This window comes from Nocardioides psychrotolerans (assembly GCF_943371775.1).
GTDB classification, from domain to species: domain Bacteria; phylum Actinomycetota; class Actinomycetes; order Propionibacteriales; family Nocardioidaceae; genus Nocardioides; species Nocardioides psychrotolerans_A.
In genome coordinates, this window is record NZ_CALRWD010000007.1 from 1 (window position 1) to 56,285 (window position 56,285).

A 56,285-nucleotide genomic window follows, 5' to 3' on the forward strand; every position below is an offset into this window, starting at 1 on the left:
GCGGTGATGTGCGACGGGACGTAGGGGTCTGAGCCGTCGTGGCCATCCCCGTCGCAGTGGCCGCGCAGGTCTAGGACGGGGCGGATGGTGACGTGGCGGTCGGTGCGGGCGAGCCAGTCGCGGACGGTGGTGGCGAGGAGGGTGTGGCCGTGCTCGTCGGTGGCGAGGAGCCCGCGGCCTTCGAGGGCGTCCTCATTGAGGTGGAGGTAGGCCACGATGCTCTTCGACGGCGCCGGCGCATCCTGCCCGTTGATGAGCGCGAGGGCCCGGGCGGGGTCAGCGAGGATCCCGACCGCTTGGGACCTGCGTACGTCCAGGCTCTCCAGCGACCCGTCCCTCTTGAGGGCGTCCGCGACACGGGAGACGGCTTGGTCGAAGTCGACGAGGTCGGCCCAGTCGCCGCGGATGTCCATGGTGGCGATCCCGGTGTGGCCCATGGTGCGCTCGTCGAGGGTGACGTGGCGGTGCTCGAGGGCTTCGAGGGACTCGATCTCGACGAGCTCGGCGTACATCTCGAGGCGTGCTTCGTCGATGAGCCGGTCGACGGTGACGAGCCCGGCGGTCTCCGCGATCGGAGCGATCGCCTTGTCGACGCGCTCCACCACGTCCCTCGGTGTGCCGAGGACGGCGCGGGCGATGCGGTGCGCCCGCCACACGGGGACCTTCCCGGAGGTCACCTTGGCGTGCAGGCGGGGCATGCGGTGCCGGATGACCAGGGAGTCGCGGATGAACGCCCGACCCGCGCTCGTGCTCATCTGGTTGGCCGTCGCGAACGGTGCGGCGGCGTTCCACGCGATGGGTGGGATGCCGAACCACTGGTCCTCGTCGAGGTCACCGGTGCCGGGGGTGCGGTCGTCGCGGTCCCCGAGGTCGCCGGCGGGCACGGAGCTGCGGCTGGGTGCTTTCCAGGACTGGTCGCCCGGGGTCTCGGGGTGGGCGTGGGCCCACGCGATCGCGAGGTGGAACAGGTCGAGGTTGGCCCGGTCGGCGGCTGCTCGAGTCTGTCGGACGAGGGTGATGAGGTCGGTGGGGGTGGGCGCGTCGTCGTCGACCTGGTGGGGGTCGATGACGGTGGTCATGGCATCTAGTGTAGTCGAAGACACGTTCGGTTGACAAGCGCTCTTCACATGTATCCGCGCCGTCCGGTGGGTGGTTTCGAGGCTCGCTGCGCTCGCACCTCAACCACCGTTGGGGGCTCGTCGGGCTCGACCACCGACAGGTCCCTCTCCGGTGGCCAAACGTTTGACCACGCCGCACGCCGCCCGGTCCAGATGGGCTCGACCAACGAGCGGGACGGTTAGCGTGGATCTGTGAGCGAGCACCCCGATCGGCGGACGCCCGAGGAGCTGCAGGCGATCACCCGCCACCACGACGAGGGCGAGGTGGTCTACGTCGACGCGCGGCCGACGGACTACGAGCTGCGCGTGGTGGCGCCGGACGCCACCTGGCCGCAGCAGTACGACGAGCTGGCTGCGGCGGTCGCGCGCGCACTCGGAGACCGGGTGGTCGAGATCCACCACGTCGGCTCGACGGCCGTGTCCGGGTTGCCCGCGAAGCCGATCATCGACATCGACCTGGTGGTGGCGGACCCGGCCGACGAGGCGGCGTACGTCCCGGACCTCCAGGCCCTCGGCCTGGTCCACTGGCTCACCGAGCCCGACTGGCACCAGCACAGGCTGCTCAAGCGCCTCGCCCAGGACGACGACGAGGACGGGCACGAGCCTCGCGTGCACCTCCACGTCTTCGGGCCCGGGTGCCCAGAAGTCGTGCGCCACCTGATGTTCCGCGACTGGCTGAGGGCCCACCCCGAGGACCGCGACCGCTATGCCGCGGCCAAGCGGGAGGCCCTCGCCGCGCTGGACGCGACCGGGGCGGAGCACGGCGCGCTGGGGTCGGGGATGCGCTACAACGCGTTCAAGGAGCCGGTCGTGCGCGAGCTCTACGACGCGATGTTCCGCGCTGCCGGGCTCCTGGACCAGCCGACCGACACAGTCGACACCGCCGAAACAGCCGACACACACCCGTAACACCGCATGCGATAACCCCCGCGCGGACAGGTCGTTGAGGTGGCGACACCCTCCGAAAGGTCCCGCCGTGCGCCCCCTCCTCCGTCGACTGCTGCTGCCCGTCGTCCTCGCCGTCGCCCTCGTGGCCGGCGCGGTCTCCTACGCCAGCCCCTCGCAGCCGGCCACCGGTCCCTACTCGCAGTCCTACTTCGGCGACGGCAACCTCCCGCCGGGGTGCATCCGCGACATGAGCCTCGACAACCCGGACAACCGGTGCTTCCACATGCGCACCGGTCTCAACGCCCTCGACTCGCCCCAGGTGGACGTCCTCGTGCTGGTGCCGGCGTCGCCGACCGCCGAGCGCGACATGCGATTGATGCGCCAGTCCGTCGAGATGTGGGAGGGCGGCATCGAGCAGCTCGCCAAGCGGATGAAGCAGCCCTGGCTGACGAAGGTCGACTTCCACATCACCGTCGACGCGTTGAGCGGCGAGTTCACGACCTACCCCCTCGTCGACCCCGAGATCGTCGTGGTCGGCACCAACCCGGTCGGCGGGATCGGGATCGGCATCGACCCGGCGCAGTTCGTCGGCGACCTCGGCATCTACGACGCGCAGGGCGTGCCGTGCACCAGCATCGAGAACCCCTTCGACTTCGCCGCCTGGGAGGCGATCCCGGGCTTCGACACCCACCACGAGGAGCGCTCGGGCACCTACGTCGAGGACTGCGGTGGCGCGGGCGGCAACGTCTGCTTCGCGATCAACGGCGCGATCGACCCGCTGCCCAGCACGACCGAGGTCTTCAGCCTCTTCGACCTGGTCAGCCACGAGTTCGGCCACTGCCTGACCGTCGGTCACGTCGGCGACGGCGCGGAGGGGTCGTGGGGGCCGGTGCCGACCAACGACATCATGAGCTACAACGAGGACCCGCCGGGGCTGAGCAAGTGCGTCTCCAGCCTCGACGTCGAGGGCTTCGCGCTGCGGATGAGCGGTTACCTCGACCGCAACGGCGACGGCAGGGTCACGCGCAAGGACCAGCTCGAGGCCAACGACCAGCCCGGCGACGGACGCAACCCCTTCCAGGTGCAGAGCCCCAGCGACCACATCTACGCATCGGCCACCGGCTCCCCGGCCGACTGCCCCCAGCCCGACGTCGGTGTGCTCCCCGGCGCCCGCGTGAGCTGGTCGCCGACCCCCGTCACGACCACGCGTCCCCGGCTCACCGTGAAGAAGCCGAGCCGCACGGCCGACGGTCGGGTGCGACTCACCGGCACGGCGGCGTACGTCGCCCAGGGCAAGCAGCCTCGTCGCGCCAACGGCATGGTGGTCGATCGCGCGGGTGACGCCGACAGCCCCTTCAACGACCTGCGTGGGCTCGACGTGCGCGTCACCAACACGCAGCTGCTCGCCACCGTGAAGGTCGCGCGCCTCGCGCCGACCTCGGGCACGACCGGCCTGTCGTCCTACAGCCTGATCGTCAACGGCCGCCGCTTCGACTCGACCGGCCCGGCGAGCGACGGCGCCAACACCTACGACAACGGCGCCGAGACCTTCCTCGACGGCGTCAGCACGTGGGACCGCGCGAAGGGCACGGTGCGCTTCGCGATCTCGCGGCGCTACCTGGAGTCGTTCGGCAACGTGGCGCCCTACTACGTCGGCAGCACCAGCAGCGTGCAGAACGCCAAGCGCGTCGTCTACGTCGACGACACCGCCCCCGCCGGCCAGGGCCGGATCGGCGTGACCGGCCGCGCGCTGCGCGAGGTGAAGGGTGCGCAGCAGGCGACCCCGCCGACCGGCACCAAGCCCTACTCGCTGTCCTTCCGCGCGGCGGACGGCAACTCCTTCGCGGTGTCGCAGACCAACGGCGGCCTCGGCAGCCTGGTCTCCGACCCGCACGTCTTCTCGATGTCGGTGACGTCGCCGAGCAAGGTCGAGCTGGTCCTGGACTGGTCCGACCCGCTCTCCGACCTTGACGTGACCGCCCAGGCGGGCGCCAGCGACCCGGTCTACAGCGCCGGCGGCAAGCCGGACACGCTCGTGCTGCCGAAGGTCCAGGGACCGATCGAGCTCGAGGTCAACCCGACCCTCGTGGGACCGACGGGCACGACCTACACGCTGCGCGCGAAGGTCACGCCGCTGGGCAAGGACCGCGACCGCGACGGGCTGACCGACCCGGGCGACGCCTGCCCGACGCTGCCCGGACCGCTGCCGTCGGGCTGCCCCGACGCGGACCGCGACGGCGTGCCCAACGGCAAGGACCAGTGCAAGCGGCTCCCCGCCTCCACGGCCACCGGCTGCCCGGCGCCGGCGACCGAGTGGATCCGGGTCCTCGTCGACGGCCAGCAGGTCCGCAAGGTGCGCATGGACCGCGCCTTCGGCACCGGTCGCTTCGACCTGACCGTCGCGGTGCCGCGCGGCATGCACCGGATCCGCACCGAGTGGCTGGACCGCGCCGGCGTGCTCACCTCGGTGGTGCGCGAGGTGCGCTGAGCGGCTGACCATGGCGCGCGCGGCCCTCGCTGGGTGAGCATGGGCGCATGACCGACACCCCGACCGAGACCCAGGGCCGTGACTTCGTCGACGCCGACCTGACCGGCGCCCGCTTCACCCGCGTCGACCTGTCCCGCGCGGTCCTGCGGGCTGTCGACGTCCAGGGAGCAGAGATCGACGCGCCGTGGCTGATGGAGGTGGGCGGGGTGTTGCTGGTCAACGGCGTCAACGTCGCGCCGCTCGTCGACGCCGAGCTCGACCGTCGCTTCCCGGGGCGCTCGCTGCGTCGAGCGGGCGATCCTGCAGGACTGCGCGTGGCCTGGGCCGCGCTCGAGGCGACCTGGGCGGCGACGCTGGCCCGCGTCGAGGCGATGCCCGCCGGCACGGTCGACCGGCAGGTCGCCGGCGAGTGGTCCTTCGCGCAGACCCTGCGGCACCTCGTGATGGCCACGGACGTCTGGCTGGGGCGGGGGATCCGTGGGATCGAGCAGCCCTATCACCCGATCGGCCAGCCCAACGCGGAGTACGCCATGGACGGGCTCGACACGTCGATCTTCAGCCCCGAGCAGCCGTCGTACGACGAGGTGCTGGCGGTCCGCGCCGAACACGTCGCGCAGGTGCGCGACTTCATCGCGACCGTGACGCCCGAGGTGCTGGCCGAGGAGCGGCGCAACCCGTGGGACCCGGCCCACCCCGAGACCGTGCTGGCGTGCCTGCACGTGATCCTGGGCGAGGAGTGGGAGCACCACCGCTATGCCGTGCGCGACCTCGACCAGATCGAGGCCTCGGCGACGTAGTCTGCCGAGGTGACCGAGCTCGGGGCCGGCGACAGCATCGTCGTCGCGACGACCATGCCCCTCTCGGACACGTCCCGTGCCGACCTGAGCGCGCAGCTGGGCCCCGGCTATGTCGTGGTCGACATCAAGAAGGCGCCGCCCACGACCAACATCGTGCTGACGACCGTCGTGAGCGGTCAGTTGATCGGCATCCTGCGCGCCCAGTTCCCGCAGGCGCGCATCCTGCTCGCCGAGATCCACGACGCCGAGCGCGGGATCCGCTATGCCGGGCCGGTCACGCGGGTGATGGACACCGGGCCGGACGGCTACTTCGTGACCCACGACCTCGAGTCGCTCTCGCCGATCGTGCAGCAGGAGGCGCAGCTCCAGCTGACCGGCAGCACCCGGCGCTCGGCGCCGATGCTGGGCGGCCGGCCGATGTCGGAGCCGGTGGCTGAGCCTGCTGGGGTGCAGCCGGAGCGCGAGGTCATCGAGGCCGCCCTCGCCCGTGCGGCGGCGCTGGGCGTCGGCGACGCCGAGCACCTCACGGCGCTGCTGCACCCGGACTTCCGTTGGACCTCGCACGTCGGCGAGACCTACGACCGGGAGGACTACGTGCGCCGCAACACCGGTGGCCACACCGTGTGGCGCTCGCAGGAGCTGATCGACCCGACGGTGGTCGTGGTCGGCGACACCGCCGTGCTGCAGGCGCACGTGAGCGACGTGGTGCTCGACGACTCCGGCGAGCCCATGACCTTCCGGATGCCGGTCACCCAGACGTGGGTGCGACTGGACGGGTCCTGGCGGTGCCTCGCCGGGCATGCGGGCCCGCGGCTGGCCTGAGGCAGGGTGCGCGCTCAGTCCGGCGGCAGCAAGGCCCCCAGCCCGTCGACTGCCGCGAAGTGCGTGACGGTCGGGAACGGGTCGTAGAAGTGGTGCAGCAGCGCCCGCCACTGCTCGTAGTCGGCCGAGCCGCGAAAGCCCGTCTCGTGGTCCTCGATGCTCGCCCACGTGACGAGCAGCAGGTAGGTCTCGGGCGCCTCGACGCAGCGCGTGACCGACACGCCAAGACAGCCGGTCTGGCGACGGATCAGCGGCAGCGCCTCGGCCATCGCCGCCTCGAAGGCCTCGGCCTGACCGGCGCGGACGTGCAGGAGGGCGTGCTCGAGGACGGGCGAGGAGGTCATGGGGTCATCCTCGCGCGACCCCGCGCCTGTCGCTGGTCGAGCCCGCGGAGCGCCAGCGACGAGGCGTCGAGACCCGCCGTACGACGACCGTCCCCGCCCTCGCCGCTCGACCGACGAACGGGGCACCATCCAGAAGGGCACCCGTGCGGGGTGGTCAAACGTTTGGCCACCCCAGAAGCGCCCTCACCGACAAGGCGCTCGGTGGTCGAGCCCGCGGAGCGCCAGCGACGAGGCGTCGAGACCCGCCGTACGACGACGTCCCCCAGACCGCAGGCACCTCACCAGGTCTCGACACCCTCGGGCCTAGCGGCCCACGCGGCTCGACCACCGAGAGGTCAGAGGTCTCGACACCCTCGGGCCTAGCGGCCCTCGCGGCTCGACCACCGAACGGCGGAACGGCTCGACCACCGACGAGGGCAGGAACGACACCGACCCGCGGAGCCGGTGGGCTCCGCGGGTCGGGATCAGTGGTTCAGGCAGTGCAGGTGGTGCTGGGATCAGCCGCCCTGGACGAAGGTAGCGACGTCCTCGCCCTCGTAGAGGTCGGAGACGGAGACGGCGCCACCGGGGACGTCGTCGGCCTTGAAGATGTAGCTCGCGTTGGAGGGCGACTCACCGACGACGAACTCCAGCGGCACCGCGATGCCACCGGTGTCGACGGTGCCGATGCTCTCCTTGGCGGCCAGCACGCCCTCGGGCGTCAGGTCGCCGTCCTCGCAGGCCTTCTCGAGGATCTGACGCATGACGTCAGCGGCCGCGAAGCCGAACATGACACCCAGCGTCGGGTCGTTGTCGTACTCCGCCTGGTAGGCCTTGAGGATCTCGGGCTTCTGGTCGAACGGCGCGACGGGGGACGCGACGTAGAGGTTGGCCTTGAGGGCGTCACCGGCCGGCGTGTCGAGCAGGCCCGGCGCGTAGACCGGGTTGTTGCCGGCGAGCGGCACGTTGAGGCCGCTGGCAGCGGCGACACCGGCGATCGAGGCGGTCTGGCCGGGGGCCACGGTCATCGCGATGACGTCGACGTCCTCGGACTTGAGCTTGGTGACCTGCGCGGTCATGTCGGTGTCGGTGGGCTGGATCTGCACCTCGACCACCTCCATGTCGTGCTGCTCGGCGAAGAACTCCGAGCCCGCGAGCCCGCCCTCGCCGTACTCACCCTCGAAGTAGATGTGGCCGATCTTGGCGCCCTCCTCGATCTCGCCCTCCTGGAGGAGGTAGTCGAGGACGTTGATCATCTCGACCTCGTACGTCGACCCGACGACGGTGTTCTCCGCGACCTCGGTCAGCGACTGGGCCCACGCACCCGGGATGTTGACCATGCTGTCGGCCTCGAGCTGCTGCGCGAGGCCGGTGTTGATCGGCGAGCCGATGGTCTGCTCGAGCGCCAGCACGTCCTCCTTGACGGAGGAGTAGAGCTGGATGCCGCGCTGGGTGTCGTAGCCGTGGTCCTTGACGATCTCCTCGACCGTGTAGGTGTCACAGATCTTCTGGTCGGCGTTGAGAGTCTTCCAGTAGAGGGCCTGGGCGTTGGTGATGTCGGTGCCCAGGGCGGCGAAGACGCCCGTGAGGTCGGTCAGGGAGCCGAGGCTGATGACGTCACCCTCGATGCCGCGACCGATCTTGACGCCGTCCTCGGAGGTGGTGGCACCGCCACCGTCCTCGGCCTTGGTGCTGCAGCCCGTGGCGGTCACGAGCAGGACGGCCGAGGCGAGCGTGATCGCCCGGCGCTTGTTGGTGTTCATCTGGGTGTTCCTCCTGGGGACGAGCCGGCGGGGGCCGGCTGGGTGACGCTGACGGGCTTTGACTCTTGGGGTGGACGGGGTTGTCGCTTGAAGCGGCGGGCGAGACCGGCGAGACCTCCGGGCTCGAAGAGCACGACGAGCACGATCGCGCCGCCGTAGAGGAACGCGGCCGCCTGGCTGGCGACGATGCCCTGCTGGCCGGGGTCGACGATGAAGGGCAACGAGGCGGAGTACTGCTGGAGCACCAGCGGCAGGGCGCTCACGAAGGCCGCGCCCATGGCGGCACCGCCGACCGAGCCGAGACCGCCGAGCACGATCATCGCGAGGTATTGCACGGAGACCAGCAGCGAGAACGACTCCGGGGCGACCGAGCCGATCGAGAGGGCGTAGAGGACGCCGGCGAGGCCGGCGTACATGGAGGAGACGAGGAAGACCTTCGCCTTGTACTCCTGGACGTTGACGCCCATGACCGAGGCGGCGACCTCACTGTCGCGGACGTTCTGCAGGGCGCGGCCGGGGCGCGAGCGCAGCAGGTTGGAGGCGAACCAGCAGGCGAGGGCACACAGCGCGAGACCGAGGTACCAGAGCCGCTCGGCCTGGCCGAACGGCACGCCGAGGACGGCGAGGTAGGGCTCGTCGTTGCCGCCGAAGCTGAAGCCGAAGAGCTCGAACGGCGGCGCGATGCGACCGTTGAAGCCACCGCTGACCGACGTCCACGTGTTGAAGATGTGCTGGCCGATGAAGACCAGCCCCAGCGAGGCGACACCGAGGTAGATGCCGCGCAGCCGGGCCGCGATCGGGCTGAAGAGGACGCCCGCGAGGCCGGCCATCACGACGCCGGCGACCATGCCGACGATCGGCGGGAGGCCGAAGCCGCCGTACTCGATCGCGGAACCGCCGGGGTCACCTGAGACGTAGACGTAGGTCAGGGCGCCGACGGCCAGGAAGAACGCGTGGGCCAGCGAGAGCTGCCCGGTCGTGCCGACGAGGAGGTTGAGGCCGACCGCGCCGATGATGGCGGCGAAGACCGCGAAGCCGGTGCGGAGCCAGAACTCCTCGACGTAGAGGGGCAGCGCGAGGAGCACCACCAGGAGCGCCAGCATCGCGGCGCCCTTGAGGAGACGGGGGGCGGTGTCAGACACGGGTCACATCCCTGGTTCCGAAGAGGCCCGAGGGCCGGACGAGCAGCACGGCCACCATCACGACGTAGGGCACGACCTCGCCGAAGCCGCGGCCGAGGAAGGCGATCTGGTCCTGGTAGCCGGCGGCCATGGCGGTGGCGACGCCGATGATCAGGCCACCCACGAGCGCCCCACCGGTGGAGTCGAGGCCGCCGAGGATCGCGGCGGGGAGAGCAGCGAGCGCGACCGCCCAGATGGCGGGGGTCACACCGGGCGTCGGCGAGCCCGTGGCGAAGAGGCCGGCCACCGCCGCCAGGACGCCGGCGACGAGCCAGGCGACCATCGAGACCCAGCCGAGCCGGATCCCCATCAGGGCGGCCGCCTCGCCGTCCTCGGCCGCGGCGCGCATGGCGACACCCCAGCTGGAGAACTTGAAGGCGATGAAGAAGGCGCCGATGAGGACGCCCGCGACGATGATGGCGAGCGCGCGGTTGGTGGTGATGCCGACGCCGCCGATGTCGACCGCGTCGCCGCCCCACGGCTGTCCGACGTTGAGGATGTCGGAGCCGATGCGGCGGGTGATCTCGGTGAGGATGATCAGGTCGACGCCGATCGTGAGGATCGCCAGGCTGATCACGGGTGCACCGCGCAACCTGCTGATCAGCAGCCGCTCGACGAGCACGGCAGCCGCTGCGGTGCCGACGATGCCGACGGCGGCCGCGGCCCAGAAGCCGATCGGCTCGCTGAGTCGGGCGATGAGGTAGGCACCGAGCAGCAGGAGCGAGCCCTGCATGAAGGTGACGACCTCGCTGGCCTTGAAGATGATGACGAAGCCCAGCGCGATGAGCGCATAGATCGCGCCCAGCGAGAGCCCGTTGAGGAGCAGGGACAGGAACTGGTTCACGGTGTCTCCTCGTCCGTGCCGTGGGCGGCGGCTGCCGCCGGATCGGTCTCGTCGCCCGAGCCGAGATAGGCGCGGATGACCTCGGGGTCGGCCTGGACCTCCTGGGGGGTGCCGTCGGCGATGCGGCGACCGAAGTCGAGCACCGTCACCCGGTCGGCGATGCCCATGACCATGCCCATGTCGTGCTCGACGAGGATCACGGTGATGCCGAGGGCGTCGCGGATCTCGAGCACCGACTGGGCCATGCGGGCGGTCTCCTCGGCGTTCATGCCGGCGACCGGCTCGTCGAGGAGCAGCAGGCGAGGCTCCGTCGAGAGCGCCCGGGCGACCTCGACGCGCTTCTGGTCGCCGTAGGACAGCACCCCGACCGGCACGTGGAGCTTGTTGCCGAGCTCGAGGAAGTCGGCGATCTCGCAGACACGGGCGGTGTGGCGCTTCTCCTCCGCGCGAGACTTCGGCAGGCGCAGGCCCGCGGAGACGAAGCCGCTGGTGGTGAGCCGGTGCCGGCCGAGCATGAGGTTCTGCACGACGGTCTGGGATCCCGAGAGCGCGATGTTCTGGAAGGCGCGGGCGACCCCGAGGCGGGCGATCTGGTGAGGCTTGCGCCCGGTGAGCACCTCGTCGCCGAAGCGGACCTCGCCCTCGGTGGCCTCGTAGACGCCCGAGAGGACGTTGAACATCGTGGACTTGCCGGCGCCGTTGGGGCCGATGACGGCGTGCACCGCGCCAGGCGCGACGGTGAAGGAGACCTCCGAGAGGGCCTGGAGTGCGCCGAAGCGCACGGTCACGTTGTCGATCGTCAGCGGCCGCACGTCCTTGCGCAGCTGCGGGGTCGCGGTCGTGCTCATGCCTTCCACCTCGCGAGGGTCTTGCGCTCGGCAGCAGGGGCCGCCGCGGCTCCTGGGTCGGACGGGGTCTCCTCGGCGCCGTGGCCGAGGTAGAGGCGTTGGACGGCGTCGGTCTGGGCCAGCTCGGCGGCCGGCCCCTGGAGCGACACCTTGCCGACGTCGAGCACGAAGGCGGTGTCGGCGACTCCGAGCGCCATCGTGGCGTTCTGCTCGACCAGCAGCACCGAGGTGCCCTGCCGGTTGATCTCGCGGATGACCTCGCCGATCTGGCCGATGATGCGGGGAGCAAGTCCCAGCGACGGCTCGTCGAGGAGCAGCAGCTGCGGCCCGGCCATCAGGCCACGACCGATCGCGAGCATCTGCTGCTCGCCGCCGGACAGCAGCCCGGCGCGCTGGGTGCGTCGGTCGGCGAGCACCGGGAAGAGACCGTAGACGCGCTCCTGGGCCGGGGCGCGGGTGGCCTTGTCCTTGGCCCCGAGGCCGCCGGCCTTGAGGTTCTCCTCGACGGTCAGGCGGCTGAAGATGCGGCGCCCCTCGGGCACCTGCACCAGCCCGTCGGCCACGCAGCGTGCCGGGTCGCGTCCCTTGAGGTTGGCGCCGCGGTAGCGGATCTCGCCCGACTCGACGCGACCCTTGTGGAGCTTGAGGGTGCCCGAGAGGGTGCGCAGCAGCGTCGTCTTGCCGGCGCCGTTGCTGCCGAGGAGAGCGACCACGCTCCCCTGCTCGACGGTGATGTCCACTCCCCGCAGGGCCTGGACCACACCGCCGTAGGTGACCGCGAGATCCCGGACCTCCAGGATCGGCTCGCGTGTCTCGGCCATCGTGTGCACCCTTTCGTCGTCGCCGGTGAGGCAGCTCCCCCACGTGCAGTGGGCAGCTCGACGGTCCCGAGAGGGGTCGGTCCGCGAGGTCGACGGGTCGCCACCGGGGGAGCTCGGTGGTGGGCTAACCCTGCTGCCAGGGTGAGCACCGCCACCATAGTGACGGCACTCACATGATCTGTCATTCTTTGTTCGTGAGAACAAAGGGGTCGGCGGCGCAGGTTGGTACGGCGGTCACCGACCCGCGCATCGTCGCGGTCTGCCAGGAGCTGCTCGACGGTCTCGACGCCTTCACGTTGGAGGTCGTCCAGCTGATCCGGCAGGAGGAGCCCTACTACGTCGAGGTCATCACGATGCGCCAGCTCGTGGACTCGGTGCGCCCCAACGTCGTCGGGCTCCTGCAGAGCGTGATGACCAACGAGACGAGCACGTTGGCGGCCCCCCGCCGCACGGGCCGGACGAGGGCGGAGCAGCAGGTGCCGCTCGCGATCGTGCTCCACGCCTACCGGCTCGGCGCCCTGCACATCTGGAACTCCCTGGTGAAGCGCTGCGGTGACGACCCGCGGGTCAGCCGGGCGCTGCTCGACTCGGCCTCGGCGCTCTGGACGGCGCTCGACGTCTACTCCCAGGAGCTCGCCGTCGCCTACCGCGACGTCGAGACCGAGCACCTGATCCGCGACGCGCGGCTGCGCGAGACCGCCCTGGTCGCGCTCTTCAGCGGGATCACCTCCACCGGGCAGGGCTTCACCGACGTCGCCGAGGCGCTGCGGTTGCCGCAGGTGGGGACCTTCGTCGTGGTCTCGTGCGACCCACCGCCGCTCGAGGACGACGGCGACAAACCCTCGCCCGAGCGCACCCTCACCTCCTTCGGCGTGCGCTCGGTCTGGCGCTCCGAGACCGACTGCGACCTGGGCCTGGTCGCGCTCACGCGCAGCTATCGCGTGGACCGGATGATCGAGCAGATGGCCTCGCTGGGGCTCGGCCGGGTCGGCGTCAGCGAGGTCTTCGAGTCGGTCCTGGAGACCCCCGCCGCCGCCAAGCAGGCGCGCATGGCGCGGGAGGCCGCCACCCCGGGCACGAGCGCCGTGACCCGCTTCGAGGACGCCCGGGTCGCCGCCCTGGTCGCCGCCGCTCCGGAGCTCGCCACCGGGCTGGCGCAGCAGGTGCTGGGGCCGGTCCTGGGGCTCGACGTGGTGGAGCAGGGACTCCTGCTGGGCACTCTGAGGGCGTGGTACGCCGCCGACGGCTCGGCCGCGCAAGCCGGCCGGATCCTGCACTGCCACCCCAACACCGTGCGCTACCGCCTGGGCAAGGTGACCCAGCTCATCGAGCTCGACCTGCGCAGCCCCACGGACGTGGCGCACCTCTACCTGGCGCTCGAGGCATGCCGACTTTTGTCCGTCGACACAACCGGCTCTTAGCTTGTGCGCAAGGCGATGAGGGACTAACCGGCCGGTCCCCGGCGTTGGGCCAGGCATCGCGCCACCACCCCTGGCGCTGCACCACATCCCCCACGAGAGGACGTCTCATGAGCGACTACCAGGTCGTCAACCCCGCCACCGGTCAGGTCGAGCAGGAGTTCCCCACCGCAACCGACGCCGAGGTCCAGGAGGCCGTCGAGCGCGCCCACACGGCGTACGGCTCGTGGCGCACGACCACGCAGGACGAGCGGGCCGCGATCCTGCTCCGCGTGGCCGACCTCTACGAGGAGCGTGCCGACGAGCTCGCCCGGATCATCGCCCGCGAGATGGGCAAGCCGCTGAAGGAGGGCAAGGGCGAGATCGCGCTCGTCGCCTCGATCTTCCGCTACTACGCCACCGAGGGGCCCGACCTCCTGGCCGACACCCCGCTGAGCCCGAAGATGGGCGGTGACGCCGTGGTCCGCAAGGAGGCGGTCGGCCCGCTGCTCGGGATCATGCCGTGGAACTTCCCCTACTACCAGGTCGCGCGGTTCGCGGCGCCCAACCTGATGGTCGGCAACACGATCATCCTGAAGCACGCGCCACAGTGCCCGGAGTCCGCGCTCGCGATCGAGCAGCTCTTCGCCGACGCCGGCCTGCCGTCGGGCGCCTACGTCAACGTCTTCGCCACCAACGACCAGTCGGCCGACGTCATCGCCGACCCGCGGGTCGTGGGCGTCTCCGTCACCGGCAGCGAGCGCGCCGGCTCGGCCGTGGCGGAGGTCGCCGGTCGCCACCTCAAGAAGGTCGTGCTCGAGCTCGGCGGCTCGGACGCCTTCATCCTCCTCGACACCGAGGACCTGGGTGCGGCCGTCAAGGCCGCCGTGCGCGGCCGCATGGGCAACGCCGGCCAGGCCTGCAACGGGGCCAAGCGGATGATCGTCGTCGACGACCTCTACGACGAGTTCGTCACGGCGTTCACCGGCGCGATGGCCGCGCTGACGCCGGGCGACCCGCTCGAGGACGGTGTCGACTTCGGCCCCCTCTCCTCCGAGCAGGCGGTGGCGAACCTCGTCGAGCAGATCGACGACGCGGTCGCCAAGGGCGCCACCGTGCTGGCCGGCGGCAAGCGCGTCGACCGCGCGGGCGCCTTCATGGAGGCGACCGTGCTGGCCGACGTCACCCCCGACATGCGCGCCTTCAGCGAGGAGCTCTTCGGTCCGGCCGCCGTGGTCTACCGCGTCGCCGACGCCGAGGCGGCGATCGCGCTGGCCAACGACTCGAGCTTCGGCCTGGGCGGCGTGGTCTACAGCGCCGACACCGCCAAGGCCCAGGAGGTCGCCGACCGGCTCGACACCGGCATGGTGTGGATCAACACCGCCCAGGGCTCGGCCGCCGACCTGCCCTTCGGCGGCACGAAGCGCTCCGGCGTCGGCCGCGAGCTCGGCCCCTACGGCATCGACGAGTTCGTCAACAAGAAGCTCATCTACACCCCGGCCGCACGCTGACGCTCACTGCAGACCTCACCGCAGGGTGAGGGCGCCGGGCCCGCAGTCCGCCGACCAGGCGGCGCGGGCCCAGCCCGTCACATCGCGCGACGACCGGGCGAGCATCACGTCGTAGCACCCACGCGCGACGCGCCACCCGTCGGCCGCGGTGTCCCAGTAGGAGAACGAGCGCCGGTCGAGGTCGATCGACACGATCTGCGACGCGCCCGGCGCGAGCCTCATCTTCTCGAAACCCTTGAGCTGCTTGGGCGGCTGCGGGGTGCCCCGGCCCGGCGACGGCATCCCGACGTAGACCTGCGGCACCGCGGTCCCGGCGCGCTGGCCCGTGTTGGTGACCCGGAAGGACACGGTCGCCAGCGTCCCCGCGCCCCGGCGCAGGACCGGGCGGGAGAAGCGGAAGGTCGTGTAGCCCAGGCCATGACCGAAGGCGTACGCCGGGCGGATGCGGCGCTCGTCGAAGTGGCGGTAGCCGACCATCACCCCTTCCTTGTAGCGGACCGTGCCCGCGATCCCGGGGTAGGCCGCGCGGTCCCCCGCGGTCGGCAGGTCTGCCGCCCGTCGGGGGAACGTCATCGGCAGGCGGCCACCCGGCTCGGCGTCGCCGAAGAGCACCCGCGCGAGTGCGGTGCCGACGTTCTGACCGGGGTACCACGCCTCGAGGATCGCGGGGACCTTGCTGCGCCACGGGGTGAGGACCGGGCCGCCGGACTGGAGCACGGCGACCGTGCGCGGCTGGGCCTCGGCGACGGCGGCGATCAGGGCGTCGCGGTCGATGCCGTCCATCTGGCCGGAGTTGAGCGTCGGCGCCATCTTGTCGGAGCCCTCGGTCATCTTGTCGCCGACGACGACCACGGCCGCGTCGGCCCGCCGTGCGACGGCCGCGGCGCGCGCGGCGTCCGAGCCGTCGTCGTACAGGACGCGGGACGCGCCGAGGCGCGTGCGCAGGCCCTCGAGCGGCGTGACGCTGCGCAACGGGTTGACGTCGGAGGAGCCGCCGCCGGTGCGGATCAGGTCGGCCTCGGGTCCGATCACGGCCAGGGTCCTGGTGCTGCGCTGCCGCAGGGGCAGCAGCGACCCGGAGTTCTTGAGCAGCACCATGCCCTGCGCCTCGATCGCCGCAGCCCGGGCGTGGTGGGCTGCGACGTCGATGCGCGAGGCGTCGTCGCGGAAGGCGGGGGCGTCGAAGATGCCGTAGGCGAACATCGTGCGCAGGATCCGTCGCACGTGGTCGTCGATGGTGTCGGTGCTGACCTGGGAGGTCGCGACGAGCGCTCGCACCGCGATCGGGTTGTAGACGAAGCCCGGCCAGATGTCGAGGTCCAACCCGTTGTTGAGCGAGTTGAGGGTGTTCTTCGCGGCGCCGTAGTCGGTGAGGACGAAGCCCTTGAAGCCCCACTCCCGCTTGAGGATGTCGACGAGCAGGTGCTCGTTCTCGCAGCCGTAGGTGCCGTTGATCCGGTTGTAGGCGCACATGACGGTGCCGACGTCGGCGTCCTTGACGGCCGCCTCGAACGCCGGCAGGTAGATCTCGCGCAGCGCGCGCTCGCCGAGGATCGCGTTGACGAAGAGCCGGTTGCCCTCGCCCGCCACACCGAGCGGCGAGCCGGGGACGGCGTAGCCCTCGCCCTCCTGGTTGTTGACCGCGTAGTGCTTCACGTTGGCGATCAGCCCCTGGGACTGGATGCCCTCGATGAACCCGACTCCCATCCGAGCGGCGAGGTAGGGGTCCTCCCCGTAGTACTCGAACGTGCGGCCGTTGAGCGGCGTGCGCCCGATGTTGACCCCCGGGGCGAAGACGACGTGGTTGCCCTTCTTGCGGGCCTCGTCGGCGATGACCGTGCCGGTCGCTCGTGCGGTCGAGGTCGAGAAGGAGGAGGCGACTGCCAGGGGCGACGGCATCTGCGTCGCCTTGCCCTGGCGCGTGCCGACCGGGCCGTCGCTGAAGTAGAGCGTCGGGATGCCGAGGCGGGCCAGGCCGTTGCTCGTGCCGGTGTGGGTGCCCTCGCCACCGGCCGCGCCGGAGAGCTCATCGCCGCCGAGCAGCGCGATCTTCTCGTCGAGGGTCAGCCGGGCGAGCACCAGACCGGCGCGCTTGTCGGCCGAGAGCCGGGTGTCGCACCAGGGCCGCTCCCGGACGTCGCCGCAGATCCCGGCAGCCTGGGCGGCGTGCGTGGAGACGAGGGTGGAGAGACTCACGGTCAGCAGCACGAGGACCGCTCCCAGCGCGAGGCGGACAGGGCGGCGAGCGGGATCGTCGGACACAGGTGTCCAACGACGCGCTGTGACGGTCGTTACGTCGGATCGGGTCGTGACGCCGTGCGCACGAGCACCGCGACTCCCGCTCCGGCGAGGACGACGAGCATCCACAGACCCGAGGAGCCCGACGCGGTGCTCCGGCTGCCGACATCGGTGACCTGGGACGTCCCCCGCAGCGCAGCGCTCGACTGACGGCCCGGCCCCGACGCCTCCACACCGGAGGCGGCGACGACGCGGAACGACCAGGCGCCACTGATGACGTGGCCATCGCTGCCCACGACCCGGTAGTCCACCCGGTGATGGCCGTCGCGGCGCAGGTCGAGCGCCACCTCCACGACCCGTCCCATGCTCCCGGTCGACCCACGGGTGACCTCGACGCCGTCGGCGTCACGCACCTCGATCTCGGCGCCGGAGACGTCGTCGACGAAGACCATCACCAGCTGACTCGTCGCGATCGAGACCACACCGTCGCGCAGCGGCGCGGTGCTGACGAGGTCGGTGTGCGCCTGTGCGGGCGCCCCGCCGAGCAGGAGTGCGCACATGACGAGCACCGCCGTCAGGCCCGCGCTCACCGTGCCGCTCCGTGTCCAGGCTGTCGTCCTTCGACCCATGGTCCTGCCCGCCTCCCGCGTCTGCATCCGGTCGGGTCGAGGATGCGACCGGAGGCTTGTGCGGACCTTGGGGCCGGGCAGGTGGGGCGGCTGCAGCTGATATGTAGGCGCTTCCTGTCAAGGGGCAGGGTGAGGCGCCCGTCCCGGTTGTCCGGGGCGGGCGCCTCGTGCTTCGTCGTCCGTGGCGGTGGCTGAGCGTGTCGTTCGACGCGCGGTCAGGCTGATATGCGCGGGTTGGTTACCGCAGGACGGGCTGTTCGGCTGGAGCGGATCGCGTGTCTAGTGACGAGCGTCGCCGGACTGCGTCCGGTTGCTCATAGCTGCATCGCGGGTCGCTCCTCGCGCTGCTGCCAGCGCCTGGTCGACGAAGCAGATCAGGGTGGGTCTATTCCTCGAGGACGGCCAGGGACCAGCACCAGCCGGCTAGTTCGCGGGCGATCGCGATGTTCGCGACCGTGTGCTTCTTGTGGCGGGCCCGCATGGTGTTCCAGCGGTGGTGCAACCGGCGGTTGCCTTCGTCGCCGCGGGCCCGGGCTGCGGGTCCGGCCAGGTCCCAGCGGTCGCGCATGATCTTCCCGACCCGGTAGGCCGGGCGGTGGTGCCAGGCCGACTCGACCAGCAACCGACGAAGGTGGGTGTTCCCGGTCTTGGTAATCGATCCCTGGACCCGCGACTGGCCTGAGGAGTGCTCGCTGGGCACGAGCCCGATGAAGGATCCGATGGTCTTGCCGGTGAACCGGTCCCAGTCGCCGACCTCGACGGCCAACGCGAACCCGGTCAGGGTGCCCACCCCGCGCAGGCACCCCAGGCGGTGGACCATCGGGGTGAACTCGCAGTCAGCGGCCATCTGGGCGATCGCGTCATCGAGCCGGTCCCGGCGGGCCTTCACGCTGAGCACGGCGTCGTAGTCGGACTCGAAGGTCATCCTCGTCGCAGCGGACCCGAGCTCACGGCCGGTCTGCCGCAGCCACATGTCATGGGCGCCGGTCCAGGCGTGTCCGCCGGAGTAGACGAAACCCTGGCGCAGCAGCAGCTTGGACAACCGGTGCCGGGCCCGCATCAGGTCACCACGGGCGTCCTCACGAGCCCGGACCAGGTCTCGTGCGGCCTCTTGCTCGAGGCTAGGCACCGCGACCGCGGTGAACTCGTCCAGCCGCAACAGTCGGGCCAGGTGGACCGCGTCCTTGGCGTCGGTCTTGACCCGGTCACCACTGGGCCGCTGCAGCTTCGACGGCGCGACCACCTCACATCGGATCCCGACGCCGTTGAGTGACCGTGAGAGCCCGAACCCCGTCGGGCCCGCCTCGTAGGCCGCCGCGACCGGTCCCGGCAGGGCCTGGATCCACGACCGGATGTGCTCGTGCGAAGGGGTCAGCTTCGCTTGGAACATCTCGCCCGTGACGCCATCGATCGCCGCTGCCGCGACCGATCGTGCGTGCACGTCGAGCCCAACACTCGTACGCTCTGTGAACACCGGGGCCTCCCACAACTGTCGGATAGGCCGAGCAGGCGGCCCCTGCTCGGTAACCCACGAATCTCTGTGAGTGAGGCCCCGGCCCGCAACCCAGTCAGGCCGACCGGGTCACGTCGTACCGTCTAGCCGGACGTGACGTCGACCGGGAAGCGGGCCACGACCGTCGTCCCTCCGGGCGACGGTCGCTCACCCACCTCGAGCTCACCGCCCACGTCCTCGATGGTGTCGCGCAGGAGCCTGAGGCCCAGGTGGTCCTTGCCGGACCCCCGCTCCCCCGCACCTGGCCCCCTGCCGTCGTCGGTGATGCGCACGAGCACCTCATCGGCACTGTGTCCGACCTCGATCTCGACCACCTCCGCGTGCGCGTGCTTCACGACGTTGTGCAGCCCCTCGCGGATCACCCGATAGATCAGTCGACCCGTGTCGGGGGTGACGTCCAGCTCGGGGAGCACCATCAGGCTGGTCCGCAGGCCCGACTGCTGCGACACCTGGCTCGTGTGCTCCCGGAGCGCCTCGTAGAGACCCTCACCCACGAGGTCGGGGGGATAGATGTCGGTCATCAGCGAGCGGAGCATCGCGACGTCCTTCTGCACCATGAGGCTCGCACTGTCCAGTCGTGCGCACACGTCGGAGGGTGCTCCCGCTTCACGCAGCTGCCGCACGAGGGTGGGCATCGCATAGGCGAGGCCGGCGAAGTCCTGGACCACGCCGTCGTGGAGATGCTGTGCGATCCGGCGCTGCTCGAGCTCGGCGGCCCTCAGGGCGTGGCGCGTCATGCGCGACGAGCGCTCCTGCGCCCGGCGGATGCGCCGGGTCATCACCACGGCCAACGGCGTCGTGACGAGCTGGAAGAGCAACACCCCACCGACCAGGATCGGCACGAACCACATCGTGATCGTCGCCTCGTCACGCCGCATCTGGTCGATGTCCATGTAGGCCTCGAAGACGAAGGACGCGCCGTCGGCGTCGACGGCCCCGACGTAGACCTCGAGCAGCTCCTCCTGCTGCTGGTCCTCGAGGTCGTTCTCGGTGCGGGAGAGGTCGGAGAGCTCCGCGACGACGTCCTCGGTGCCGAGGAGTGCCGACACCGACTCCTCGAGCTCGAAGGTCCGCCCCACCAGTGCCTTCTCGTCGGACCAGATGACGCGACCCTGGCCGTCCCAGAGCTTCATGTGCCGCACGCTCCCGTCGATCAGTCGCTGCCTCAGCGCCGTGTCGAGTCGGACCATGGCCTCGGGATCACCGTCGCGGACCTCCTGGTTCAGCAGCGGTGCGGCCAGCAGGCCGCTGATGGCCGCCGCCTCGTCGCTCGCCGCCTCCAGCGCACTGTGACGGGCGATCATGTCGGCCAGGACGAACGTGGCGGCGACGAGGACGAGCAGGAAGCTGAGGCTGCAGATCACGAACCAACCGACGGGACTGATCAGCTCACCGGAGTCGTCGACGCGCGTCTCACCGGATGTGTGGGCCACTGACGAGACCATGGGTGTTGGCGATGACCACGGCCTCGAGCTGCGAGTGCGCACCCAGCTTGGCCAGGACGGACTTCACGTAGCCACGGCAGGTGTGGACCGAGATCTGGAGCTCGCCCGCGATCCGTCGCACGTCGTAGCCGCGGGCGAGCAGGGCCAGGACATGGTTCTCCCGTGCGGTCAGCGCCGTGAACGGCGACGTGGTCGACCCGTGCCTGGGGGGCGTCGTGGGCGGCCGACCGGGAGCGACCATCGCCTGCAGCATGTCCAGCTGCACGACCATCCCCCCGGGTCGGGCGGTGCGCAGGTGGTGGAGCAGATCGCGCAGTGATCCGTCCTTGGGCAGCAGGGCACAGGCCCCCGAGCCTGCAGCTCGTCGCACGATGCTCACATCCTGTGCGTGGGCGGTCAGGACGACGACGCGCAGACCGGGTCGGGCGGCCACCAGCTGCTCGGCCACCTCGAGGCCGTCCTCGTCTCCCAGCTCGACGTCCATCAGGACGACGTCGGGCGAGGTCATCGCGGCCATCTCCAGCGCGGAGGCACGATCGTGGGCGGCGCCGACGCACTGCAGGTCGTCGACGTCGTGGAGCGCCAGCAGCATCAGGTCGGTGAAGGTGCGGTGGTCGTCGACCACCATCACCGTCGTGGTGCTGCTGTGCGCCTGGTCCCGAGACGTCCGAGTGCTCATGGGAGCTTCCCTTCGTCTGTGTGGAGCATCAGCCAATATGGCGTGGATGTCATCCCCCAATTGGGGGATGGCCTTAGCCGCTTGGACCCCGTGAGGCTAGACAGCCGCTGAGAGGCCCGCGACCACGCGAGCCAGCTCGCGGTCCTCGTCACACTCCGCCGGCCCCATGACACCAGGAAGGGCCTGGCGCAGGAGACGCACCAGCATCCGCACCTCCTCGCGGGAGTCCTCGCGGTGCTCGGCCACCGACGTCTCCTCGCTGTGCAGGATCTCGAGGTAGAGCTTCTGGCTCTCGTGCGACGGCTCCGAGCCCAGCTCGTCGCTCAGTCGCGCCCGCAGCTCCGCGTAGGTCCGCAGGGCCTCGCTGTGCCGCCCGAGGCCGTGCAGTGCCTGCATCAGCAACCGTGCCGGCTCCTCGGCGAGCCGGTCGACGTCGACGGCGGTGCGGGCCAGCCGCATGGCACGTCCCGGCTCGTCGATCGCGAGAGCCCGGCGTGCTCCCAGGCCGGTCGCCACGACCAGCTCCGCCTGGAAGGCCTCACGCTCGCGGATGGCCCACGCGGCATAGGGCTCGCCGGCGAGCAGTGGCCCCCGGACCAGGGCCAGGGCCCGCTCGAGCGTGTCGAGGTCGACCGAGAGCGCGGTCTCGCCGGCCAGTCCGGCCGATCTCACGAGCCTGCGGAACTCGACGACGTCGACGGTGACCGCCTCGGGGTCGAGGACGTAGCCCCGCATCACAGTCCGCAGCGCGGAGTCGCGACCCCGCCCGAGACCCAGCCTCTTGCGCAGGACGCAGACATAGCTCTCCAGGGTGCCCAGGTAGGAGCGCGGCGGGCGCCCCTCCCACAGCAGATCGGCGAGCCGGTCCTTGGAGACCGGCGTGTCTCCCGCCATGGCGAGAATCTCCAGGACCTGCCACGGCTTGGCACCGCCCACGGCCTGACTCGTCAGCGATGTCCCTGACTCGATGACGCCGGTCGGTCCCAGCAGATTGATGTGCAGCATGTGAATCCCCCTTGGTCGACGCGCCCTCTACGCATCGACTAGGGCAGTCTCGGCCCGCGACAGCCCGTCGCCACAGCCCCACGTGGGGGCCGGACGACCCCGAAAGTCCGCTAGTCATTCCTAGCTAGGACCATGGCCCACACAGAGGAGGCCCCGACCACCCTTCCGGGTGGTCGGGGCCTGGGGCGAACTGGACGAGCTGGACGATCGGGGCGGACCGCCTCCTCAGCGCCTCCTGAACGCGAAGCCGGTCTGGCTTCCGCCCATCGCGCTGACCACGCTGACCGTGGAGGTCGTCCCGGGGGTGACGCCAGCGGCTCCGCGGAAGCTCCACGCCCCGGCGGCGTCGACGGTGGTGAAGCCCAGCACCCGACCGGTCAGGGCCGACCCGAGCACCACGGCGACCCGTTGGCCGGCCAGCACGTCGCTGGTGCCGCTGGCACGCCACCCGTCGCCGGTGCGGAACTCGGCTGCCGCGACCACCAGCGCCTCCGGCCGGGGGCTGACGCTGACCTCGTCACTGACCTGCTGACCTCCTTGGCCGGTGACCGTGAGCCGGAGCACCACCGGAGCGGAGCTGGTGGCGTAACCCGGGTTGGTCGTGGTCGTGCTGGTCGGCAGCGGCATCGGCGGCAGCACGAACGCGGGACGCGCCGTGGTGGCCCCGGTGATCGTCACCGCAGGACCGCTCACCTGGCTCCACTGGTAGGTGTCCACCAGGGTGCTGCCCGTGCCGTCCAGCGTCACGGTCGCACCCCGGCGCACGGTCTGGTCCACCCCTGCCGCCGCGACCGGCGCCGGAGCCGGCTGGGTCGGGTCGGGGGTCACGACGTTGACCGCCACGACCACCGGCTCGCTCGTGCCGGCCGGACCGCTCACGACGAGCTCGAAGGCGATCGGACCGTCGTAGCCCATCGGGGCCTCGAAGGTCGCCACGGCCGCGCTCGCCCCGGTCAGGACCACCCGGTTGGCATCCGTCACCGGCACCTCGACCGTCGAGGGCGCCGTCCCGACGGTCCCGTCGGGCAGGACCACCTCCACGTCCTCGGTCCGGGTCGCGGGCACCTGCCTCCAGGCGTACGACGAGATCGTGCCCGTCGATCCGGTCCCGGTCAGCGTGACCAGCTGTCTCGCCGTGGCGTCGACCGGGCTCGCGAACGCAGCCGCCACCGGCACGTCGGCCTGCATCCCCGCACCACTCGTCGAGATCGGGACCGTGCTGCTGCCGCCCTTGTCGGAGGTCACGGTCACGGTCGCGGGAGGCGCGAGCGTGGTCAGGGTGGCCGTCCCGTCGATCAGGGGCTGACCCAGCACGCTCAGCGCGCCCGGGGTCGAGTCCTGGTCGCTGGAGGCAGCGCTCACCGTCAGCACGTCGGCGTCGGCGTCGTAGGAGGCGCGCGTGATCGTGACGACGTCCCTCAGCAGGGCCTGCTTCTGCGCCACCGGGGTGTCGCCGACGTTGGCGACGCTCACCTGGGCTCCGTCGGGCACCTGCTCGACGGCCAGGCGGCCGTAGTAGCTCCCCCGCTCCCCCTGCAGCCGCGTCTCGATGAAGCCGAGCCCGGTGTCACGCACGTGGAGCGACTGGTCGGCGTCGGACGTGGCATAGACGTCCACGAAGCCCGAGCCGTCAGCGCCGACGGCGTACGTCGCCTGCTGGACGTCGACCCCCGCGTTGGTCGCCAGGCGACCCTGCACGGTGAAGAGGTCCGTGCGGGCCAGCTCGACCCAGGAGCCGTCCGGGCCACGTCGCTGCACCGAGACGTAGTTGGTCCCGTAGGGACTGCCCACGACCTGGTGCTCGACCCCGGGATCGCCGACGTAGCCGGCCGGGGCCGCGGGCGCGACGGCCGGGTCCCAGCGCAGGAACGGGCCGACCCTGCTGCTCAGCGCCTGGCCGAACACCCCGGGCGTGGTGCCGATGTCCTGGGTGTAGTTGATGCCGTCACCCTCCACGAGGAGCTCGTCGGCACCGTAGGGGTGGATGATGCGGTAGTCCCCGTCCGCGATGGCCTTGTCGCGGATCCGGATGCGACCGAAGACCATCTGGTCGCCCTCGACGACCACCCCGTTGGCCCAGGCCCCCTCGAGGTCCAGACCGACCGACATGTCGACCCCGGGACCGGTGACGACGGCACCGGCCAGCTGGTAGAAGAACTCGCCGGGGAAGTTGTCCGGGTAGGACACCGGCGCGTCGGGGTCGGGCACCTCGTCGGGCAGCGTCGAGCACAGCGGGTCGTCGAGCGTCGTGCAGGCCTCCAGGCGAAGCCCGTTGCTGTCGCGGTACCACGTGGGGAAGCCGTGCTCAGCGGTCGGGCCGACCTGGACCAGGCTGCCGATCCGCGGCTCGAGGGTCCCGTCGGGCGCCGTCGGCGCCACCGGCACCGCGAGCGCCGACGCGGCGATGCCGAGCGCGACGGTGCTGCACAGCAGGACGAGAAGGCCCCGACGACGACGTGGCCGCCGGCGGCGGGCACTCACGGGTCCTGGGTCGAGATGGTGCAATGCCATGGTCCTCAGCTCCTTCGGGTCGGACCACGCAGGTGCCGACCGGGTCGTGGTCGGCACCAGGGTCCGAGGCGGACCTTGGGCAAACCTTTAGGAGCCGGCCCCAGATTTCTCCAAGGGAGTCGGCCCAGGCTGACCGCATGCACCTCGCTCCCAGACCGCGGGGCCTGGCGCTCGCCACCGTGCTGCCGGCCGTCGTCGCCGCCGTCACGATCGGGCTGCTCGTGCTGCTCGGAGCCGGAGGTGGTCCGGTCGACCTGCCGGGCGGACTCCCCGACGCCGGGAGCGCCACGGGTTGGGCACTGCGGAGCGCCGGACTCTGGGTCGACCTGAGCGCGGCGCTGACGACCGGCGCGCTGCTGGTGGCCACCCTGCTGCCCGAGCCGGCGTACGTCGGGCGGGCGCGAGCACGCGCCCTGTCGCTGGGGCGCAGCTCGGCGATCGTCTGGGCGCTGGGGACCGCCGCGCTGGTGGTCCTCGAGGCAGCGGACACGGCGGGCGTGCCGGCGCACCGGCTCACCGCGCACCTGCTCTGGACCGCGTCGTCGAACCAGCAGGGCGCAGGGCTGGCGCTGACGCTGCTCGGCGCCTGTGGGCTGGTCCTCGCGGCGGCCCCCCAGGCATCGCCACGCACCGCACGTCTCCTGCTGGTGCTCGCCGTGGCGGCGCTGGTCCCGCTCGCGGCGGCCGGGCACTCCGCCTCGACCGACGACCCCGACCTCACCGTGTCCGCGCTGGTGGTCCACGTCGTGGCCGCCTCCCTCTGGGCAGGCGGGCTCGCGGCACTCGTCGTGGTGATCCGGGGTCACCGCAGCGCGGCGGCCGTGGTGCTCCCGCGCTTCAGCGTCGTGGCGCTGGGTGCCTTCACGGCGCTGCTCGGCTCGGGGATCATCGCCGCGCTGGCGCTGCTCGACGCGTCGACGACCGCCTGGACCAGCCCCTACGCCGCGGTGCTCGCCGTCAAGGCGGCGCTCCTCGTCGGGCTCGGTTTCCTCGGTCACCAGCAGCGGCGCCGTGCCCTGCGCCAGGTCGCCGACGGACGGGACGGGGCGTTTCGCCGGCTGGCAGCGACCGAGCTCCTGCTGATGGGTGCGGCCTTCGGCGCGGCCTCCGCACTCTCCCGCACCCCGATCCCGGAGCCGGGCGTCTCGGCGGGCGATCACGCCGCCTCCGTCCTCACGCCCCTGGTCCCCGTCTCCCTCGCCCGGTTGGTCCTCGACTGGCGGGTGGACGCGATCGTGGTGCTGGTGCTCAGCGTGGCTCTGGCGGCCTACCTGCACGGCGTACGACGCCTGGTCCGAGCGGGCACCAGGTGGCCGGTGACGCGGACGGTCGCCTGGACCGCCGGGCTCCTGCTCGCGCTGGTCGACCTGTGCTCGGGCCTCGCGCGCTATGCGCCCGCGCTCCTCAGCGCACAGGTGACCCAGCTGCTCGTGGCCCTGCTCGTGGTCCCCGCCCTGCTCGCGCTGGGTGCTCCGCTCAGCCTGCTCGCGAGGCACGGCCGCGCCCCCGTCCGCGGAGCCGGGCTGTGGGCGCACCCGCTCACCGGCAGCGGGCTCGTGGTCGGGCTGCTCCTGCTGACCTACCGCACGCCGCTCATCGAGCTGTCGTTGCGCTCGGTGTGGGTGCACGGGCTGGTGCTGGCGCTGGCGCTCGTGTGCGGCTCGATCCTGCTGTGGCCGCTGCTGGGGGCCGATCCCGCCCCCGGCGAGCACAGCGCCGGCGAGCACGCGCTCGGCCTCGCCGTGGTCGCCATGTGCCTGCTCGTGCTCGCCGTCCAGCTGCGTCTCGGCGACCAGCTGCTGGCCGGCTCCTGGTTCATCGCGCACGCGCCGGAGGGGGCCGACCCGGTCGCCGACCAGCGCCTCGCGGGCGCCCTGGTCGCCGTCTTCGCCGCGACGAGCCTCCTGCCGATGCTGCGCCTGACCCACCGGGGCGGCGATCAGTCGCGCGGCGGCCAGATCCGGACCACGACGCGGCCGAGCAGGTCCCAGGCCGGCACCGCCCCGTAGTCGCGGGAGTCGATGGAGTTGCCGCGGTTGTCGCCGAGCACGAAGACCGCGTCCGGGGGGACGCTGAAGGTCTTGCTGAAGTAGCCGTCGACCAGCTCGTGGTCGACGTAGGGCTCGTCGACGGCGAGCCCGTCGACGTAGAGCACCCCGTCGAGGATGACCAGCGCCTCCCCCGGAAGGCCCAGGACGCGCTTGAGGGTGACCCGCCCGTCCTGGGGCGAGACGAAGGTGACCAGGTCGCCTCGTCGTACGTCGTCCACGTCGGGTGGCGTGCGGCCCACCAGCACCACGTCCCCCACGGCGAAGGTCGGCTGCATGCTGGCCGACTCCACGCGCACCGGGGTTGCGACAAGGGCGCGCACGAGCACGACGCCGACCAGCGCGACCAGCGCGACCAGGGCGAAGCGACGCCGACGGCGCAGCGACCAGGGGGCTGGCCGCCGCGCCGCCCCCAGGCTCTCCCGGGGGACCGCGTCCCATGTCGGCAAGGCTCAGACCGGCGGCGCTGCGGTGACCGGGTGGTTGGGGTGCGACCAGGAGAGGTCGACGGCCCCGTCGGCTCCCGCGACGAAGAACTGGCCCATCATGTCGTGGTCCTCGTGGGCCAGGTTGTGGCAGTGGATCATGTAGCGCCCGCCGCGATCACCGGTCAGGCCGGCCTGTCCGGTGGAGCTGCCGTCGGGGTAGGTCTTCGGCGCCATCGTGTAGCTGACCAGGACCTCCACGATCTCGCCCTCGCCGACGTAGACGACGTCCTTGGGCCCCTTCTCCCAGGGCTGCACACGGCCCGCCCCTCCCTTCCGCGAGAGGATCTGGAAGTCGACGAGGTGGATGTGGAGCGGGTGGAACCAGCCGCCCGACTTGTTCTCGATCCGCCAGATCTCGACGTCACCCGAGCGGGGCCAGTCGCCGGGGGCGGTGAAGATGTTCCAGCTCTGGGCCTGGATGTCCTCCCACGACATCCCGTTGATGAGGAACTCGTTGGTGACGTCGTCGTGCTCGAGCTCGATGTCACGGGTGCGTCTGGCCATGCTCCTCGTGGCGCGCATCACCGGGTGGATCTCCTCGGCCGGTGGCGTGCGCACCTCGTTCCACCGCGAGTCCGTGGCCTCCGAGGTCACCCGGAACTGCATCACCTTGCCGGTGTGGAGGTAGTCGACGTTGTTCTTGTTGCTGGCGTTGCGCAGCTCGACGGTGTCGCCGATGCGGCAGTCCTTGAAGTCGACCATGATCTCGTAGCGCTCGGCCCCGGCGTGGCGCCAGCTGGTGACCTGCTGAGGCACCATCAGCCCCCCGTCGGTCGCGACGACGTAGGTCGGGAGCACGGCACCGGTGCGGGTGTTGACGAGCTTGAGGTTCATCGAGCGCGAGACCGTCGCCAGCAGGACCCGGAAGCGGTAGAAGCGGCGCTCGACGTTGAAGTAGGGCCACGGCACGCCGTTGACCATGATCACGTCACCCCAGAGTCCCGAGTGGTTGCGGTCGAGGTAGGCCAGCGTGCCGTCCCGGGCGAACATCGCGTCGGAGACGACCAGCGGGATGTCGAACCTCCCCTGAGGCAGGTTCTCCCGCTCCCAGGGGTTGTGCAGGTGATACTGCGCGAAGAGCCCGCTGTAGGCGTTCTGCGCGGTGTGGTGCACCCCGTGGTCGTGGTACCACAGCGTGCGCGGGCCCTGGAAGTTCGGATACCAGTAGTCCTTGGACTGCCCCGGCGAGGTGATGTCGTCGGCGAAGCCGTCGTACTGCGGCAGCGAGGCCGACCCGTGCAGGTGCACCGAGGTCGCGACCCCGCCGTAGCCGAAGGTCGGGTGCATGGTCGGCAGCGCGTTGGTGACGCGCACCCGCACCCGGGTGTTCTGCTCCACCTTGATCAGCGGGCCGGGGATCGTCGGGCCGGCGCCGCCGACCGCGTAGCCCAGGACAGGCGTGGCGGGGGCACCGGCGTCGAGGATCTGCAGGTTGGCGGCCCGCTCGGTGATCTCGTAGAGCAGGTAGTCGCCGTAGTCGTCCACCATCCGCGTCGGCGTGATCGCCATGGGCACCCGCAGCGCGCGAGCGAACCGTGCCGGCTTCGCCGAGGTGCTGATCCAGTCGGAGGTGCTCACCGACTGGCCCAGGGGCACCGTCATGCCGAGCGCGGTGACGCCCGCCCCCAGTCCCCCCAGCTTGAGCAGGTCGCGTCGCTTGATCGATGCCATGATGGAAGTCCCCCGTCACGTGGTCACTGGTGTCTGTCGCCCCGAGACGCAGGACCAGCCTGGTCGGAGCACCTTGGGGATTCCTGGGGTCTGAGACCCTGGTCGCATGCCGTTCATCCGCTCGGCGGGGCTGCGCGGGCTCCGCGCGACCATCACGTCGCTGGACGGCGACGCCGACCACTACGCGCGCCTCGGCGGGCTCGACCCGGCGGCGCTGGACGCCGACGACATCCTGATGCCCGACCTCGCGGCCGCCACGACGCTCGAGCTGGCCGCGGCCGACCTCGACTGCCCCGACCTCGGGCTCCGGGTCGCCGGGCACCAGGACCTCTCGTTGCTGGGGCCCCTGGCGCTGGCGATCCAGAACGCGCCGACGGTCGCGGAGGCGCTGGAGTGCACCTCGCGCTACCTCTTCCTGCACGCACCCGCGATGCGGCTGACCCTGGAGCCCGACCCGGACGGCGTCGACGGCGTCGCCGCCCTGCGCTACGACGTGACCGCACCGGGGGTCGCACCGCCGCCCCAGGGCACCGACCTGTGCCTTGGCTCGCTGCACCGCGCGATCCGGTCGCTCATCGGCGAGGACTACGAGCCGCTCGGGGTCGACCTGCCGCACCCGCCGCTGGCGCCGCCGGCGACCTACGAGGCGTTCTTCGGCGCCCCCGTGCGCTTCGACCGCCCCAGCGCGCTGCTGCGCTTCCCGAGCCGGCTCAACGACGTGGCGCTGACCGGCAGCGACGAGCGGGTGCGCCAGCTCGCGCTCCAGCACCTGGCCGACCTCTCACCGGCCGAGGCGGCGCTGGTCGCGCCGACGGTCCGCAGCGCCGTCGACCAGCTGCTCGGCACCGGAGCACCCGAGATCGGCGCGGTCGCGCGGATGCTGAGCCTGCACCCGCGCACGCTCCAGCGGCGGCTCGCCGACGAGGGCACGTCGTTCGCGCTGATCCTCGACGAGGTGCGCTCCTCGGTCGCCCGGCGTTACCTCGAGACGACCGACCTGCCGCTGTCGCAGGTGGCCGGCCTGATCGGCCTCTCCGAGCAGTCGGCGCTCACCCGGGCCTCGCGACGGTGGTGGGGCCAGACGCCGCTCGCCGTACGACGTGTCGCGCAGAGTCAAAGAACTGTCGCCTGAAGTCAAGAATTCGAGGAGGACGATCCGCGACACTGGAGGCATGAGCCTCCAGCAGAGCACCTCCCACCTCGACGTCGTGATCGTCGGCGCCGGCCTCTCCGGCGTGGGCGCGGCCTACCGCGTGCAGACCGAGCGTCCGGGCACGTCGTACGCCATCCTCGAGATGCGCGAGAGCCTCGGCGGCACCTGGGACCTCTTCCGCTACCCGGGCGTGCGGTCGGACTCCGACATGTACACGCTGGGCTACTCGTTCAAGCCCTGGTCGGGCGACAAGTCGCTGGCCGACGGCGCCTCGATCCTCGACTACATCCGCGAGACGGCGACCGAGTTCGGCATCGACGAGCACATCACCTACGCCACCAAGGTCGTCGCGGCCGACTTCGACACCGAGGCCTCCCACTGGCGCCTGACGCTGGAGGACACGCGCTCCGGCGAGACCCGTGAGCTGACGTGCGGCTTCCTCTACTCGTGCGCCGGCTACTACGACTACGACGAGCCCCACGCACCCAGCTTCCTGGGCGCCGAGGACTTCGCCGGCGAGGTCGTGCACCCGCAGTTCTGGCCCGAGACCCTCGACTACGCCGGCAAGAAGGTCGTCGTGATCGGCTCCGGCGCGACCGCCGTGACGCTGGTGCCCTCCATGCTCGAGGGCGAGGGCGCCGCGTCGCACGTGACGATGCTGCAGCGCACGCCCACCTGGATCAGTGCCGTGCCCAGCAAGGACGCCAAGGCCGCACTCATCAAGTCGGTGCTGCCCGCCGGCCTGGCCCACCAGGTCGTCCGCGCCAAGAACATCGCGTTCTCCACGGCCGTCTACCAGTTCTGCAAGCGTCGTCCCGAGTCCGCGCGCAAGCTGCTGACCGGCATGAGCGCCAAGTTCCTCGGCGACGAGCAGATGGTCGCCGACCACTTCACCCCGACCTACAACCCGTGGGAGCAGCGCCTGTGCGCGATCCCCAGCGGCGACCTCTTCGTGTCGATCAAGAAGGGCGAGGCGGCGGTCGTCACCGACACGATCGAGCGCTTCGTGCCGGAGGGCATCCTGCTCACCTCGGGCGAGACGCTCGAGGCCGACATCATCGTCACGGCGACCGGTCTGCGCCTCAAGGCCTTCGGCGGCATCGAGCCGCACGTGGACGGCGAGCGCGTCGAGCTGTCGGAGCAATACGTCTGGAACGGCGCGATGATCACCGGCGTCCCCAACTTCGCCATCTGCATCGGCTACACCAACGCGTCGTGGACGCTGCGCGCCGACCTCACCCACCGCCTCGTCACCAAGGTGCTCGGCTGGATGGAGAGCCAGGGCCACACCGCCGTCGTCGCCCGACCCGACACCGAGCTCACCCCGCAGCCGCTGCTCGACCTCGCGTCGGGCTACGTCCAGCGCTCGATCGGCTCCTTCCCGCGCCAGGGCGACCGTCGCCCCTGGCAGGTCCGGCAGAACTACGTGCTCGACTCGATCACCACGCTGCGCACCCCGCTCGACAAGGCGCTGGTGCCGGTCGAGGCACGCGAGCGGGTCGGCGCGTGAGCTGGCAGCCCGACGTCCTCGGTGAGGGCTACGAGCAGCTCACGCTCGACCTCGGCCCGGACCCCGACGGCGAGGGAGACGCGGCAGCCGTCCTCGTGCGCCGCGCGACGCGAGACGGCGAAGCCGTCGACGGTGCCGTGCTCTACGTGCACGGTTTCTCCGACTACTTCTTCCAGACCGACCTCGCCGACTTCTTCGCCGGGCGCGGCCACGCGTTCTTCGGGCTCGACCTGCGCAAGTGCGGCCGGGCACGACGTGACGGCCAGACGGCCCACTACGCCGGCGACCTGGAGCACTACGACGTCGAGCTGGAGCAGGCCCTCGCGCTGATCACGGCGGCTCACCCCGGGGCGCCCGTCACCGTCGTCGCGCACTCCACCGGCGGGCTGATCACGCCGCTGTGGCTCGACCGTCGTCGCCGCGCGGGACGCGTCGCGCCCATCTCCGGTCTGGTGCTCAACAGTCCGTGGTTCGACCTGCAGGGCAAGCCGGTCATGCGTGGGCCGTTCACCCAGGCGCTCCGCGTGCTCGCGCGGGTCCAGCCCTTCCGCGACCTCGACCTCACCGACTCCGTCTACGGCAAGAGCCTGCACATCAGCGGGAGCGGCGAGTGGGACTACGACGTGGCGCTCAAGCCGCTCGAGGGCTTCCCCGTCACGGTCGGCTGGCTCAACGCCGTACGCCGTGGGCACGCCAGGCTGCACCAGGGCCTCGACGTCGGCGTCCCCTCGCTCGTGCTCCGCTCCGACAAGACCCACTACTCCCGCACGCACAGCGACGCCAGCGACCGCGCCGACACGGTCCTCGACGTGCGCCAAATCGCGCGCTGGGCCGGCTGCCTCGGCGGCCCGACCACCGTCGTGCCGATCCCCGACGCGCGCCACGACGTCTTCCTGTCGCTCGCCGAGCCGCGCCGGCTCGCCTACGAGGCGGTCGACGCATGGCTGGACGCGAGGACCCGCACCCGGGCGTAACGCCCGGCGCTCCTCGCGACATGAGGAACCGTGCTCCTCGCCGACCAGCTCACCGTCATCATCCCGGCCTACAACGAAGAGGCCTCGATCGCTGACACGGTGCGCAGCGTCCTGGGGCAGACCACGGTCCCGGCCCGGGTGATCGTCGTGGACGACCAGTCCACGGACGACACGGCGGCGCTGGCCCGCGCTGCAGGGGCCGAGGTCGTCTGCCCGCTCGAGAACACCGGGTCCAAGGCCGGCGCGCAGAACCTCGCGCTCGACCTGGTCACCACGCCCTACTGCATGGCCATCGACGGCGACACCACGCTCGCGCCCGACGCGATCGAGCTCCTCATGAAGCCCTTCGAGGGAGACCCGGCCCTCGCGGCCGCGTGCGGCTTCGTCGTCCCCCGTCACGTCAGCACCATGTGGGAGCGCGGGCGCTACGTCGAATACCTGCTGTCCTTCACCTTCTACAAGCCCACCCAGGACTACTACGGCAACCCGCTGATCTCGTCGGGGTGCTTCTCGGCCTACCGCACCGACCGGCTGCGCGAGGCCGGCGGCTGGTCGGAGCGCACGCGCGCCGAGGACATGGACCTGACCTGGACCTTCTACCAGGCCGGCCACCGGGTGCGCTTCGTCCCCGACGCCGTCTGCTACCCCATCGAGCCGCACGACCTCGACTTCATGAGCAAGCAGCTGCGGCGCTGGTCGCACGGCTTCGTGCAGAACGTCCAGCTGCACTGGCGCGGCATCCTGCGGCTGCCGTTCCTCAGCACCGTGGTGGGGATCGCGCTGTTCGACGCCGTCGTGGCCTCGCTGATCTACCTGATCGTGCTGCCGCTGCTGGCCATCGTGCTCGAGGCCCCCTTGCTGCTCCTGGTCTACGTGATCGACGTGCCGGCCGTGCTCGTGCCGGTCCTGGTGGGCGCCTGGCGCCGCGGCGAGGTCGGCCGCGCGCTGGTGTCGTTGCCGAGCTTCTTCGTCCTCCGCACCGTGAACGGCTTCTACATGCTGGAGGCGCTGGTCACCGAGGTGATCCTGCGCCGCCCGCTCCTGGTCTACGAGAAGGGTCACTGACATGAACAACGCGGGACTTCCCGGCACGGGCCTCGGCGGGCTCTTCTACCTGCTGCTGGCCCTGGGCATGCCCATCGTCGAGCTCGGGCGATCGGCGGTCGGGCGCAGCGGCCCCGATCGCCGGCGACAGGCCTTCCAGCAGTTCGCCATGGCGTGCGCGATCGTGGCGTCCGTGGCCGGCACGATGGCGGTCTACCTCCACCTGGTCGACGCGCCGAACCCCTTCGGTCTCGACGGGCCCGCCCTCGTGACGGCGCCCCTGGTGCTGGCGGTGCTGCTCCTCGCGGTGCTGGTCGTCGGGCTGCGGGTCTGGGCCCGGATCGTCCGCGACACCGTGCCGGCGACCTGACGCAGGTCGTCGCCGACCTCACGCGTCGTCGAGCAACGTCCTCAGCCGGCCCAACGCCCGGTGACGAGCGACCCGCACGGCGGTCGGGCTCATGCCGAGCGCGCGCGCCGTCGTCCGCACGTCGAGCCCACCGACGTCGATGCAGGCGACGACCTCCGCCTGGCGCGGGCTGAGCTGGTCGAGCAGCCGCCTGACCGTGTCCTGGCCGTCCACCTGCGCCAGCGGGTCCTCGCCGGTCGACCTCGCGGGATCGAGGGGCACGTCGGTGGGATCGGTGCGGCGCCGCACCGCGGTGCGGTGGCTGTTGGACGCGTGGTTGCGGGCGATCGTGAACAGCCACCCGCCGAAGTCGTCGTCGGAGCCCCGGAAGTCGTGCATCTTGCTCGAGGCGGTCAGCCACGCCTCTGCGACCAGGTCCTCCGGTGACGAGGAGTGGTCGGCCAACGGCAACGCGCGCAGGAGCGCCGTGATCCGGGTGGTGTGCAGGAGGTAGAGGCCACGCCAGGCAGCCTGGTCACCGGCACGGGCTGCCGTGACCAGCTCGTCGGAGCCGTGTGCCACCCGCACCGCTCCTTCCGTGACGCTCGAGAACCCTGGTCCTCGAGCGAGCGTAACGATCGGCAGGTCCTGTGACATGTTGGTGGTGTGAAGCGTTCCTCACGCGCCGACGTCTCGCGCCTCCTGCGCGAGCACTCGGCCCCTGCCCGTGTCGACGAGGACTTCGTCGCCGGGCTGGCAACGCGGGCGCAAGCCGCAGCCGACGTCGAGGCATCCCCCCGTGCCCGACGTCGGCTCCGAGTCGCCGCCCTCGCCGCCGCCATCTCGCTCGGCACCGTCGGCGGCGGTCTCGGTGTCGCGTACGCCGCCGGGATCGTCGCCCCGCCCTGGGACGAAGCCCCCTCCGTGCCGACCACCCCGACCGCTCCGCGCACGCCCCCTGCTCCGGTCACGCCGACCGATCCGGTCCCCTCGACGCCCGGCGTCCCTGCGCCGTCGACGGCGCCGCCGGCCGGCAGCGACCCGAGCCCCGGGCGTGGCTCGTCCAGCCCGTCCGACGTGCCGTCCGACGTGCCTCCCGCGGGTCCGACCGGATCTCCCGGCGGCCAGCCGAGCGATCCTGGCAGCCAGGGACAGGGCAACGGACAGGGCAACGGGCAGGGCAACGGGCAGGGCGCTGGTCAGGGCAACCGGCCCGAGGACGTGCCCGGCCAGGGCCGGACGCCCGAGCCGGGCAGCAACAACGGGATCGGCAACGGCAGTGGCAACCCGCCCGACGGCGTGCCCGGCCCACCGCAGGACCCCGGCGGTCGGGGCGACCGGTTCGAGGAGCCCCCGCCCGGACCGTGAGAGCCTGTCGGCCATGACGGCGGACCCGCAGGTGCAGGCACCCCGGCGCGGCCGGCCGGGCTATGACCAGGCAACGGTGCTCCGGCGGGCGATCGACCTCTTCAACCAGCAGGGCTACGACGCGACCAGCATCGGCGACATCGCCCAGGACCTCGGGCTCACCAAGTCGGCGATCTACCACCACGTGCCGAGCAAGGCCCACCTGCTCTCGGCGGCCCTCGACGAGGCGCTCGGCGAGCTGACGGCCGCGATCGACGAGGCGACGGGGCAGGGCGCGACCGGCTCGGCCGAGGTCCGGCTGCGCACCGTCGTGGAGCGCTCCGTGCGGATCCTGGTCGACCACCTGCCGGCGGTGACGCTGCTGCTGCGCGTGCGCGGCAACAGCGACGTGGAGATGGCCGCGCTCAAGCGGCGACGCGTGCTGGACGACAAGCTCGCCGCGCTCGTCTCCGCCGCCGTCGACGAGGGTGCCGTGCGCTCCGACATCGCGCCCGAGCTGATCAGCCGCCTGCTCTTCGGCCTCGTCAACTCGGTCGTCGAGTGGTATCGCCCCGACGGACCCGTCGACGTGGACACCCTCGCCCGCTCCATCACCGACATGGCCTTCGCGGGGCTCAGCCCGGGCTGAGGTCGTCGGTCGACTCGAGCTGACGCCGTCGGTCGAGCAGCGAGCGCAGCGAGCGCCCGTCGAGACCACGGCTACGCGTCGCCCAGCGCCGGGTTGGGTCGACCGGTCGAGCGGCTGCGGCCGCGGAAGATCGCCACGACGACGTCGTCCTGCGCGCGTGCCACCGACACGTCGTACACCCCGGAGCGACCGCGCAGCGCGACCTCGGTGGCCGTCGCGACCAGCTCGTCGCCGGCGCGGCCGGGCTCGAGGAACGTCACGTCGAAGCCCGCCGCGACCGTCACGGTGCCGCGGGAGTTGCAGGCCACGGCGAACGCCGAGTCGGCGAGCGTCGCGATGAGGCCGCCGTGGCAGGAGCCCCACCCGTTGACCATGTCGTCGCGCACCCGCATCGTCACCGTGGCCGTGCCGGGGCCGGCCGCCACCACCTGGATGCCGAGCAGGCGCGAGGCGGCGTCGCCCTCCCCCATCGCCTCGGTGCTGCGGCGGGCTACCTCGGCGGCGTTGTCGGCGGGCATGGCGACGAGACTAGGCGTCGAAGTCGACCGTGACCGCGTCGCTGACGGGGTGGGTCTGGCAGGTGAGCACGAAGCCGCGCGCGACCTCGTCGTCGTCGAGGGCGTAGTTGCGGCGCATGTCGACCTCACCCGCGGGCACCAGGGCGCGGCAGGTGCCGCACACCCCGCCCTTGCAGGCGAAGGGGAGGTCGTGGCGGGTCGCGGCCGCGCCGTCGAGGATCGACTGGCTCCGCGGCACCGTCGCTGTGGTCGTGCGACCGTCGAGCACGATCGTCACCTCGCTGACGTCTCCCTCGACCACCGCGTCCTGCCGCACGAGCTCCGGCGGCGGCTTGTCGACGTAGAAGAGCTCGAAGTGGACGCGGTCGGCCGGGACACCGAGCTCGCCCAGCACCTCGCGCGCGTCGGCGATCAGCCCGAAGGGCCCGCACAGCCACACGTGGTCGAGCGCGCCGACGGGCACCAGCGCACCGAGCAGGCGACGCAGCCGGTCGGCGTCGAGGCGGCCGGAGAAGAGCTCGACGTCGCGCGGCTCGCGCGACAGCACGTGGACCAGGTCGAGCCGGGCGCCGTGGCGGTTCTTGAGGTCGGCCAGCTCCTCGGCGAACATCACCGAGGCTGACGTCCGGTTGCCGTAGACCAGCGTGACCTGCGTGTCGGGGTCGGTCAGCACCGTCGAGGCGATCGAGAGCATCGGGGTGATGCCCGAGCCGGCCGCGATGCACAGGTGGCGGCCGCTGGTCGTGGGGTCGGCCCGGAAGCTGCCGGTCGGCGTCTGCACCTCGACGACGTCGCCCACGGCGACCTCGCGGACCAGCCAGGAGGAGAAGAGGCCGTCGGGGATCTCTCGCACGCCCACGCGCGGGGCCGCCCCCGCAGGGGCGCAGATGGAGTAGGAGCGGCGGTGCTCCTGGCCGTCGATCGTCCGGCGCAGCGTCAACGACTGGCCCGCGGCGAAGTCGAAGGCGTCGACCAGCTCGTCGGGCACGGCGAAGGTGATCGCAGCCGCGTCGTCGGTGAGGTGCTCGACGGCGGCGACCGTGAGCTCGTGGAAGCTCGCACGGGCCATGGCTCAGATCCCCTTCACGTGGTCGAACGGCTCGAGGCAGCCCGAGCAGCGATACATCGCCTTGCACGCTGTCGCGCCGAACTCCGAGGTGAGGCGGACGTCGGCGGAGCCGCAGCGCGGGCAGGTCAGCTCCCGCCTGGTGGGCAGGAGGCTGAGCGGGACGGGCCCGTCGTGGCGCGGCGCCGGGCCCGGGGCGGAGATCCCGTGGTCGCGCAGCGCGCGTCGGCCCTCGTCGCTGATCCAGTCCGTCGACCAGGCCGGGGTCAGGCTCACCCGCACGTCGACGTGGTCGAAGCCGTGGTCCGCGAGCCGGTGGACCAGGTCGTCGCGCATGGTCGCCATGGCCGGGCACCCGGAGTACGTCGGCGTGATGGTCACCGTGAGCGTCTCGCCGTCCTGCGTGACGTCGCGGAGCACCCCGAGGTCGGCCAGCGTCAGCATCGGCATCTCGGGGTCGGTGACCTCGGCGGCGACGCGCCGGGCCAGGTCGAGGCTCACCACAGCCCCATCGGGTGGGCGCGGGCCACGACCTGCATCTCGGCGAGCAGCCGACCCATGGCCTCGGTGTGACGGCCCCCGCGACCCATCTGGCCGTTGACCGCACCGGTCGGCGCGACGTCGGGCCGCTCGACCCCGCTGGTGGTGAGGACCTGCTCGAGGACCACCCCGACCTCGTCGGCCAGCCCGGACGGGTCGACGCCGAAGCCCTGGTTGTCCGCGGCGGTCTCCACGGGGTGCGTGCGGAACAGCTCGTCGTACAGGGGCCAGACGAGGGCGAGCCCGGCCAGCAGCCGGCGACGCGACTCCTCGGTGCCGCGGGCGAGCGTGAGGAACCAGCGGCCGGCGTAGTCGCGGTGGTAGGTGACCTCCTTGACGCCCTTGGTCGCGATTGCGGCGAGCACGGGGTCGTTGCTGGCACGCAGGCGCTGCAGCAGTGCCAGCCGGTAGGTCGAGAAGACCAGGAGCCGGGCGATCGTGACGGCGAAGTCGCCGTTGTCGGGCTCGACGAGGCGCACGTTGCGGAAGCCCGCCTCGTCGCGGAAGAACGCCAGCGCGTCCTCGGGCGGGACGGGCGAGCCCTCGGGCAGCGGCGGCACCACGGCGGAGTCGGCGGCCGCGGCCCGGGCCAGCAGGAGCCGCGCCTGGCCGAGGAGGTCGAGCGCGATGTTGGCCAGCGCGATGTCCTCCTCCAGGTCGGGGGCGTTGCTGGTCCACTGGCTCAACCGGTGGCTGTAGATCAGGGCGTCGTCACCCAGCATCAGGCAGTAGGTCGCGAGGGCGCCGGCGTCGACGCCGGCCGGGATCGTGGTGTCGACGCCCGCGAGCGGGTCCTCGAACGACGTGCCGAAGGCCCAGCCCTCGGAGTCACCGAGCAGCCCGTCGTAGACGCTGTCGTGGTCGCTCATCACAGGTGGGGGACGTCGTCGGGGATCGCGTAGAAGGTCGGGTGCCGGTAGACCTTGTCGCCGGCCGGCGCGAAGAGCGGGTCCTTCTCGTCGGGGCTGGACGCGGCGACCGCATCGGCCCGCACCGCCCAGATGCTGATGCCCTCGTTGCGGCGGGTGTAGACGTCGCGGGCGTGCCGCAGCGCCATCTCGTCGTCGGCGGCGTGAAGCGAGCCGACGTGCACGTGGTTGAGCCCGCGCTTGCCGCGCACGAAGATCTCGTAGAGCGGCCACTCGGCCTGGATCCCTGTCATCGCTCCCCCACGGTGGTTGAGGTGCGAGCGGAGCGAGCCACCACGGTGGTTGAGGTGCGAGCGGAGCGAGCCTCGAAACCCGCGAACGCCATGGCGGCCTCCCGCACCCACGCACCGTCGTCGTGGGCGCGCTTGCGGTGCGCGATGCGCTGCGCGTTGCAGGGACCGCTGCCCTTGATCACCGCCATGAATTCGTCCCAGTCGGGCTGGCCGAAGTCGTGGTGGCCACGCTCCTCGTTCCACACCAGGTCGGGGTCGGGGAAGGTCACGCCCAGGGTCTTCGCCTGGGGCACCGACATGTCGACGAACTTCTGGCGCAACTCGTCGTTGGTGTCGCGCTTGATCCCCCACGCCATCGACTGCTCGGTGTTGGGCGAGTCGGCGTCGGGGGGCCCGAACATCATCAGCGCCGGCCACCAGAACCGGTCGACCGACTCCTGCACCATGGCGCGCTGCTCGTCGGTGCCACGCATCATCGTGGCCAGCAGCTCGTAGCCCTGGCGCTGGTGAAAGGACTCCTCCTTGCAGACCCGGATCATCGCTCGGCCGTAGGGGCCGTAGGAGGTCCGGCACAGCGGCACCTGGTTGCAGATCGCGGCGCCGTCGACCAGCCAGCCGATCGTGCCGACGTCGGCGTAGGACAGCGTCGGGTAGTTGAAGATCGAGGAGTACTTCTGCCTGCCGTCGATCAGCTTCTGGGTCAGCTCCTCGCGGGAGACGCCGAGCGTCTCGCACGCGGAGTAGAGGTAGAGCCCGTGGCCGGCCTCGTCCTGGACCTTCGCCAGCAGGATCGCCTTGCGCCGCAGGCTGGGCGCCCGCGTGATCCAGTTGCCCTCCGGCTGCATCCCGATGATCTCGGAGTGCGCGTGCTGGGCGATCTGGCGCACCAGCGTCGAGCGGTACTTCTCCGGCATCCAGTCGCGCGGCTCGATCCGCTCGTGGCGCTCGATGACGGCGTCGAACGCCACCTGGAGCGCGGTCTCGTCGTCGTACGTCGACGTCGGTGCCGTCGTCGTCATGTCCACCTCCGGAGCGGGGCACCGCCCCATTAGCGACCGATCGGTCAGTAACTACTGTGCCACGCGGTCCCGCCCCTGTCACGGGCGACGTCGTGGGCTACGGAATGCGTCGTTGAGACACCCTCTCGCTACGATATAGATCGATCAGCCCCATCCTTACCGTCCGATCCGTCACTCCGGAGCGCCCATGACCACCACGCCCTCGATCGGCACCTCCCTCTCCGAGGCGCTCGACGCCGACGTCGTCGTGGTCGGCGCCGGCCCGGCCGGCCTGATGGCCGCCCGCCGGCTCGAGGCCGCCGGTCGCAGCGTCGTGGTGCTGGAGGCGCGCGACCGCGTGGGCGGGCGCACCTGGAGCGACACGATCGACGGAGCCTTCCTCGAGATCGGCGGCCAGTGGGTCTCGCCCGACCAGACCGAGCTGCTGGGCCTGCTCGACGAGCTCGGCAAGCAGACCTACCCGCGCTACCGCGAGGGCCAGTCGATCTACCGCACGCCCGAGGGCGAGGTGGTCCGCTACGACGGCATCGACCTGCCGGTGGGCGAGGCCACCGTGGCCGAGATGAACCGTCTCACCGCGTTGCTCGACGACCTCGCCGGCGACATCGGCTGCCACGAGCCCTGGGCGCACCCCCGCGCCGCCGAGCTCGACCGGATCTCCTTCCACCACTGGCTCCGCGAGGTGTCCAGCGACGAGGAGGCCTGCGACAACATCGGCCTCTTCATCGCCGGCGGCATGCTCACCAAGCCCGCGCACGCCTTCTCGGCCCTCCAGGCGGTCCTCATGGCCGCCTCGGCCGGGTCCTTCAGCAACCTCCTCGACGACTCCTTCATCCTCGACCGACGCATCGTCGGTGGCATGCAGTCGGTCTCGGAGGCGATGGCTGCCGACCTGCAGGTGGTGACGAGCAGCCCCGTCCGCACCATCCGTACGTCGGAGCACGGCGTGGTCGTCGAGTCCGACCTGGCCGTGGTCACCGCTCGGCACGTCGTCGTCGCCGTGCCGCCCAACCTCTACACGCGCATCAGCTATGTCCCGCCCCTCCCCCGTCGTCAGCACCAGATGCACCAGCACCTCTCCCTGGGCCTGGTCATCAAGGTGCACGCGGTCTACGAGACGCCGTTCTGGCGCGAGCAGGGCCTGTCGGGCACCTGCTTCGGCGCGACGTCGCTGGTCCAGGAGGTCTACGACAACACCAACTACGAGGACCCGCGCGGCACCCTGGTCGGCTTCATCTCCGACGAGAAGGCCGACCACCTCTTCGAGCTCGACACCGACGAGCGGCGCGCCGCCGTCCTGGGCTCGATCGCGGACTACCTCGGGGACCAGGCCCTCACCCCGGTCGTCTACTACGAGTCCGACTGGGCCAGCGAGGAGTGGACCCGCGGCGCCTATGCCGCAAGCTTCGACCTCGGTGGACTGTCGCGCTGGGGCAAGGACCAGACCGCACCCGTCGGCCGCATCCACTGGGCCAGCTCCGACACCGCGTCCGAGGGCTACCAGCACGTCGACGGCGCGCTGCGTCGCGGACGGGCCGCTGCCGAGGAGATCCTGGGCGAGGGCGACTCCCCTCGCTGAGCTGCACGACCTCTACTGCTCCGGCAGAGCGTCCGGGTCCTCCTGCTCGGCGGCCTTGAGCGCCTGCTCACGGACCCGGGGGCCCACCACGCGGATGAAGACCACGCTGATCGCCAGACCCGCCACGACGGCTCCCACCGCGACCGACGCCATCAAGCCAACGCTCTCCGAGCTCTTGAGGACCAGCCCGCTCAGGTAGAGGACCAGCCCGAGGGTCAGCAGGAAGAACCCGATGCGCTTCTCCGCCAGGAGCGCGGCGTGGGTCGACAACGCGTCATCCTCCCCCACCGCCACGCCCTCGTCGCCGATCTGTTCACGCAGCTCGACGATGGACTCAGCGTTGTGGGCGTGTGACAGCACGCCGGCGCCCACGAGATCCAAGGCCACCCCGCTCACCACCAGCACCTCGGTCAGCAGCGACACGGCACACCCCTTTCGTGGGCGAACAACTCACCCCGCGCAGTCTCCCACCGGAGATCTGACGGCGTCGGGATGGTCGTCGTGCCGAGAAATGCGTCAGGCCCGGTCCAGCGGACCGGGCCTGAGGTGCTCTGTGCGCCTGTAGGGATTCGAACCCCAAACCTTCTGATCCGTAGTCAGATGCTCTATCCGTTGAGCTACAGGCGCGGGTCGGACGGCGTGCCGCGCGACTGGATGACAATAGCCGAACCGGTCTACGACGACGAAATCGGTCTCGACGGGCGTTCCTCGCTGCGCTCGTCACTGCTCGACCAACGTGGCCGGGGCGTTCCTCGCTGCGCTCGTCACTGCTCGACCAACGGGGCCGGGGCTTTGGTCGTGTGTGAGGTGGGACACGTGCCGTTGAACGATCCAATAGGTCCCCCCTAGCGCCACGAGTAGCCTCACCGCAACTTGTCGCCGCCAACGAAGCCGCGCGATGCAACCACAACTCCACGACACCTCCGTCGACACGCTCGACGGCGCGGACCACAGTCTCCGGGCTGGGGCCGTGAATGCGCGAGAGGGAACAGCAACGATGCCCAATGTCGAGGCCGCACTGGACGCAGCTGGGGTCACCAACCCCAAGGTCCGCGAATACGTCCACTACTACGCCGAGCTCACGGGCGCCGAGCGCATCGAGGTCGTCAGCGCCGCCGATGACGCGCGCCTGATCCAGGAGGCACTCGAGGCGGGCGAGCTCGAGCCCGCCGGCGAGGGTCGCTACTACTCGCGCAGCTACCACAAGGACACCGCGCGCTCCGAGGAGCGCACGATCGTCGCGACGAGCAACCCCGAGGACAAGGGCGTCTACAACAACTGGCGCCCCGCCTCGGAGATGAAGCCGATGCTGGAGGACCGCATGCGCGGCGCCTCCGCCGGCAAGACGATGTACGTCATCCCCTACCTCATGGCACCTCCGGGCAACACGCTGTCGCCCTGGGCCGCCGGCGTCGAGCTCACCGACACCCGCACCGTGGTCCTGCACATGATCCGCATGGCCCGCGTCGGCATCGACTTCGTCAACGAGCTCGAGGACCCCGACAGCTTCGTGAAGGCCGTCCACGTGACCGGCGACTTGGAGAACCTCGGCCAGGGCACCCCCGACGACCAGCGCTACTTCGTGACCGTGGCCGACGAGCGCACGATCCTGCACTACGGCTCGTCCTACGGCGGCAACGCGCTCCTGGGCAAGATCGCCCACGGCCTGCGCCAGGCGGCGTACGACGGCTGGGCCTCGAAGAAGTTCCTCGCCGAGCAGTACATGCTCATCGGGATCCACGACAAGGAGACCGGCAAGACCTACCACATCTGTGGCGGCTTCCCGAGTGCCTCCGGCAAGACCAACCTGGCCATGATGCTGGCCCCCGACGCCCTCGGCGATCGCTACCACGTCTCCTTCTACGGCGACGACATCGCCTGGCTGTGGGTGGACGAGGAGGACGGCAAGCTCTACGGGATGAACCCGGAGTACGGCGTCTTCGGTGTCGCCAAGGACACCAACGAGGTCACCAACCCGACCGCGCTCCACTCGGTCGACACGGGCACCGGCACGATCTTCACCAACATCGCCTACAACGCCCAGACCCACGAGGTCTGGTGGGAGGGCCGCACCGCCGAGCCGCCCGCCGACCTCGCCGGCTGGCTGGACTGGAAGGGCTCCCCCATCGCGGAGCGCGAGGAGGGCGACACCCTGCCCTGGGCGCACCCCAACAGCCGCTTCACCACGACGCTCGACAACGTCCCCAACATCGCGCCCGACTACAACGCCGCCAAGGGCGTCCCGATCGACGCGATCATCTTCGGTGGCCGCACCCGCGACCGCGAGCCGCTGATCCGCGCGATCACTGACCTCGCCGAGGGCGTCTACGACGGCCTGACGCTCGGCGCCGAGGCCACGGCCGCCGCCGAGGGCGTCGAGGGCCAGCTGCGCTACGACCCCATGTCCAACCGGCCCTTCATGGCCTACGGCGAGGGCGACTACGCCGCGCACTACCTCAAGATCGTCGGCGCCGCCAAGGAGCAGCCGATCTTCGCGCACGTCAACTGGTTCCAGCGCGACCCGGAGGACGGCCACTTCCTGTGGCACGGCTACCGCGACAACCTGCGCCCGCTGCTGTGGCTGCTCCAGCTCAAGAACGGCGAGGTCAAGGGCCGCCAGACCCCGGTCGGCATCATCCCCACCGAGGACGAGCTGGTCCTGGACGGCATGTCGACCAAGCCCGAGGACCTCGAGAAGATCCTCACCATCGACGTGGAGCGCTGGAAGCAGGAGATGGGCTTCCGCGAGGAGCACCTCAAGCAGTTCGACCGGCTGCCCGAGGAGATCTGGGAGGCGCACCGTCGCGTCGCCGCGGCCCTGGAGGCCGAGGAGGACTGAGTCCTCACCGCTGACACCGCAACGGCCCCGCCCAGGTCTGACCTGGGCGGGGCCGTTGGGCTGTGTGGGAGCATGACCGCGGGACAAAGGGGCAGGCTGGACAAGGAGGTTGGGGTGGTGGCGAGCTACGGCCCGGACGAGCGCGCCCTCTTCGAGAGTGCCTCGGCCCGGCTCTTCGAGACCATCGTCGGCCTCGGCGGCATCCCGACCGGCGATCCCCGCATCGCCCCCGGCTCCGAGCAGCGACCCGCCTTCGACCTGCTCGTCGAGCTCGGCCTGGTGCTGCTCGACAAGGAGACCGACACCTGGGTCCCCGAGGACCCCAGCAGCATCCAGTCGCGCGTCGTCTCCCCGCTGAGCCAGGAGGGCGCGCGGCTGCTCGACGAGTCGTCGCACTGGGCACGGGTCTTCGGTGGCCTCACCCAGACCTGGCGTCGCTCGCCCATGTCGGCCGTGCGCGGACCCTTCACCCACATCCACGACGAGGCGATCGGGCCCTTCCTCACCGGCCTGGTCTCCGAGTGCGAGGAGGAGCTGCTCACCGCGCAGCCCCAGACCGGGCGCGACGCGCAGTCGCTGGCGGCCGCGGCGCTGCGCGACACCCAGATGCTCGAGCGCGGCACCAAGATGCGCACGCTCTACCAGCACAGCGCGCGACGCAGCTCGGTCACGCACAAGTACGTCGCCGCTGTCACCGCCCGCGGTGCGGAGGTGCGCACGCTCGACGAGTTCTTCAACCGGATGCTGGTCTTCGACCGCCGCATCGCCGTCATCCCGGGGCGCGACGACCTCCGGGTGGCGATCGCGATCCGCGAGCCGTCGGTCGTGGCCTACCTGGTCGACATCTTCGAGCGCACCTGGGAGCGGGCTCGCCCCTTCACCAACCGCGACACCACGATGATGAAGGGCATCGCCGCCGAGCAGCGCGCGATGACGATCCGGATGCTCATCGAGGGCCACTCCGACCCGGTGAGCGCCAAGCGGCTCGGGGTCAGTCCCCGGACCTACGCCGGCTACGTGGCGGACCTCAAGGACGAGTACGAGGCCGAGACCCGCTTCCAGCTGGGCTACACGATGGGCCAGCAGGGCGTCTCGGGCACCGAGGAGACCGCGGAGACCGACTGACGCCGCAGCCCGACAGCGACAGAGGCGATGCCTCCGGGGGTCTGGTCGCACGGCGCATGCCCGTGTTGAAATGCGGCGAGGGGGGTGACTCGAGTCTGGATCGGGTCACCGCCCTCGCTCATCGTGGAGACCGGCCGGGGGGTGGCACTGGGACCCAACAAGTGGGGGGGAAGTTGGGTCCGGGTCTCACGTGTGTGGGCGAGCCGGGGGGAGCTACTTGGTGGAGACCTTGCAGTAGCCGCCGCAGCCCCAGCTGCTGTCCTTGGCGTGCGCCGGGGCGGAGACCCCGAGGAGGCCGAGCGAGATGGCCGTCGCAGCGACCGTGATGCCAACCTTGCGAGCAATGTTCATGGGAGTCCCACCTTCGTTGAAAGGGCCCACGGAATGGCCCGTGCCCCGAGTCTGCTCGGTAGGAGCCGAGGCGTGACAGCGATCGGTTGCCTCATAAATGTGCATTGCAGAATCCTGCAGTGCACACATCTGCACTGCAGTGGCCCGATCCCCCACGTGGGGTAGGTGGGCGGGAGAATTTGTGAAGTTGGGAGGGAGCGGCTTGGGGTCATCCGTGCTGCGAAGAGCCCGGCACCCTTCGTCGTGCGACGAAAGGTACCGGACGCTTGGCGGAGGCGGCGGGATTTGAACCCGCGAGAGGTTTTATCCTCAACCCGCTTAGCAGGCGGGCGCCATCGACCGGACTAGGCGACGCCTCCTCCACTTCCAGGCACGCGGCCTGGAGCAGCCCGCACAGGCTACAAGGACCGGCCGCCGGAGGACCAATCACCCCTCCTGTCGACGGACACCCGGCTGGACCGGCTCAGATCGGACGCAGCCCGAGGCCCCGGTCGAGGTGGTCCTGGAGCTCGCGCACGAACTGCTCGCGGTCGACGGCGAGGGCCTCGACCGGGACGGTCGTCGTGCGTCCACCGCTCAGGCGCAGCACGACACACGGGATGTCGCGGGGGCTCGCCGTGACGACGTCCTCGACCTCGCTCCAGGCGGCCTGCTTGACGCCGGCGCCGCGGATCATCTTGACCTCGTAGCCCTCCGCGCCGAGCCGGACGACGTAGGCCTTGGAGCGCAGCCACGAGCCCAGCCAGAACAGGCCGATCAGCCCGACGACCAGCAGCACCACGAGGACGTCGGGGGGCAGCGAGTCGGTGACGGCCACGAAGCCGGTGAAGCCGAAGACCACGAGGGCGAAGACCAGCAGGTAGGCCCCGACGAACCGGGCGACGAAGGGTCGGGAGAGCCGATAGTCGGACGTCTCGGGGGCGGTCATGGAGACGATTCAACACAAGGCGCCCATCAGCTCGCCACCCGGTCTTGTCGTGGCCCGCTCCAACCGCCATGCTCGAGATCCCACCCGACCCTCGACCGGATGCCGGGCCACCCGGGAGGTTGCCGTGACCGTCGTGACGCCAGCACTCAGCTCCGCCCTCCGCAGCCTCGACGCTGCCCTCGAGGTCCCGCGCTCCGACGGGGTCGCCCTGGGCAACTGGCGCTGGGTCGTGCGCCAGCGGATCACCCTCGTGCGCGACGCGCTGATCGGCGAGAGCACCGACCCCGACGACGGCTGGCTGGCCGCGCGCGGTGGCACGGCCTTCCGCGAGCGCAACCAGCTCCTCGGCCGCCTCGGCGCGCTCGGTCCCAGCGTCCTGGAGACCGCCGACGTCGAGCGCGTGCGCGACGACGTCAAGCGCCTGCTGGTCGACATCAGCCACCACGTGCAGCGCCTCCACGACATCGCCTACGACGACGTGGAGATGGAGCTCGGCGGCTCGGAGTGAGGTCGCACTAGACTCCTGCGTCGTACGTCTGCGGACGTGCACGGAGGGGTGCCGGAGCGGCCGATCGGAACCGCCTTGAAAGCGGTCGTAGGGAGACCTACCGCGGGTTCGAATCCCGCCCCCTCTGCCAGTGTGGCCGGCCGGGCCCGTGGGGCACGATGACGCCATGGACGACTCGGGACGCCACGACGACACCGCCCCCGCGACACCGCGGGCGGGAGCCCATCCGGCCGCGGCCTCCAACCTGCGCTTCGGGCTCGTGTGCCTGGCCGTCGTGCTGCTGGTGATCGTGGTGGTCGAGGCGGCGCAGAGCGGCTCGTGGGCGCGGCTGCTGGTGCAGCTGGTCGGGATCGGCTGCCTCGTCGTCGCAGCCGTGGTCGGTGGACGCGCCGGCGCGGGCTCGCCGTACGGCGACGGCGAAGGGGCCGCCACGGACGCCCAGGTCCTGCGGCGGCGACTGGCCCTGCTCGGGCTGGTCCTGGCGCTGGTGGCGACCGGGCTGTTCCTGCTCCAGGCGGGCTGACCGCTGCGGCGGATCAGCCGGCGGGCGTGATCTCCACGAGGACGGTGCCCTCCTGGACGACGTCGCCCGGGCCGACCTTGACCGCGCGGATGGTGCCGGCGACCTCGACGAGGACCGGGATCTCCATCTTCATGGACTCCAGCAGCATCACGCTGTCGCCGGGGGCCACGGTGTCGCCGACTGCGACGGAGGTGGACAGCACGTTGGCCACCATCTCGGCGAGGATCTCGGTCACCTGTTCACGGGCCATGTCAGGGACGCTAGTCGTTACCGAGCGGTACCGGGGAACCGACCGGGCCTCAGAGCAGGGCGCTGGTCCGCGCCGGCTCGGGTCGTACGGCGGCGGCCTCCTCGGCGCGCCGGCTGCGACTGCCCCGGGAGCCGGTGAGCGCGAGGTCGATGCGGATCACGACCAGCGCGAGCAGCAGGCCGACGACGAGCCCGTAGAGCACCGACAGCGCGCTCTCGCTCAGCGCGATCGCCGGGTTGGCCAGCGAGTTGGCGGCCGCCGACGTGGCCGCGACGCCGAACGCGCAGACCCACCAGCCCTGACGACGACGGGCCCGCATGTGGCAGCCCCACGCCAGGGCGGGGATGCCGAGGACGGTCTCGATGGGCCGCGGGAAGGCGCCCAGGTTGGCGCGGCTCCAGCGCACCATGTCGAGCAGCGACTCGACCAGCCCGGAGGCGCCGTAGCGGCGCAGCAGCTCGGCGTAGAGCAGCGTGACCGCCAGGACCACCATGCCGACCACGACGATGACCAGGCCGCGGCGACCGAGGCCGTGGAAGCCGGCGCCGAGCCGGTAGACCACGAGCAGGGCGCCCACGAGGGACAGCCCGAAGGTGGCGTACTCGAAGCGGACGACGGTGATCGCCGGCTCGAAGCCGACGGTGGCCAGCGCGCCCACCCCGGCGATGAGCACGGCGAGGACGCACTCGCGCACCGCGTGGACGAAGCGCACCGCCGGCACCGTGGCCATCACCGCGAGCACCGCGGCGACCACGCAGGTCATGACCGCTGCGCCGGTGCGCAGCGAGTCGTCGTCGGTCACCAGCGTCACGACACCCAGGACGATCGCGAGGGTGCCGAAGACGACCGGTCGACCACCGGTGCGCGCGGCCAGTGCCCAGGCATAGGTGCTGGCGACGACCACCGAGCCGGCGCCGGGCAGCCAGTCGGGCCCGACCGGCACGGTCCCGCAGACCAGGGCGACCAGGCCGGCACCCACGAGCACCAGGAACGACGCCACCGGCGTGCGACCGCGTCCCAGCGCGGTCACGACCCTCTGCCCGGCGCTGGGCGGCTTGTCCTCGAGGCGGCGAGCGGCAGTCCTGGACACGAGGAGCCAGGCTACAGACGGCGGTTGGCCAACGAGGGGTTGGTACGACGGGCCGCGTCGAGGGCGGAGCGCTCCAGGGTGGCGCCCAGCACCGTCGCGTCGTCCCCGGCCTCGGCGAGCACGTCGCCCATCGGGTCGACGACGAGCGAGTGGCCGGAGTAGCGCGGCCCGGGCTGGCCCGCGGCGACCACGAACACCGTGTTCTCGATGGCCCGTGCCCGCACCAGCGTGCGCCAGTGGTCGACCTTGCGCGGCCCCGCGACCCACGCCGCGGGGACCACCAGCACCTCGGCGCCCCGGTCGACCAGCGCGCGTGCCATCTCGGGGAAGCGCAGGTCGTAGCAGGTCATGAGGCCCACCTGGAACCCTCCGACCTCGACCACGGTCGGCACGACCTCGCCGGCCAGCAACCGGTCGGACTCGCGGTAGCCGAACGAGTCGTAGAGGTGGACCTTGCGGTAGGACGCCTCGACCGCGCCGCGCACCAGCAGCGTGTTCCACGGCCGCGTGGGGTCGTCGCTGGCCTCGAACATCCCGGCCACGACGGTCGTCGCGCGCTCCCGCGCGACCCGCGCCAGCTCGGCGCCGAACGGCCCGTCCGGCCTCTCGGCGTAGGCCGCGACGTCGGAGCCGGCCTCGCCGAAGTCGCGGGCGAAGGCCTCGGGCAGGACCACCAGGTCGCTGCCGCCGGGGACCAGTGCCTCGAGGCGGGCGCGGTTGTCGGCCGGGTCGAGGCCGGAGGCCTGCTGCACGAGGCTGACGTGGAGCGTGGGGGACGTCACCGGGCCAGCCTGCCACTCCCGGTGGGAGACTCGGCACGTGGAGATCGACGTGGGCCTCAGCTCCTTCAGCGCGGTGGTGCTCGCCGGTGGGCGGGGTGCCCGCCTCGGCGGCGTGGACAAGGCCTCGGTCGAGCTCGGCGGCCGCACGCTGCTCGCGCGTGCGATCGACGCGGTCATCGACGCCACCGAGGTCGTCGTGGTCGGGGAGTCCGTGCCGACCGAGCGGCCGGTGACGTTCACCGTCGAGAGCCCGCAGTACGGCGGTCCCGTCGCCGCCCTGCTCACCGGGCGCGACGCGCTGCTGCGCTCCACGCCCTGGCTGGCCGTCCTCGCCGTCGACATGCCGCGGGTGGGTCCGCTGACCTTCCGCCGCCTGCTCGAGGCGACCCCGGGCCACGACGGGGCCGCCCTCGTCGACCCCGACGGTCGTCGGCAGCTCGCGATGGTGGTCGACGTCGGGCGGCTCGACGCGGTCCGGCCCGACCACGAGTCCCAGCACGACATGCCCCTGCACCGGCTGCTCTCGCAGCTGTCGCTGGCGGAGGTCGCGGCCGACGGCGACGAGCACCGCGACGTCGACACGTGGACGGACCTGCGCGACCTCGCGGAGTGAGCTCCCTCGGGGGCCTTCTGCGCACTGGGGGTTGCGGCCGGCACCGCATGCGAGCAGATTGGTCGTCGTGAACCTGCACGACTGGATCGACGAGCTCTGCGACGTCCTCGACCTCGAGGCCGAGGTCGACGAGGGGCTCCTCAACGACCTGAGCCGGATCGCGATGGACAACGTCGAGCGCAGCGCCGGACCCGTCACGGCCTACCTCCTCGGCTTCGCGGCCGGGTCACGCGAGGCCGATCCCGAGACGGTCGAGAAGCTCGCCGCGATGGCGCAGGGCCTGGCCGAGGGCTGGGACCGCCCGGCCGGTTTCCGCGACCCGCTCGACATCGACCCGCCGGTCCCGGACGACAGCGGCGTCGACCACACCGGCGACGCGCTCGACGACTGACCCCCGCCCTGACCTGGGGCACACTGGCCCCCATGCGTGCCGTGATCGCCACCGCAGCCGGTGGCCCCGAGGTCCTGTCCGTCCACGAGGTCCCCGACGTCGAGCCCGGGCCCGGCGAGGTCGCCATCGCGGTGGTCGCGACCGCGATCAACCGTGCCGACCTGCTGCAGCGCCAGGGCTTCTACCCGCCGCCGCCCGGCGCCTCCGACGTGATCGGGCTGGAGTGCAGCGGCACGATCGCCGCCGTCGGCGAGGGCGTGGAGCAGTGGTCGGTCGGCGACGAGGTGTGCGCGCTGCTGGCGGGAGGCGGCTACGCGTCACGGGTCGTCGTACCTGCTGGACAGGTGATGCCGGTGCCCGACGGCGTCGACCTAGTGACGGCCGCGGCGCTGCCCGAGGTCGCGGCGACGGTGTGGTCCAACGTCTTCATGGTCGCCGGCCTCAAGCCCCACGAGGCCTTCCTCGTGCACGGCGGCGCCGGCGGCATCGGCACCTTTGCGATCCAGCTGGCCTCGGCCCTGGGGGCGCGGGTGTTCACGACGGGCGGCACGGCCGACAAGCTCGCGTTCTGCGCGTCGCTCGGTGCCGACGTGACGATCAACTACCGCGACGAGGACTTCGTGGAGGCGGTGAAGGCCGCGACCGATGGCGGCGGGGTCGACGTGATCCTGGACAACATGGGCGCGAAGTACCTCCAGCGCAACGTCGAGGCCCTGGCCACCGAGGGCCGGCTGGTCATCATCGGCATGCAGGGCGGCAGCAAGGGCGAGCTCGACATCAACGCGCTGCTGCGCAAGCGCGGCGCGGTCATCGCGACCTCGCTGCGCTCGCGACCGAGCGACGAGAAGGCCACGATCTGCGCGTCGCTGGTCGAGCTGGTCTGGCCGCTCGTAGCCGAGGGCCTGGTCCGGCCGATCGTGCACGGGACCATGTCGCTCGACGACGTGGTGGCCGCGCACGAGCTGATGGAGTCGGGCGAGCACACCGGCAAGATCGTGCTGACCGTCTGACGCATAGGGTGGCGGACATGAGCGAGCAGCCCGACGAGCAGGAGCAGCAGGTCGTCATCATCGGTCCCGACGGCAAGCCGATCGGGACCCTGCCGGCCTCCGCGTTGCAGCAGGCCCCCGAGGACGAGGGCGGTGACGAGGACGGCGAGGGCGAGCGCGCGCTCACCGACCTGGTCGAGCAGCCCGCCAAGGTGATGCGGATCGGCAGCATGATCCGCCAGCTCCTCGAGGAGGTGAAGGCAGCGCCCCTAGACGAGGCCAGCCGCGTGCGCCTCAAGGAGATCCACCAGGCCTCCATCAAGGAGCTCGAGCAGGGCCTCGCGCCCGAGCTGATCGAGGAGCTCGACCGGCTCACCCTGCCCTTCAGCGGCGACGACGTGCCCTCCGAGGGCGAGCTGCGGATCGCCCAGGCCCAGCTGGTCGGCTGGCTCGAGGGACTCTTCCACGGCATCCAGACCGCGATCTACGCGCAGCAGATGGCGGCGCGGGCGCAGTTCGAGCAGATGCGGCGCGGGCTGCCACCCGGCATGGGTGGCGCGCCTCAGGCCGACGGCGGCATGGCGTCGCCGCCCGAGGACGACGGACGGCCCGGGTCGTCGAGCGGGATGTACCTGTAGGTCGGTCGGCCCTAGCGCCAGCTGCCCACCAGCACCCGCCGCAGCGCCAGCACGAGGAGCACCAGCCCGAGACCGCCGCCGAGGACCCACGGCCACCTCGGGTCGTCGTCGACGCGCACGCCGATGCCGCCGCCGTCGGTGACCGCGCCCGGGGGCGTCGGCGCCACCGCGGCGGTCGACTCCGCGGGTGGACCGAGGAGCCGACGCGCGTCGCCCTCGCTGACCCCGAAGCCGAGGCACAGGTTGCCGGCGTAGGCCGAGCCCGAGCCGGTCACCAGGAAGAGCTGCGTCCGGCCGGGTGATACCCCCTCCAGCCCGCACGACGCGCCGCTGGCGGACGAGGTGACCACGACGTCACCCACCGGCTCGCCCTTGTAGACCCGCTGCACCCGCACGTCGTACGACGCGAGGCCGCGGCCGTCGACGGAGCGGTCGAGGACGGCGGCGGCGAAGACCGCATCGGCGCGGTCGATCGCGCCGCGGGGACCCTCCATGGCGCACGAGCAGGCCTGGGCCGGGGCTCCGACGAGCACCAGGCCCGCCAGGGCAAGGACGGCGGCGAGGAGGGCGACGAGCAGCGACGTGAGGGCGCGGCGGAGGAGCGACATGCGGGTGGGACGCCGGGAGGTGCCGGCCCGTTCCGCGGCGCCCGCGGGGTCAGCGTCGGGCGTTGAGCCGGCCGACGAGGATCAGGCCGAGGAAGCCGACGAGCACGAGGGCGAGGCCGGGAGCCGCGGCGCGGCTCAGCGAGGTGGGCTCGCTGGTGTCGACATCGGTGAGGACGGCGGGCGCCGGCTCCGGCGCGGGCGTGGCGGAGCGCCCCCCGCCGAGCACGCCCTGGACCTCCGCGATCAGGGCGGAGGTGGCCGCCCGGGTGCCGGAGCAGCCGTCGTCGGTCCAGGCGCCCTCGACCGTGCTGTCGGAGGCGACGATGAAGACGTAGCGGGAGTCGACCTGGAGCTGCCCCAGGCCGCACGTCGCTTGCGTGCGCTGCGTGGTGAGGACGGTCTGGTCGACGTCGTCGATCCGGCCCTTGTAGACCCGGTCCAGCACGACCTCGTTGGTGATGCTGACGACCGCGTCGGCCCCGGTGCCCTCCGAGCGGGTCGAGGAGGCGACCGTGCCGGTGAAGACGGCGTCGGCGTCCTTGATGCGCTCCATCAACGAGTCGGCCCCGGTCTGGGCGGCCTGGGCGCAGGTGCAGGCCGCCTGGGCGGGCGCAGCACCGAGCGCGACGAGGCCACCGACCATCCCGAAGGCCAGCACGAGGGCTGTCAGGAGGGGGGTGAGGAGGCGACGGGCGGCTGCGAGCACGCGCTCATCACAACAGATCGGTGGTGACGGACACCAGTCGGCGCACGGCCCCGACCGGCCTCCGTCATCCGCCGGCGAGCCCGAACAGCTCGGTGAGCACCTGCGCGACGCCGTCCTCGTCGTGGTGCGGCGCCACGTGGTGGGCGACGCCGAGCACGTCCGGGTGGGCGTTGGCCATCGCGTAGGCCGTGCCGGCCCAGCCGAGCATCGGCAGATCGTTGGGCATGTCCCCGAAGGCGACCACGTCGGCCGCCGCGACGCCCAGCTCGTCGCAGAGCAGCGCCAACGTCGACGCCTTGGTGACGCCCGGCGCACTGATCTCCAGCAAGGACGTGGAGGACGACCAGGTGATGACGAGCCGCCCCTCGGTGGCGACCTCGGCCCGCGCCCAGAACTCCTGCGGGTCCAGCTCCTCGTGCCGGGCGAGCAGCTTGAGGGCGGGGCGGTCGAAGAGCTCCTCGAGCGGCGCCCGTCGGCTGCCGTCGGGCACCAGGTAGCGCTCGAGGAACTCCGGCTCCAGGGCGATCCCGTCGAGGTCCTCCACGGCGTACGTCGTGCCCGGCACCGCCGCGCGCAGGGCGCGGCAGACATCGAGGCCGAGGGCCGGGTCGATCGGGCGCTCGAGCCGGGCCCGCTCGGCCGCGACGTCCCAGACCACGGCACCGTTGCTGACGACCGCGAGGCCGTGGGAGCCGACGTGCTCGAACACCTCGGCCGCCCAGCGCAGCGGCCGGCCCGTCACGAAGACGACCGGCACGCCGAGGTCCTCCACGGCCCGCAGCACCGACGCGGTGCGCTCGCTGATGGCGCCGTCGGTGCCGACCAGGGTGCCGTCGAGGTCGGTGGCGACGAGCCGCGGCGTGCTCATGCGGGCAGCGGCCGGGCCATGACCAGCTCGCCGTCCTCGTTGCTCCCGCGCAGCTCGGTGAAGCCGCACGTGGCGAGGACCCGGACGCTGGCGCGGTTGTCGGGACGCACGCTCGCGCGCAGTCGTATGCCGACGAGGTCGGTCTGTGCGACCAGCGCGCGCAGCGCCTCCGTGGCCACACCACGGCCGCGGGCCGCCTCCACGAGTCCGTAGCCGACCTCGGTCTCGCCGTCGACGGGGGGGCCGAAGCAGCCGATCGAGCCGACCGCGAGCATCCCGAGGACCACGTGGCGCGGCCCCCAGGTGTCGCCGTCCTTGACCATGGTCGCCGCGTCCACGTCGTCGCGGCGGGGGTAGTCGGGGTGCCAACGGTCCTGGTGACGACCGGCCAGCATGTCGGCGGCGTCGGCGCTGCTGATCGGGATCAGCCGCAGGCGCTCGGAGCTGATCAGGGCGGGCAGCGACGGGACGTGGCCGGAGTCGGTGGCGTCGCCGGCGTCCGCAGTCACCGGAACCAGCGGTCGATCTCGACCGCCGCGCCGTCCTCGTAGACGGACTCGGTGACGGCGTCGGCCACGTCGAGGACCTCCTGGACCGCCTGGCCCATGGCGACCCCGCGACCGGCCCACTGGAGCATCTCGATGTCGTTGCGACCGTCGCCGATGGCCAGCACGTCGGCCGCCGTGAGGCCGAGGGCCGAGGCGACGTGGCCGAGCCCGGAGGCCTTGGAGACCCCGACCGGCGAGAGGTCGAGCCAGGCGGTCCAGCCGACGACGTAGTTGGTGCCGTGCAGCCCGAGCGACTTGGCCAGCTCGACGAACTGCTCGGCACTGGCGTCGGGGTCGCGGATGATCACACGGCTGACCGGACCGGCCACGAGCTCCTCGACGGGCGTGACGATCATGTCGCCGGAGAGCTCACCCTCGGGGAAGGGCGTGCTGACGCGATAGCCGATGCCGCGCTCCTCGACCGCGACGCGGGCGGTCGGCTGACGCTCGAGGATGAGCTTGACCGCCGGACCGGCGTCGAAGGTCTCCTCGTGCACCACCTCGAGCGGCGGGTAGCGGAACACCACGGCGCCGTTGCTGGCCACGATCCACAGCCGCTCGGCGTCCTGGCCGCGCAGGTCGAGCAGATC

57 protein-coding genes and 3 tRNA genes (1 of these 60 running past the window's edge) are annotated in these 56,285 nt (G+C 71.6%); 24 read left to right on the forward strand and 36 right to left on the reverse strand.

Features of this window, described 5'->3' with window-relative positions; all coding sequences use genetic code 11:
• A partial coding sequence (locus tag AAG827_RS03500; protein WP_341924421.1) for a hypothetical protein occupies positions 1-1,079 on the reverse strand: 1,079 nt, incomplete at its 3' end.
• Positions 1,080-1,310: 231 nt separating this feature from the next.
• Here AAG827_RS03500 and AAG827_RS03505 point away from each other — a divergent pair.
• From AAG827_RS03505 to AAG827_RS03520, 4 genes are all read left to right on the forward strand, one after another.
• Entirely contained in the window at positions 1,311-2,027 is a 717-nt protein-coding gene (locus AAG827_RS03505; protein ID WP_341924422.1) for a GrpB family protein, read from the forward strand.
• A 67-nt stretch (positions 2,028-2,094) separates the two neighbouring features.
• A complete protein-coding gene (locus AAG827_RS03510) occupies positions 2,095-4,494 on the forward strand; it encodes a hypothetical protein (protein WP_341924424.1) in 2,400 nt (799 codons plus the stop codon).
• Between the two features lie 47 nt (positions 4,495-4,541).
• A complete protein-coding gene (locus AAG827_RS03515) occupies positions 4,542-5,291 on the forward strand; it encodes a DinB family protein (protein WP_341924425.1) in 750 nt (249 codons plus the stop codon).
• A 9-nt stretch (positions 5,292-5,300) separates the two neighbouring features.
• Positions 5,301-6,113 (forward strand): nuclear transport factor 2 family protein, encoded by an 813-nt coding sequence (locus tag AAG827_RS03520; RefSeq protein ID WP_341924426.1) that lies wholly within the window; start codon positions 5,301-5,303, stop codon positions 6,111-6,113.
• A gap of 14 nt (positions 6,114-6,127) precedes the next feature.
• On the opposite strand, the gene AAG827_RS03525 is transcribed toward AAG827_RS03520, so the two are convergent.
• The 6 genes from AAG827_RS03525 to AAG827_RS03550 form a co-directional block, all read right to left on the reverse strand.
• Entirely contained in the window at positions 6,128-6,457 is a 330-nt protein-coding gene (locus AAG827_RS03525; RefSeq protein ID WP_341924427.1) for an antibiotic biosynthesis monooxygenase, read from the reverse strand.
• Between the two features lie 497 nt (positions 6,458-6,954).
• Positions 6,955-8,199, reverse strand: coding sequence for an ABC transporter substrate-binding protein (locus tag AAG827_RS03530; RefSeq protein WP_341924428.1), 1,245 nt, complete (start codon positions 8,197-8,199; stop codon positions 6,955-6,957).
• Complete coding sequence (locus AAG827_RS03535; protein WP_341924429.1) at positions 8,196-9,341, reverse strand: branched-chain amino acid ABC transporter permease; 1,146 nt, start codon at positions 9,339-9,341, stop codon at positions 8,196-8,198. The genes AAG827_RS03530 and AAG827_RS03535 overlap by 4 nt, the downstream gene beginning before the upstream one ends.
• Positions 9,334-10,224 (reverse strand): branched-chain amino acid ABC transporter permease, encoded by an 891-nt coding sequence (locus tag AAG827_RS03540; RefSeq protein WP_341924430.1) that lies wholly within the window; start codon positions 10,222-10,224, stop codon positions 9,334-9,336. Before AAG827_RS03540 ends, AAG827_RS03535 begins: the two co-directional genes overlap by 8 nt.
• A complete protein-coding gene (locus tag AAG827_RS03545; RefSeq protein WP_341924432.1) occupies positions 10,221-11,072 on the reverse strand; it encodes an ABC transporter ATP-binding protein in 852 nt (283 codons plus the stop codon). The genes AAG827_RS03540 and AAG827_RS03545 overlap by 4 nt, the downstream gene beginning before the upstream one ends.
• Entirely contained in the window at positions 11,069-11,893 is an 825-nt protein-coding gene (locus AAG827_RS03550) for an ABC transporter ATP-binding protein (protein ID WP_341924433.1), read from the reverse strand. Before AAG827_RS03550 ends, AAG827_RS03545 begins: the two co-directional genes overlap by 4 nt.
• Before the next feature lie 194 nt (positions 11,894-12,087).
• Here AAG827_RS03550 and AAG827_RS03555 point away from each other — a divergent pair, with 194 nt between their 5' ends.
• Both AAG827_RS03555 and AAG827_RS03560 read left to right on the forward strand, forming a co-directional pair.
• A complete protein-coding gene (locus AAG827_RS03555; protein ID WP_341924434.1) occupies positions 12,088-13,314 on the forward strand; it encodes a helix-turn-helix domain-containing protein in 1,227 nt (408 codons plus the stop codon).
• A gap of 107 nt (positions 13,315-13,421) precedes the next feature.
• Entirely contained in the window at positions 13,422-14,801 is a 1,380-nt protein-coding gene (locus AAG827_RS03560; RefSeq protein ID WP_341924435.1) for an NAD-dependent succinate-semialdehyde dehydrogenase, read from the forward strand.
• Positions 14,802-14,816: 15 nt separating this feature from the next.
• On the opposite strand, the gene AAG827_RS03565 is transcribed toward AAG827_RS03560, so the two are convergent.
• The 7 genes from AAG827_RS03565 to AAG827_RS03595 form a co-directional block, all read right to left on the reverse strand.
• The gene (locus tag AAG827_RS03565) at positions 14,817-16,997 is read right to left on the reverse strand and encodes a glycoside hydrolase family 3 C-terminal domain-containing protein (RefSeq protein WP_341924436.1); all 2,181 of its coding nucleotides are present in this window, start codon (positions 16,995-16,997) and stop codon (positions 14,817-14,819) included.
• A gap of 95 nt (positions 16,998-17,092) precedes the next feature.
• Positions 17,093-17,629, reverse strand: a complete 537-nt coding sequence (locus AAG827_RS03570) for a copper resistance CopC family protein (RefSeq protein WP_341924437.1) — start codon at positions 17,627-17,629, stop codon at positions 17,093-17,095.
• A gap of 424 nt (positions 17,630-18,053) precedes the next feature.
• Positions 18,054-19,109 (reverse strand): IS110 family transposase, encoded by a 1,056-nt coding sequence (locus tag AAG827_RS03575; RefSeq protein WP_341924438.1) that lies wholly within the window; start codon positions 19,107-19,109, stop codon positions 18,054-18,056.
• Between the two features lie 155 nt (positions 19,110-19,264).
• Positions 19,265-20,614 (reverse strand): ATP-binding protein, encoded by a 1,350-nt coding sequence (locus AAG827_RS03580; RefSeq protein WP_341924439.1) that lies wholly within the window; start codon positions 20,612-20,614, stop codon positions 19,265-19,267.
• Positions 20,595-21,305: a response regulator transcription factor gene (locus AAG827_RS03585; RefSeq protein WP_341924440.1), complete on the reverse strand. Its 711-nt coding sequence runs from the start codon at positions 21,303-21,305 to the stop codon at positions 20,595-20,597. The genes AAG827_RS03580 and AAG827_RS03585 overlap by 20 nt, the downstream gene beginning before the upstream one ends.
• Before the next feature lie 96 nt (positions 21,306-21,401).
• Positions 21,402-22,310 (reverse strand): BTAD domain-containing putative transcriptional regulator, encoded by a 909-nt coding sequence (locus tag AAG827_RS03590; RefSeq protein ID WP_341924441.1) that lies wholly within the window; start codon positions 22,308-22,310, stop codon positions 21,402-21,404.
• 225 nt (positions 22,311-22,535) lie between these two features.
• A complete protein-coding gene (locus tag AAG827_RS03595) occupies positions 22,536-24,791 on the reverse strand; it encodes a hypothetical protein (RefSeq protein ID WP_341924442.1) in 2,256 nt (751 codons plus the stop codon).
• 167 nt (positions 24,792-24,958) lie between these two features.
• Between AAG827_RS03595 and AAG827_RS03600 the strand changes: the two genes are divergently transcribed.
• Positions 24,959-26,830, forward strand: coding sequence for a cytochrome c oxidase assembly protein (locus tag AAG827_RS03600; protein ID WP_341924443.1), 1,872 nt, complete (start codon positions 24,959-24,961; stop codon positions 26,828-26,830).
• Here the strand turns inward: AAG827_RS03600 and lepB are convergent.
• Together lepB and AAG827_RS03610 are read right to left on the reverse strand one after the other, a co-directional pair.
• Positions 26,761-27,318: a signal peptidase I gene (gene lepB, locus AAG827_RS03605; RefSeq protein ID WP_341924444.1), complete on the reverse strand. Its 558-nt coding sequence runs from the start codon at positions 27,316-27,318 to the stop codon at positions 26,761-26,763. The genes AAG827_RS03600 and lepB overlap by 70 nt on opposite strands.
• A 3-nt stretch (positions 27,319-27,321) precedes the next feature.
• The gene (locus AAG827_RS03610) at positions 27,322-29,028 is read right to left on the reverse strand and encodes a multicopper oxidase domain-containing protein (RefSeq protein WP_341924445.1); all 1,707 of its coding nucleotides are present in this window, start codon (positions 29,026-29,028) and stop codon (positions 27,322-27,324) included.
• A 106-nt stretch (positions 29,029-29,134) separates the two neighbouring features.
• On the opposite strand from AAG827_RS03610, the gene AAG827_RS03615 reads away from it, so the two are divergent.
• From AAG827_RS03615 to AAG827_RS03635, 5 genes are read left to right on the forward strand one after another with little or no spacing between them, the layout of a single operon-like run.
• The gene (locus AAG827_RS03615) at positions 29,135-30,160 is read left to right on the forward strand and encodes an AraC family transcriptional regulator (RefSeq protein WP_341924446.1); all 1,026 of its coding nucleotides are present in this window, start codon (positions 29,135-29,137) and stop codon (positions 30,158-30,160) included.
• A 40-nt stretch (positions 30,161-30,200) separates the two neighbouring features.
• Complete coding sequence (locus tag AAG827_RS03620) at positions 30,201-31,691, forward strand: NAD(P)/FAD-dependent oxidoreductase (RefSeq protein WP_341924447.1); 1,491 nt, start codon at positions 30,201-30,203, stop codon at positions 31,689-31,691.
• Positions 31,688-32,665 carry an alpha/beta hydrolase gene (locus tag AAG827_RS03625; protein WP_341924448.1) on the forward strand — a complete coding sequence of 326 codons (978 nt, stop codon included), beginning with the start codon at positions 31,688-31,690 and terminating at the stop codon, positions 32,663-32,665. Before AAG827_RS03620 ends, AAG827_RS03625 begins: the two co-directional genes overlap by 4 nt.
• Before the next feature lie 30 nt (positions 32,666-32,695).
• Positions 32,696-33,730 carry a glycosyltransferase gene (locus AAG827_RS03630; RefSeq protein WP_341924449.1) on the forward strand — a complete coding sequence of 345 codons (1,035 nt, stop codon included), beginning with the start codon at positions 32,696-32,698 and terminating at the stop codon, positions 33,728-33,730.
• 1 nt (position 33,731) lies between these two features.
• Entirely contained in the window at positions 33,732-34,079 is a 348-nt protein-coding gene (locus AAG827_RS03635) for a hypothetical protein (protein ID WP_341924450.1), read from the forward strand.
• An 18-nt stretch (positions 34,080-34,097) separates the two neighbouring features.
• Here the strand turns inward: AAG827_RS03635 and AAG827_RS03640 are convergent, their stop codons facing one another.
• Positions 34,098-34,640, reverse strand: coding sequence for an RNA polymerase sigma factor (locus AAG827_RS03640; RefSeq protein WP_341924451.1), 543 nt, complete (start codon positions 34,638-34,640; stop codon positions 34,098-34,100).
• Positions 34,641-34,724: 84 nt separating this feature from the next.
• Between AAG827_RS03640 and AAG827_RS03645 the strand changes: the two genes are divergently transcribed.
• Together AAG827_RS03645 and AAG827_RS03650 are read left to right on the forward strand one after the other, a co-directional pair.
• Positions 34,725-35,426 carry a hypothetical protein gene (locus AAG827_RS03645; protein WP_341924452.1) on the forward strand — a complete coding sequence of 234 codons (702 nt, stop codon included), beginning with the start codon at positions 34,725-34,727 and terminating at the stop codon, positions 35,424-35,426.
• Positions 35,427-35,439: 13 nt separating this feature from the next.
• Complete coding sequence (locus AAG827_RS03650) at positions 35,440-36,054, forward strand: TetR/AcrR family transcriptional regulator (protein WP_341924453.1); 615 nt, start codon at positions 35,440-35,442, stop codon at positions 36,052-36,054.
• Positions 36,055-36,125: 71 nt separating this feature from the next.
• On the opposite strand, the gene paaI is transcribed toward AAG827_RS03650, so the two are convergent.
• Genes paaI through paaA form a run of 6 tightly spaced genes read right to left on the reverse strand, consistent with a single transcriptional unit; the run spans position 36,126 to position 40,359 of the window.
• Positions 36,126-36,572, reverse strand: a complete 447-nt coding sequence (gene paaI / locus AAG827_RS03655; RefSeq protein WP_341924454.1) for a hydroxyphenylacetyl-CoA thioesterase PaaI — start codon at positions 36,570-36,572, stop codon at positions 36,126-36,128.
• Positions 36,573-36,582: 10 nt separating this feature from the next.
• Positions 36,583-37,641 carry a 1,2-phenylacetyl-CoA epoxidase subunit PaaE gene (gene paaE, locus AAG827_RS03660; protein ID WP_341924455.1) on the reverse strand — a complete coding sequence of 353 codons (1,059 nt, stop codon included), beginning with the start codon at positions 37,639-37,641 and terminating at the stop codon, positions 36,583-36,585.
• A gap of 3 nt (positions 37,642-37,644) precedes the next feature.
• Positions 37,645-38,139, reverse strand: coding sequence for a 1,2-phenylacetyl-CoA epoxidase subunit PaaD (gene paaD, locus AAG827_RS03665; protein ID WP_341924456.1), 495 nt, complete (start codon positions 38,137-38,139; stop codon positions 37,645-37,647).
• Positions 38,136-39,047: a 1,2-phenylacetyl-CoA epoxidase subunit PaaC gene (gene paaC, locus AAG827_RS03670; protein WP_341924457.1), complete on the reverse strand. Its 912-nt coding sequence runs from the start codon at positions 39,045-39,047 to the stop codon at positions 38,136-38,138. Before paaC ends, paaD begins: the two co-directional genes overlap by 4 nt.
• A complete protein-coding gene (gene paaB, locus AAG827_RS03675) occupies positions 39,047-39,340 on the reverse strand; it encodes a 1,2-phenylacetyl-CoA epoxidase subunit PaaB (RefSeq protein ID WP_341924458.1) in 294 nt (97 codons plus the stop codon). The genes paaC and paaB overlap by 1 nt, the downstream gene beginning before the upstream one ends.
• Positions 39,337-40,359 (reverse strand): 1,2-phenylacetyl-CoA epoxidase subunit PaaA, encoded by a 1,023-nt coding sequence (paaA, locus tag AAG827_RS03680; RefSeq protein ID WP_341924459.1) that lies wholly within the window; start codon positions 40,357-40,359, stop codon positions 39,337-39,339. Before paaA ends, paaB begins: the two co-directional genes overlap by 4 nt.
• 187 nt (positions 40,360-40,546) lie before the next feature.
• On the opposite strand from paaA, the gene AAG827_RS03685 reads away from it, so the two are divergent.
• Positions 40,547-41,938, forward strand: coding sequence for an NAD(P)/FAD-dependent oxidoreductase (locus tag AAG827_RS03685; protein WP_341924460.1), 1,392 nt, complete (start codon positions 40,547-40,549; stop codon positions 41,936-41,938).
• A 12-nt stretch (positions 41,939-41,950) separates the two neighbouring features.
• Here AAG827_RS03685 and AAG827_RS03690 read toward each other — a convergent pair whose 3' ends face one another.
• Entirely contained in the window at positions 41,951-42,361 is a 411-nt protein-coding gene (locus AAG827_RS03690) for a hypothetical protein (protein WP_341924461.1), read from the reverse strand.
• A gap of 131 nt (positions 42,362-42,492) precedes the next feature.
• Positions 42,493-42,565 (reverse strand) — tRNA-Arg (locus AAG827_RS03695).
• A gap of 370 nt (positions 42,566-42,935) precedes the next feature.
• Here AAG827_RS03695 and AAG827_RS03700 point away from each other — a divergent pair.
• Together AAG827_RS03700 and AAG827_RS03705 are read left to right on the forward strand one after the other, a co-directional pair.
• The gene (locus AAG827_RS03700) at positions 42,936-44,777 is read left to right on the forward strand and encodes a phosphoenolpyruvate carboxykinase (GTP) (protein WP_341924462.1); all 1,842 of its coding nucleotides are present in this window, start codon (positions 42,936-42,938) and stop codon (positions 44,775-44,777) included.
• Positions 44,778-44,894: 117 nt separating this feature from the next.
• Positions 44,895-45,902: a LuxR family transcriptional regulator gene (locus AAG827_RS03705; RefSeq protein WP_341924463.1), complete on the forward strand. Its 1,008-nt coding sequence runs from the start codon at positions 44,895-44,897 to the stop codon at positions 45,900-45,902.
• 213 nt (positions 45,903-46,115) lie between these two features.
• On the opposite strand, the gene AAG827_RS03710 is transcribed toward AAG827_RS03705, so the two are convergent.
• From AAG827_RS03710 to AAG827_RS03720, 3 genes are all read right to left on the reverse strand, one after another.
• Entirely contained in the window at positions 46,116-46,253 is a 138-nt protein-coding gene (locus AAG827_RS03710) for a hypothetical protein (RefSeq protein WP_170259311.1), read from the reverse strand.
• Between the two features lie 267 nt (positions 46,254-46,520).
• Positions 46,521-46,612, reverse strand: a tRNA-Ser gene (locus AAG827_RS03715).
• A 104-nt stretch (positions 46,613-46,716) separates the two neighbouring features.
• On the reverse strand, positions 46,717-47,181 hold the full coding sequence (locus AAG827_RS03720) for a hypothetical protein (RefSeq protein ID WP_341924464.1): 465 nt from the start codon (positions 47,179-47,181) through the stop codon (positions 46,717-46,719).
• Between the two features lie 133 nt (positions 47,182-47,314).
• On the opposite strand from AAG827_RS03720, the gene AAG827_RS03725 reads away from it, so the two are divergent.
• The 3 genes from AAG827_RS03725 (at position 47,315) to AAG827_RS03735 (ending at position 48,212) form a co-directional block, all read left to right on the forward strand.
• Positions 47,315-47,689: a hypothetical protein gene (locus AAG827_RS03725; protein WP_341924465.1), complete on the forward strand. Its 375-nt coding sequence runs from the start codon at positions 47,315-47,317 to the stop codon at positions 47,687-47,689.
• A 42-nt stretch (positions 47,690-47,731) separates the two neighbouring features.
• A tRNA-Ser gene (locus AAG827_RS03730) sits at positions 47,732-47,819 on the forward strand.
• Positions 47,820-47,855: 36 nt separating this feature from the next.
• Entirely contained in the window at positions 47,856-48,212 is a 357-nt protein-coding gene (locus AAG827_RS03735; protein WP_341924466.1) for a hypothetical protein, read from the forward strand.
• A gap of 13 nt (positions 48,213-48,225) precedes the next feature.
• On the opposite strand, the gene AAG827_RS03740 is transcribed toward AAG827_RS03735, so the two are convergent.
• The 3 genes from AAG827_RS03740 to AAG827_RS03750 are packed head-to-tail and all read right to left on the reverse strand — an operon-like array spanning position 48,226 to position 50,334.
• Positions 48,226-48,462: a biotin/lipoyl-binding carrier protein gene (locus AAG827_RS03740; RefSeq protein WP_309647097.1), complete on the reverse strand. Its 237-nt coding sequence runs from the start codon at positions 48,460-48,462 to the stop codon at positions 48,226-48,228.
• Between the two features lie 49 nt (positions 48,463-48,511).
• Positions 48,512-49,552, reverse strand: a complete 1,041-nt coding sequence (locus AAG827_RS03745; RefSeq protein ID WP_341924467.1) for a hypothetical protein — start codon at positions 49,550-49,552, stop codon at positions 48,512-48,514.
• Between the two features lie 11 nt (positions 49,553-49,563).
• The gene (locus AAG827_RS03750) at positions 49,564-50,334 is read right to left on the reverse strand and encodes a carbon-nitrogen hydrolase family protein (RefSeq protein ID WP_341924468.1); all 771 of its coding nucleotides are present in this window, start codon (positions 50,332-50,334) and stop codon (positions 49,564-49,566) included.
• Between the two features lie 37 nt (positions 50,335-50,371).
• On the opposite strand from AAG827_RS03750, the gene AAG827_RS03755 reads away from it, so the two are divergent.
• The 4 genes from AAG827_RS03755 to AAG827_RS03770 all read left to right on the forward strand — a co-directional run bounded on the left by AAG827_RS03755 (position 50,372) and on the right by AAG827_RS03770 (position 52,965).
• Positions 50,372-50,947: an NTP transferase domain-containing protein gene (locus tag AAG827_RS03755; RefSeq protein WP_341924469.1), complete on the forward strand. Its 576-nt coding sequence runs from the start codon at positions 50,372-50,374 to the stop codon at positions 50,945-50,947.
• Positions 50,948-51,014: 67 nt separating this feature from the next.
• The gene (locus tag AAG827_RS03760; protein ID WP_341924470.1) at positions 51,015-51,338 is read left to right on the forward strand and encodes a DUF6457 domain-containing protein; all 324 of its coding nucleotides are present in this window, start codon (positions 51,015-51,017) and stop codon (positions 51,336-51,338) included.
• A gap of 32 nt (positions 51,339-51,370) precedes the next feature.
• The gene (locus AAG827_RS03765; RefSeq protein ID WP_341924471.1) at positions 51,371-52,348 is read left to right on the forward strand and encodes an NAD(P)H-quinone oxidoreductase; all 978 of its coding nucleotides are present in this window, start codon (positions 51,371-51,373) and stop codon (positions 52,346-52,348) included.
• A gap of 17 nt (positions 52,349-52,365) precedes the next feature.
• Entirely contained in the window at positions 52,366-52,965 is a 600-nt protein-coding gene (locus AAG827_RS03770; protein WP_341924472.1) for a bacterial proteasome activator family protein, read from the forward strand.
• Between the two features lie 11 nt (positions 52,966-52,976).
• Here the strand turns inward: AAG827_RS03770 and AAG827_RS03775 are convergent, their stop codons facing one another.
• The 5 genes from AAG827_RS03775 to AAG827_RS03795 all read right to left on the reverse strand — a co-directional run.
• Positions 52,977-53,573 carry a hypothetical protein gene (locus tag AAG827_RS03775; RefSeq protein WP_341924473.1) on the reverse strand — a complete coding sequence of 199 codons (597 nt, stop codon included), beginning with the start codon at positions 53,571-53,573 and terminating at the stop codon, positions 52,977-52,979.
• A gap of 49 nt (positions 53,574-53,622) precedes the next feature.
• On the reverse strand, positions 53,623-54,279 hold the full coding sequence (locus AAG827_RS03780) for a hypothetical protein (protein ID WP_341924474.1): 657 nt from the start codon (positions 54,277-54,279) through the stop codon (positions 53,623-53,625).
• Positions 54,280-54,343: 64 nt separating this feature from the next.
• On the reverse strand, positions 54,344-55,147 hold the full coding sequence (locus AAG827_RS03785; protein WP_341924475.1) for an HAD family hydrolase: 804 nt from the start codon (positions 55,145-55,147) through the stop codon (positions 54,344-54,346).
• Positions 55,144-55,656 carry a GNAT family N-acetyltransferase gene (locus AAG827_RS03790; protein ID WP_341924476.1) on the reverse strand — a complete coding sequence of 171 codons (513 nt, stop codon included), beginning with the start codon at positions 55,654-55,656 and terminating at the stop codon, positions 55,144-55,146. Before AAG827_RS03790 ends, AAG827_RS03785 begins: the two co-directional genes overlap by 4 nt.
• Positions 55,653-56,285 carry the 3' portion of an HAD family hydrolase gene (locus AAG827_RS03795; protein ID WP_341924477.1) on the reverse strand. Its footprint extends 195 nt past the window's final position, so only the last 633 of its 828 coding nucleotides appear in the window; its start codon lies off the right edge, out of view — the gene reads right to left on this strand; the stop codon is at positions 55,653-55,655. The genes AAG827_RS03790 and AAG827_RS03795 overlap by 4 nt, the downstream gene beginning before the upstream one ends.

Coding starts and splice junctions, on each gene's coding strand:
- paaB (WP_341924458.1), bottom strand. CDS start 39,340: ATGACAGGGATCCAGGCCGAGTGGCCGCTCTACGAGATCTTCGTGCGC.
- AAG827_RS03585 (WP_341924440.1), bottom strand. CDS start 21,305: ATGAGCACTCGGACGTCTCGGGACCAGGCGCACAGCAGCACCACGACG.
- AAG827_RS03720 (WP_341924464.1), bottom strand. CDS start 47,181: ATGACCGCCCCCGAGACGTCCGACTATCGGCTCTCCCGACCCTTCGTC.
- paaC (WP_341924457.1), bottom strand. CDS start 39,047: ATGAGCGACCACGACAGCGTCTACGACGGGCTGCTCGGTGACTCCGAG.
- AAG827_RS03600 (WP_341924443.1), top strand. CDS start 24,959: ATGCACCTCGCTCCCAGACCGCGGGGCCTGGCGCTCGCCACCGTGCTG.
- AAG827_RS03545 (WP_341924432.1), bottom strand. CDS start 11,072: ATGAGCACGACCGCGACCCCGCAGCTGCGCAAGGACGTGCGGCCGCTG.
- AAG827_RS03685 (WP_341924460.1), top strand. CDS start 40,547: ATGACCACCACGCCCTCGATCGGCACCTCCCTCTCCGAGGCGCTCGAC.
- AAG827_RS03525 (WP_341924427.1), bottom strand. CDS start 6,457: ATGACCTCCTCGCCCGTCCTCGAGCACGCCCTCCTGCACGTCCGCGCC.
- AAG827_RS03735 (WP_341924466.1), top strand. CDS start 47,856: ATGGACGACTCGGGACGCCACGACGACACCGCCCCCGCGACACCGCGG.
- paaA (WP_341924459.1), bottom strand. CDS start 40,359: ATGACGACGACGGCACCGACGTCGACGTACGACGACGAGACCGCGCTC.
- AAG827_RS03775 (WP_341924473.1), bottom strand. CDS start 53,573: ATGTCGCTCCTCCGCCGCGCCCTCACGTCGCTGCTCGTCGCCCTCCTC.
- AAG827_RS03620 (WP_341924447.1), top strand. CDS start 30,201: ATGAGCCTCCAGCAGAGCACCTCCCACCTCGACGTCGTGATCGTCGGC.
- AAG827_RS03590 (WP_341924441.1), bottom strand. CDS start 22,310: ATGCTGCACATCAATCTGCTGGGACCGACCGGCGTCATCGAGTCAGGG.
- AAG827_RS03560 (WP_341924435.1), top strand. CDS start 13,422: ATGAGCGACTACCAGGTCGTCAACCCCGCCACCGGTCAGGTCGAGCAG.
- AAG827_RS03615 (WP_341924446.1), top strand. CDS start 29,135: ATGCCGTTCATCCGCTCGGCGGGGCTGCGCGGGCTCCGCGCGACCATC.
- AAG827_RS03740 (WP_309647097.1), bottom strand. CDS start 48,462: ATGGCCCGTGAACAGGTGACCGAGATCCTCGCCGAGATGGTGGCCAAC.
- AAG827_RS03650 (WP_341924453.1), top strand. CDS start 35,440: ATGACGGCGGACCCGCAGGTGCAGGCACCCCGGCGCGGCCGGCCGGGC.
- AAG827_RS03515 (WP_341924425.1), top strand. CDS start 4,542: ATGACCGACACCCCGACCGAGACCCAGGGCCGTGACTTCGTCGACGCC.
- paaI (WP_341924454.1), bottom strand. CDS start 36,572: ATGCCCGCCGACAACGCCGCCGAGGTAGCCCGCCGCAGCACCGAGGCG.
- paaE (WP_341924455.1), bottom strand. CDS start 37,641: ATGGCCCGTGCGAGCTTCCACGAGCTCACGGTCGCCGCCGTCGAGCAC.
- AAG827_RS03635 (WP_341924450.1), top strand. CDS start 33,732: ATGAACAACGCGGGACTTCCCGGCACGGGCCTCGGCGGGCTCTTCTAC.
- AAG827_RS03770 (WP_341924472.1), top strand. CDS start 52,366: ATGAGCGAGCAGCCCGACGAGCAGGAGCAGCAGGTCGTCATCATCGGT.
- AAG827_RS03765 (WP_341924471.1), top strand. CDS start 51,371: ATGCGTGCCGTGATCGCCACCGCAGCCGGTGGCCCCGAGGTCCTGTCC.
- AAG827_RS03710 (WP_170259311.1), bottom strand. CDS start 46,253: ATGAACATTGCTCGCAAGGTTGGCATCACGGTCGCTGCGACGGCCATC.
- AAG827_RS03785 (WP_341924475.1), bottom strand. CDS start 55,147: ATGAGCACGCCGCGGCTCGTCGCCACCGACCTCGACGGCACCCTGGTC.
- AAG827_RS03530 (WP_341924428.1), bottom strand. CDS start 8,199: ATGAACACCAACAAGCGCCGGGCGATCACGCTCGCCTCGGCCGTCCTG.
- AAG827_RS03700 (WP_341924462.1), top strand. CDS start 42,936: ATGCCCAATGTCGAGGCCGCACTGGACGCAGCTGGGGTCACCAACCCC.
- AAG827_RS03610 (WP_341924445.1), bottom strand. CDS start 29,028: ATGGCATCGATCAAGCGACGCGACCTGCTCAAGCTGGGGGGACTGGGG.
- AAG827_RS03550 (WP_341924433.1), bottom strand. CDS start 11,893: ATGGCCGAGACACGCGAGCCGATCCTGGAGGTCCGGGATCTCGCGGTC.